This window comes from Nitrospirillum karajorum, assembly GCF_036348415.1.
GTDB lineage: Bacteria > Pseudomonadota > Alphaproteobacteria > Azospirillales > Azospirillaceae > Nitrospirillum > Nitrospirillum amazonense_B.
In genome coordinates this window covers 589106-646776 of sequence record NZ_JAZBQB010000002.1, presented here as the reverse complement: position 1 = coordinate 646776, position 57671 = coordinate 589106, and the positions used below count along the sequence as shown (strand labels likewise).

Genomic DNA, 57671 nt, shown 5'->3' with positions numbered 1-57671 from the left:
CATATAGTGGTAAGAACATACAATTGGCTCTACATCATATGCGCTTAAACCTTTGGTTAAGAACCTGCGGGATATGTTTTTGACTGACCATCGTCATTACAGCTTGGTGCCAACTTGCGGACGTTAAGAGCCATCATCGCCGCAATGGCCGTGATTCCGCCGGTGTTGGCCAAGCGGGCCGACGCCCAGGATACCGGCCAGATTCTGCGTGATGTGGAGCGGAACATCCCCCGTGAGGCTCCACGCGCCCCCACCTTGCCTGATCTGGCGCCGCCTCCCCCCGACGGGGAATTCCTGAAGGCGGGCGAGACGGTGCATGTCACCGGCTTCCGTTTCATCGCCACGCTGATCCCGGAATCGGAACTGCGGGCGCAGCTCACATCGTACGTGGGGCGCGATTGCACCCTGGGTGATTTGCGCGAGGCCGCCGCCCGCATCAGCCGTTATTATGCCCAGCATGACTATTTGGCTCGGGCCGTCCTGCCACGTCAGGATTTGGAAGGCGGCGTGGTCACCATCCAGGTGCTGGAGGCCCGCATGGGCCGGGTGCTCATCGACCCTTCCAGCGAGGTCCGCCTGGATGCCGACCAGGCTCAGGACTTCATTTATGCCCAGAATGCCCCAGGCGATCCGCTGCGTCCCAGCGCCGTGGCCACCGGTGTCTCCAACCTGGGTTTGATTCCGGGCATGCAGGCGCTCGGCGTCCTCGACGCCGGGGCTGATGAGGGCACCACCGACATCCATCTCAAGATGCGTGAGCCACCCCTGGTGACGGGTACGACGGTGATCGACAACAACGCGCCGCGCGAAATCGGCGGCGTGCGTGGTCTGATCCTCGCCACCATGACGGACGCTGCGGGGGTTGGGGACCAGGTCGCCTTCACCGGTCAGGTCAGCCAGTCGTCCAAATACGGCCAGATGATGGTGGGCGCCCCCGTCTGGCATGAGGGACTGTGGCTGGAGGCCAGCGGCGCCGTCCTGCAATACGACGTGCCCGCCGACATCAACGCCAGCACGCCGTCAGGCGACGCGCAGACGGCCGCCCTGACCCTGCGCTGGCTGGCGCTGCGCAGTTCCGCGGCACCCGTAAACTTGGCCTTCGGCCTGGAACACAAATGGACCAGCGACAAGCTGGTGGACGTGGTGACCGCGTCCAACCGTCTGGGGGCCATGATCCTGGCGGCGCACCGTCTGATGCGGGACGATTGGCAGGGCGGCGGGGCCTTTACCCTGGATGCCCAGGTCAAGGCTGGTAACGTCGACTTGTCCCATAATGCGGCCAACCAGGCCATCGACCAGGCCACCGCCCGAACCGCGGGGCACTTCGTCAAGGCCACCGCCTCGATCAGCCGCGCGCAGGTGCTGTGGCGGGGCGGCGACGCGCTGGTCACCCTGGCGGCGCAGATCGCGTCAAAGAACCTGAACAGCTCCGAACAATTTTCGCTCGGCGGCCCCAGCGGCGTGCGCGCCTATCCCCTGAACCAGGGCGGCGGCGACCAGGGCGCCATGCTGAATATCGAGATCGGGCAGATGGTGTCCGACAGCGTCCGCTTTTCCGCCTTCTGGGACGGCGGCTGGGTGGAGCAGCACAAGACCACCTGGGGCGGCTGGGAGGGGGTGGGCTCTCCCCACAACCATTATGTCCTTCAGGGCGTCGGCGCCAGCGTGCAGTGGACACCCGCCAGCAACGTGCAGATGAAGGCCACCGTCGCCCGGCGTATCGGCTCCGATGCGGGCCGGAACGCCGACGGTTTGGATTTGGACGGCCGGCGGCGTGAATTGCGGGCCTGGATGCAAATGGTCCTGTCGGTCTAGGGGGAATGATGACCAGCCGCGCACCTCTCCCCCAGCGTTCCTTCTTGCGGGCCCGCCTGCTGGGCTGCACCGCCGTGCTGTCGGTCATGCAGGCGCTGACCTTGCCGGCCGTCGCCGCCACGCCGGCCCAAGGGGCGGTGGCTCAGGGGGCGGTGGCTCAGGGCGCGTTGCCCACGGGGGGCAGGTCCAGTCGGGCGCCGCCAGCATCGGTGCCAGCGGTCCGGTCATGACGGTCACGCAGACGACCGACAAGGCCATCATCAGCTGGCAGCAGTTCAACGTCGGCGCCGGTGCCACCGTCAATTTCCAGCAGCCCAACAGTTCGGCCATGACGCTGAACCGGGTGCGCGGCGGCGATCCCTCGCTGATCGAGGGCGCTATCAAGGCGCCCGGCACGGTCATCCTGGTTAATCCCGGCGGTGTGGTGTTCGGTGGCGGTGCCACGGTGGACGTGGGCGGCTTGGTCGCCTCCACCATGGACATCGCGGACGAGGACTTCCAGAAAGGCCGGCTGGTTTTCAACCGCGGCTCCGCCACCGGCGCCGTGGTCAACGGGGGCACCATCACCGCCCGCCATGGCTCGGTGGTTCTGCTGGCGTCCCAAATCCGCAACATGGGCCTGATCCAGGCGCAGCTTGGCTCCGTGGTCCTGGCGGCGGGTGAGACCGTGACGCTGACGCCGGACGGTGGCGCGTCCCTGAAGGTGGATCCCGCCACGGTCGAGGCGCAGATCGAGGCGGGCGGCATCATCCGTGCCCCCGGCGGCACCGTCTACCTCACGGCCCAGGCCCTGAACGTCGTGGCCGGCGGGGTCATCAAGGCCACCGGCGTCATCGAGGCTGACTCCTTGAGCCGCGAGGGCGGCAAGGTGGTGCTGGACGCCAGCGGCCCCATAACCCTGCAGGGCGCCACGCTGAGCGCCAAGGGCGCCACCGGCGGCGGCACGGTCACGGTGGGAACGGCGGAGACGGCCTCCGTCACCATGGATGCCGCCAGCCGCATCGACGCCTCCGCCACCGAGACGGGCAAGGGCGGGTCGGTCACGGTCAACAGCCAGGACACCGCCGCCCACGGCGTGCTGCTGGCCCGGGGCGGCAGCCTGTGGGGCGACGGCGGCGCCATTGAGACCTCCGGCCACGCGCTGGCCTTCGACGGGGCGACGGTGGATGTGGGGGCGGCCCATGGCAAGGGCGGCACCTGGCTGCTGGATCCCGTCGACCTCACGGTGAACGCCGCCTATGCCGCCGCCATCCAGACGGCGCTGGCCAGCGGCAGCGTCACCTTGCAGACCACCAACACCAGCGTGGGGTACACCGGCGTCACCGCCGGCGGGGTCACCAAGGCCAGCGGCCTGGGCGACATCGCGGTCAATGCCGGCATCACCTGGTCCTCGGCCAACAGCCTGACCCTGGACGCCTATCATGGCGTGTCCATCAACGCCGCGCTGTCGGGCACCAGCCTGGTGGTCCTGACCAACGACGGCGGCAGCGGCGGGGTGTTCCGGGTGACCGCCCCGGTGTCGCTGACCACCGCTCTGACGGTCAATAGCACGGCCTATACGCTGGTCACGTCGGCGGCGGCCCTCGCCGCCATCACCGGTAGCGGCAACTACGCGCTGACCAGCGACCTGGCGTTGACCGGCGCGTGGACGCCCATCGGCTACAGCGCCACGGGCAACAACGCATCGCCCACCGCCTTCACCGGCACGCTGGAGGGGCTGGGACATACGATCACCGGCCTGACCGTCAACGCCGCCGGGGGCGGTGCTAGCAACCTGGGTCTGCTCAGCGTCATCGGCGGCGGCGGCCTGGTGCAGAACCTGACGCTGTCCGGTGGAAAGTTGTTTGGCGGCACGGGCGCCAACCTTGGTCTCCTGGCCGGCCAGAACCAGGGCACGGTGCGCAACGTCACCGCCTCCGGCACCGTCACCGCCGGTGATGGCGGCAGCGGGGTGGGCGGCCTGATCGGTAGCAACAGCGGCACGGTCACGGCCTCCTCCGCCGCCGTGGCCGTTTCCGTCGGCAGTGGCGTGTCCAAGGTGGGCGGGCTGGTGGGCGCGCAGACGGCAGGGCTCATCGCCAACAGCTCTGTCACCGGCGCCGTCACGGCCGGCTCGGCCGCCACGGCGGTCGGCGGCCTGGCCGGATGGGTCGGCGGCGGCACCGTGTCCGGCAGCTATGCCGACAGCAGCCTGACCGTTGGCGATGGCGGCAACCGCGTCGGCGGCCTGGTCGGCTACGGCGACGCGTTGATCACCCAGAGCTACGCCAGCGAGACCATCTCCGCCGGCGGCGGGGTGCAGTATGTCGGCGGGCTGCTGGGATATGGCGACACCGCCAACACGGTCAGCGCCGTGTACGCCATCGGCCCCATTTCGGTTGGCACCGCGTCCGACAGCGTGGGTGGCCTGGCCGGCTATAACGCCGGCACCGTCAGTGCCGCCTATGCCACCGGGTCCATCACCGCCGGCGCCGGCACCACCAATATCGGCGGCTTCGTCGGTTCCAATGCCGGCCTGGTGACGGTCGGCTTCTGGGACACGGCGACCAGCGGCCTGTCCGTCGCCTATGGCAGCAATACCGGCACGGTGTCCGCCACGGCCATCGCCGCGAACACGCTGACCACCGCAACTTATGTCGGCTTTGATTTCAGCAACGATTGGTATGAGATCGACGGCCGCACCCGTCCGTTCCTGCGCAGCGAATACGCGACCACCATCACCAACACCCATCAACTGCAACTGATGGGTATGGACCCGACGGCATCTTATGTCCTGGCCAAAAACCTGGACATGAGCGGCACGACGGTTCAGGGCGGTCTTTGGTCCACCAGCGGCTTCACGCCCATCGGGTTCACGACGGTGGGGGGCAATGCCTCCCCCACCGTCTTCACCGGTTCGCTGGACGGCCAGGGCTACACCATCAGCAATCTGACCCTGAGGGCGACCACCTCCCACGGCGTCGGCCTGTTCTCCAGCATCGGCCCCACCGGCTCGGTCGCCAACCTGGGGCTGGTGAACGGCACGATGATCAACTCCTCGGCGGGGACCCAGGTCACCGGCTGGGGCATGCTGGCGGGCAAGTTATCCGGCACCGTCACCAACAGCTACGCCACCGGTGTGGTCTTTGTCTCCAAGACCACGGGCGTGGGGGGGCTGGTCGGCTATATGTCGGGCGGCACCATCCTGAACAGTTATTCCGGTGTCAGCTTCCTGAACGGCCTTTCGGTGACGGCGGTCGGCGGCTTGGCGGGGCAGGTCTCGGCCCAGTCCTATATCAGCGGCAGCTATGCCACCGGCGGCTTCAGCCTCTCCTCCTTCAACCAGCGCATCGGCGGGTTGGTGGGCGACGCCAATACCATGACGCTGGTCAATTCCTATGCCACCGGCGGCGTCAGCACCGGCAGCAGCGGCGCGCAATATGTCGGCGGCCTGGTCGGCGTCAACACCTTTGGCTCAATCCTGGGCAGCTACGCCACCGGCAATATACTGCTGTCGAGTGCCGCGGCGCGCATCGGTGGCTTGGTCGGTTCCAACTCAGGCACCGTCAGCGGCAGTTATGCTACCGGAACGATCACCGCCACCGGCACCGGCAACCAGTATTTCGGTGGCTTGGTCGGGGTGAACTCCCAAACCACGGCCGGTTCGGCGTCCGCGCTCATCGCCGACAGCTACGCCACGGGCAACCTGTCGGTCGGGGCGGCCACGGGTGTCGGCACCATGGCGCAGTATATCGGCGGGCTGCTCGGTCACCAGCAAAATGGCATCATCAGCGGCAGCTATGCCACCGGCACGGTATCGGTTGGCCGGACCACCTTCTACGTCGGTGGCTTGGTCGGGGCGTCCGAGGCATTCAACCTCACATCGTCGTCCGTGCTGGGCAGCTATGCCACCGGCACGGTCATCGCCGGCACGGCGGGCACTGATATCGGCGGCCTCGCCGGTCGCAACTATGGCAGCCTGATCCGGGGCGCCTACGCGACGGGGGCCGTCAGGGCCGGTACCCTATCCAACGGGGTTGGTGGCCTGGTGGGCGAGAACGCCGTCAGCGGCACCGTCATCCCCACGATCGCGCAGAGTTGGGCCAGCGGGTCGGTGTCCGCGGCAGCGGGCGTCAGCGTGGGCGGTCTGGTCGGCAGGATGACCTCCGGCACGGTGATGACCAGCTTCTGGGACACGGTCTCCACCAACCAGACGAACGCCTATGGGACCAGTTCGGCCGGTTCTTTTTCCGCCACGGGGGTCAGTGGCACCGCCGCCTATGCCTCCGCCACGTACAGCGGCTTCGACTTCACCTCCACCTGGTACATGGTGGACGGCTATACCCGGCCCTTCCTGAAGGCGGAAGCCCGGACCACCATCATCAACGCCCACCAGCTTCAACTGATCGGCGCCAATCCGGGCGGAAGCTACGTCCTGGGCGCCAACATCACGATGGCGGAGTTGGCGCTGACCTCGGGCTTGTGGAACACGGCCACCGGCTTCGCCCCCATCGGCATCACGTCCGCCGGCGGCAACGCCAGCCCCACCGCTTTCACCGGCACGCTGAACGGCCGGGGCTACAGCATCAGTGGCATGACCATCGTCAGTGCCGCCAGCGGCAACATTGGCCTGTTCAGCGACATCGGCGCCAGCGGCACGGTCACCAACCTGACGCTGACGAACGCCAGGATCAGCGTCGGTGCCGTCAGCGGGGTCGGTCTCGTCGCCGGGCAGAACAGCGGCACCATCAGCGGCGTCCAGACCAACGGCACGATTCTGGCGGCGTCGGGCGCCCAGCGCCTCGGCGGGGTCGCCGGCGTGAATGCCGGTCTCATCACGGCGGCGTACGCGGGCGGCACCGTGTCGGCCGTGGCGGCCCAGAGCGTGGGTGGCATCGTCGGCTACAACAGCGCCACGGTCGCCAACAGCCACGCCATCAGCGCGGTCACTGTCGGTGATGGCGCGCAGTCCGTCGGCGGCGCCGTGGGCTATGACGCCGGCACCATCAGCGCCAGCGATGGTATCGGCATCGTCCAGGTGGGCAGCGGGGCGCAGGCCGTCGGTGGCCTGGTCGGGTACGAGGCGGGGCTGGTCACGGCCAGTTATGGCGGCGGCACCGTCACTGTCGGCAGTGCCGCGCAGTATGTCGGTGGCCTGGCGGGAACCGTCGCCGCGGCGGGCGTCGTCAGCGGCAGTTATGGCGCCGCCACGGTCATCGCCGGTGCCGGCGCGGTGGATGTCGGCGGCTTGGTCGGCGCCAACGCCGGCCAGGTGACCGGCGCCTACGCCATCGGCGGCATCCTAGTTGGCAGCGCCGGCACGGCCGTGGGCGGCCTGGCGGGCGCCAACACGGGGACCATCACCGCGGCCTATGCCACGGGAAGCGTCCTCGCGAGCCAAGGCACCACCCTGGTTGGCGGCTTGGTGGGGGATAACAGCGGCACGGTGTCGGGCTATTGGGATACGGCCACCACCGGCTTGACCGTGGGCTATGGCGCCAATACCGGCAGCGCCTCGGTCACGGGCATCAGCGGCGCCTCGGTCTATCTAAGCGCCACGTACGTTGGCTTCGACTTCACCAGCGTCTGGTACATGGTCGACGGCTACACCCGGCCTTTCCTGCGGGCCGAGTACAACACCACCGTCGTGAACGCCCACCAGTTGGAACTGGTAAACCTTAACCTGACGGCGACCTACACGCTGGGGCGCGATATTGACGTCAGCGAAGCCACCAGCACGGCCGGCTTGTGGGCGACGGCCACCGGCTTCCTGCCCATCGGCTTCAGCACCGCCGGCAACAACGCCAGCCCAAGCAGCTTCACCGGCACGCTGAACGGCCAGGGCCACGCCATCAACAACCTGGTCATGACCAACGCCACGGCCAGCAACATGGCGCTGTTCAGCGCCATCGGCACCGGCGGCGTCGTGCAGAGCGTGGGCGTCTACAACGGCACGGTGGTGGGCGGGGGCGGCAACGTCGCGCTGCTGGCCGGCAGCAACGCCGGCACCATCTACAGCGCCTATGCCACCGGCACTGTCACGGCCGGCAGCGGCGCCCAATATGTGGGCGGGCTGGTCGGTGGGAACACCGGCACCATCAGCGTGGCCTATGCCACCGCCGACATCACCGCCGGCGCCAACGCGGCGGACGTCGGCGGGCTGGTGGGATACAATACCGGCCGGGTTTCCGTGGCCTATGCCAGCGGCAGCGTGACGGCGGGGACGGGCGTGGGCGCCGTCGGGGCGTTCGCCGGTGGTAACGACGGCGTGATCGCTGGCGCCTATTGGGATGGTTCCAGCAGCGGCCAGACCGTGGGCTATGGCGGCGGGACGGGGACGTTCAGCGCCACCAACGTCAGCGGTACGGCGGCCTACGCGTCGGCGACCTACAGCGGTTTCGACCTCACCAACACCTGGTACATGGTCAGCGGCTACACCCGCCCGCTGCTGCGCATGGAATACGGCACGGTCATCAGCAACGCCCACGAGTTGCAGCTGATCAACCTGGCCATGACGGCCAACTATGTCCTGGGCGCCAACATCACGATGAGCGAGCTGACGCAGGCCGGTGGCCTGTGGAGTTCCGCCGGCTTCGTGCCCCTGGGTCTCAATACCGCCAATGCGAACAACAGCCCGACCTTGTTCAACGGCACGTTCGATGGCTTTGGGCGCAGCATCGTCGGCCTCACCATCAACAACACCGTTTCCAACAATGTCGGCCTGATCAGCTACAACAATGGCACCATCCGCAATTTGAGCGTGCTGGGCGCCCGCATCAACGTCGATGGCCCCAACGACGTCGGCATCGTCGCGGGCGAAAGCGTGGCGACCGTCAGCAACGTCTATGCCAGCGGCACCCTCATCGCCTCCGGCGCGGTCTCCTACATCGGCGGCCTGTTCGGATTCATGAGCGGCACCGTGGTGAACAGCGGCGCCGCCGTGAACCTGCAGGTTGGATTCGCCGCGCAGCAGGTGGGCGGCCTGGTGGGCATCAATTCCGGTTTCCTGTCCGGCAGCTTCGCCACCGGCACCATCTCCGCCGGCAGCGGTGTGCTGAACATCGGCGGCCTGGTGGGGCAGGTCGCGGGCACCGTCAGCAACAGCTACGCCATGGTCAACGTCTCCGTGGCCAGTGGCACCGCCGGCGGCACGGCCATCGGCGGGTTGGCGGGCGTCAACCAGGGCCTGATCGCCAACAGCTATTCCACCGGCAGTGTCACGGCGGGCCCCTCGGCGGTTTCCGTCGGCGCCTTCCTGGGCGACAATCAGAACGCCGTGACCACCAGCTATTGGGACACGACCACGTCGGGCATGACGGTGGGCATAGGCGGTGGCACGGGCACGGCCGCGGACGCTACCGGCTTGGCCACCACCGCCTGGCTGACCAACGGGCCCATCGCGCAGTCCGTGTTCAGCACGACGGATTGGTTCAACGGCTCACCCTATCCGCTGCTGAAGGCGCTGCCCTATATCGTGATCGTTGGTTCGGGCAGCGCTGTCTATGGCGCCGCCACCGTCTCGGCCACCACCACCAGCGCTTATGATCAACTCGGCCGTAGTGTGGGCAGCGGCCTATCCGCGTCCGGCATGGTCTGGACCACGAGCGAGGCTCGCTCCGCCGTCGGTTCCTACAGTCTGCTTGGCCTGGGTGGCGCCAGCTATTCCGGCGGTGTCTACCAGTTCTTGTCCTCCGGCACGCTGACGGTGACCCCGGCGGCGCTGACGATCACGGCCAGTGGCGCCACCAAGACCTATGGTAGCAGCGCAAGCCTGACGGGCTATAGCGCCAGCGGGCTGGTGAACGGCGACACCATTAGCGGCCTGACCCTGGCGTCCAGCGGCAGCGGCACGGCGGCGTCGGTGGGCAGCTACGGCATCACCGCCAGCGGGGCGACGGGTACGGGCCTCAGCAACTACTCGGTGAGTTACACCGATGGCACGCTGACGGTGAACCCGGCGGCGCTGACGATCACGGCCAGCGCCGCCACCAAGACCTACGGCACAAGCGTCAGTCTGACGGGCTACAGCAGTAGCGGCCTGGTCAACGGCGACAGCATCAGTGGTGTGACCCTGGCCAGCAGCGGGGTTGGCACGGCGGTCTCGGTGGGCAGCTACACCATCACGGCCAGCGGCGCCACGGGCACGGGGCTGAGCAACTACTCGGTGAGCTACACCGATGGCACGCTGACGGTGAACCCGGCGGCGCTGACGATCACGGCCAGCGGGGCGACCAAGACCTACGGCACCAGCGCCAGCCTGACGGGCTACAGCAGCAGCGGCCTGGTGAACGGTGACAGCATCAGCGCGGTGACCCTGGCCAGCACGGGCAGCGACACCACCGCGTCCGTGGGCAGCTACAGCGTTGTGGCCAGCGGGGCGACGGGCACGGGCCTCAGCAACTACTCGGTGAGCTACACCGATGGCACGCTGACGGTGAACCCGGCGGCGCTGACGATCACGGCCAGCGGGGCGACCAAGACCTACGGCACCAGCGCCAACCTGACGGGGTACAGCAGCAGCGGCCTGGTGAACGGTGACAGCATCAGCGCGGTGACGCTGGCCAGCACGGGCAGCGGCACGGCGGCGTCGGTGGGCAGCTATAGCATCGCCGCCAGCGGGGCGACGGGCACGGGGCTTAGCAACTACTCGGTGAGTTACACCGATGGCACGCTGACGGTGAACCCGGCGGCGCTGACCATCACAGCCAGCGGGGCGACCAAGACCTACGGCACCAGCGCCAACCTGACGGGGTACAGCAGCAGCGGCCTGGTCAACGGCGACAGCATCAGTGGTGTGACCCTGGCCAGCAGCGGGGTTGGCACGGCGGTCTCGGTGGGCAGCTACACCATCACGGCCAGCGGCGCCACGGGCACGGGGCTGAGCAACTACTCGGTGAGTTACACCGATGGCACGCTGACGGTGAACCCGGCGGCGCTGACGATCACGGCCAGCGGGGCGACCAAGACCTACGGCACCAGCGCCAACCTGACGGGGTACAGCAGCAGCGGCCTGGTGAACGGTGACAGCATCAGCGCGGTGACGCTGGCCAGCACGGGCAGCGGCACCGCCGCATCGGTGGGCAGCTATAGCATCGCGGCCAGCGGTGCGACCGGCACGGGTCTGAGCAACTACTCGGTGAGCTACACCGATGGCACGCTGACGGTGAACCCGGCGGCGCTGACGATCACGGCCAGCGGGGCGACCAAGACCTACGGCACCAGTGCCAACCTGACGGGCTACAGCAGCAGCGGCCTGGTCAACGGCGACAGCATCAGCGCGGTGACGCTGGCCAGCACGGGCAGCGGCACCGCCGCGTCGGTGGGCAGCTATAGCATCGCGGCCAGCGGTGCGACCGGCACGGGTCTGAGCAATTACTCGGTCAGCTATGCCGATGGCACGCTGACGGTGAATCCGGCGGCGCTGACGATTACGGCCAGCGCTGCCACCAAGACCTACGGCACCAGTGCCAGTCTGACGGGGTACAGCAGCAGCGGCCTGGTGAACGGTGACAGCATCAGCGCGGTGACGCTGGCCAGCACGGGCAGCGGCACCACCGCGTCGGTGGGCAGCTATAGCATCGCGGCCAGCGGTGCGACCGGCACGGGTCTGAGCAACTACTCGGTCAGCTATGCCGATGGCACGCTGACGGTGAATCCGGCGGCGCTGACGATTACGGCCAGCGCTGCCACCAAGACCTACGGCACCAGTGCCAACCTGACGGGCTACAGCAGCAGCGGCCTGGTGAACGGCGACAGCATCAGCGCGGTGACGCTGGCCAGCACGGGCAGCGGCACCACCGCGTCGGTGGGCAGCTACAGCGTTGTGGCCAGCGGGGCGACGGGCACGGGCCTCAGCAACTACTCGGTGAGCTACACCGATGGCACGCTGACGGTGAACCCGGCGGCGCTGACGATTACGGCCAGCGCTGCCACCAAGACCTACGGCACCAGCGCCAACCTGACAGGGTACAGCAGCAGCGGCCTAGTGAACGGTGACAGCATCAGCGCGGTGACGCTGGCCAGCACGGGCAGCGGCACCGCCGCGTCGGTGGGCAGCTATAGCATCGCCGCCAGCGGGGCGACGGGCACCGGGCTTAGCAACTACTCGGTGAGTTACACCGATGGCACGCTGACGGTGAACCCGGCGGCGCTGACCATCACAGCTAGCGGGGTGACCAAGACCTACGGCACCAGTGCCAGTCTGACGGGCTACAGCAGCAGCGGCCTGGTGAACGGCGACAGCATCAGCGCGGTGACGCTGGCCAGCACGGGCAGCGGCACCGCCGCGTCGGTGGGCAGCTACAGCATCGCGGCCAGCGGTGCGACCGGCACGGGGCTGAGCAACTACTCGGTCAGCTATGCCGATGGCACGCTGACGGTGAACCCGGCGGCGCTGACCATCACAGCCAGCGGCGCCACCAAGACCTACGGCACCAGTGCCAGTCTGACGGGGTACAGCAGCAGCGGCCTGGTGAACGGCGACAGCATCAACGCAGTGACGCTGGTCAGCACGGGCAGCGGCACCGCCGCGTCTGTGGGCAGCTATAGCATCGCCGCCAGCGGGGCGACGGGCACCGGGCTTAGCAACTACTCGGTGAGTTACACCGATGGCACGCTGACGGTGACCCCGGCGGCGCTGACGATCACAGCCAGCGGGGCGACCAAGACCTACGGCACCAGCGCCAACCTGACGGGTTACAGCAGCAGCGGCCTGGTGAATGGCGACAGCGTCACGGGCGTGACCCTGGCGTCCAGCGGTTCGGGCACGGCAGTGTCGGTGGGCAGCTACACCATCAACGCGAGTGGCGCCACCGGCACGGGCCTCAGCAACTACTCGGTGAGCTATGCCGCCGGCACGCTGACGGTGACCCCGGCGGCGCTGACCATCACGGCCAGTGGGGTGAGCAAGACCTACGGCACGAGCGCCAACCTGACGGGGTACAGCAGCAGCGGGCTGGTCAATGGCGACAGCATCAGCGCGGTGACGCTGGCCAGCACGGGCAGCGGCACCGCCGCGTCGGTGGGCAGCTACAGCATCGCGGCCAGTGGTGCGACCGGCACGGGCCTGAGCAACTACTCGGTGAGCTACGCCGCCGGTACGCTGATGGTGAACCCGGCAGCACTGACCATCACGGCCAGCGGCGCCACCAAGACCTACGGCACCAGCGCCAGCCTGACGGGCTATAGCAGCAGCGGCCTGGTGAACGGCGACAGCATCAGCGCGGTGACGCTGGCCAGCACGGGCAGCGGCACCGCCGCGTCGGTGGGCAGCTACAGCATCGCGGCCAGTGGTGCGACCGGCACGGGCCTGAGCAACTACTCGGTGAGCTACGCCGCCGGTACGCTGATGGTGAACCCGGCAGCACTGACCATCACGGCCAGCGGCGCCACCAAGACCTACGGCACCAGCGCCAGCCTGACGGGCTATAGCAGCAGCGGCCTGGTGAACGGCGACAGCATCAGCGCGGTGACGCTGGCCAGCACGGGCAGCGGCACCGCCGCGTCGGTGGGCAGCTACAGCATCGCGGCCAGTGGTGCGACCGGCACGGGCCTGAGCAACTACTCGGTGAGCTACGCCGCCGGTACGCTGACGGTGAACCCGGCAGCACTGACGATCACGGCCAGCGGCGCCACCAAGACCTACGGCACCAGTGCCAACCTGACGGGCTACAGCAGCAGCGGCCTGGTCAATGGCGACAGCATCAGTGGTGTGACCCTGGCCAGCAGCGGTGTTGGCACGGCGGTGTCGGTGGGCAGCTATAGCATCAACGCCAGTGGCGCCACGGGCACGGGCCTGAGCAACTACTCGGTAAGCTATGCTGATGGCACGCTGACGGTCAATCCGGCGGCGCTGACGATCACGGCCAGCGGCGCCACCAAGACCTATGGCACCAGCATCAGCCTGACGGGGTACAGCAGCAGCGGCCTGGTCAATGGCGACAGCATCAGCGCGGTGACCCTGGCCAGCACGGGCAGCGGTACTGCTGCGTCTGTGGGCAGCTATAGCATCAACGCCAGTGGCGCCACGGGCACGGGGCTGAGCAACTACTCGGTGAGCTACGCCGCCGGTACGCTGACGGTCAATCCGGCGGCACTGACCATCACGGCCAGCGGAGCGACCAAGACCTACGGCACCAGTGCCAGCCTGACGGGCTACAGCAGCAGCGGCCTGGTGAATGGCGACAGCGTCACGGGCGTGACCCTGGCGTCCAGCGGTTCGGGCACGGCAGTGTCGGTGGGCAGCTACACCATCAACGCGAGTGGCGCCACGGGTACGGGTCTAAGTAACTACTCGGTGAGCTACGCCGATGGCACGCTGACGGTGAACCCGGCGGCGCTGACGATTACGGCCAGCGGCGCCACCAAGACCTACGGCACCAGTGCCAACCTGACGGGCTACAGCAGCAGCGGCCTGGTCAATGGCGACAGCATCAGTGGTGTGACCCTGGCCAGCAGCGGTGTTGGCACGGCGGTGTCGGTGGGCAGCTATAGCATCAACGCCAGTGGCGCCACGGGCACGGGCCTGAGCAACTACTCGGTGAGCTATGCTGATGGCACGCTGACGGTCAATCCGGCGGCGCTGACCATCACGGCCAGCGGCGCCACCAAGACCTATGGCACCAGCATCAGCCTGACGGGGTACAGCAGCAGCGGCCTGGTCAATGGCGACAGCATCACGGGCGTGACCCTGGCATCGAGCGGCAGCGGCACGGCGGCGTCGGTGGGCAGCTACAGCGTTGTGGCCAGCGGGGCGACGGGCACGGGTCTGAGCAACTACTCGGTGAGCTACACCGATGGCACGCTGACGGTGAACCCGGCGGCGCTGACGATTACGGCCAGCGGCGCCACCAAGACCTATGGCACCAGCGCCAGCCTGACGGGCTACAGCAGCAGCGGCCTGGTGAACGGCGACAGCATCAGCGCGGTGACCCTGGCCAGCACGGGCAGCGGTACTGCTGCGTCTGTGGGCAGCTATAGCATCAACGCCAGTGGCGCCACGGGCACGGGGCTGAGCAACTACTCGGTGAGCTACGCCACCGGCACGCTGACGGTCAATCCGGCAGCGCTGACCATCACGGCCAGCGGCGCCACCAAGACCTACGGCACCAGCGCCAACCTGACGGGTTACAGCAGCAGCGGCCTGGTGAATGGCGACAGCGTCACGGGCGTGACCCTGGCGTCCAGCGGTTCGGGCACGGCAGTGTCGGTGGGCAGCTACACCATCAACGCGAGTGGCGCCACGGGTACGGGTCTAAGTAACTACTCGGTGAGCTATGCCGCCGGCACGCTGACGGTGAACCCGGCGGCGCTGACCATCACGGCCAGCGGCGCCACCAAGACCTACGGCACCAGCGCCAACCTGACGGGGTACAGCAGCAGCGGGCTGGTCAATGGCGACAGCGTCACGGGCGTGACCCTGGCGTCCAGCGGTTCGGGCACGGCGGCGGCGGCGGGCAGCTACAGCATCAACGCGAGTGGCGCCACCGGCACGGGCCTCAGCAACTACTCGGTGAGCTATGCCGCCGGCACGCTGACGGTGAACCCGGCGGCGCTGACCATCACGGCCAGCGGCGCCACCAAGACCTACGGCACCAGCGCCAGCCTGACGGGCTATAGCAGCAGCGGCCTGTTGAACGGGGACAGCATCAGTGCTGTCACCTTGGCCAGCACGGGCAGCGGCACGGCGGCGTCGGTGGGAAGCTACAGCATCGCCGCCAGCGGTGCGACGGGCACGGGGTTGAGCAACTACTCGGTGAGCTACGCCGATGGCGTGCTGACGGTCAATCCGGCAGCGCTGACCATCACGGCCAGTGGGGTGAGCAAGACCTACGGCACCAGCGCCAACCTGACGGGCTATAGCGCCAGCGGGCTGGTGAACGGCGACAGCGTCACGGGCGTGACCCTGGCCAGCAGCGGGGCTGGCACGTCGGCATCGGTGGGCAGTTACCTCGTTGTGGCCAATGGCGCCACGGGCACGGGTCTGAGCAATTACTCGGTGAGCTACGCCGATGGCGTGCTGACGGTCAATCCGGCAGCGCTGACCATCACGGCCAGTGGGGTGAGCAAGACCTACGGCACCAGCGCCAACCTGACGGGCTATAGCGCCAGCGGGCTGGTGAACGGCGACAGCGTCACGGGCGTGACCCTGGCCAGCAGCGGGGCCGGCACGGCGGCGTCGGTGGGCAGTTACCTCGTTGTGGCCAACGGCGCCACGGGCACGGGGCTGAGCAATTACTCGGTGAGCTACGCCGCCGGCACGCTGACGGTCAATCCGGCGGCGCTGACCATCACGGCGAGCGGGGCGAGCAAGACCTACGGCACCAGCGCCAACCTGACGGGCTATAGCGCCAGCGGGCTGGTGAACGGCGACAGCGTCACGGGCGTGACCCTGGCCAGCAGCGGGGCCGGCACGTCGGCATCGGTGGGCAGTTACCTCGTTGTGGCCAACGGCGCCACGGGCACGGGGCTGAGCAATTACTCGGTGAGCTACGCCGCCGGCACGCTGACGGTCAATCCGGCGGCGCTGACCATCACGGCGAGCGGGGCGAGCAAGACCTACGGCACCAGCGCCAACCTGACGGGCTACAGCAGCAGCGGCTTGGTGAACGGCGACAGCGTCACGGGCGTGACCCTGGCCAGCAGCGGGGCCGGCACGTCGGCGTCGGTGGGCAGTTACCTCGTTGTGGCCAACGGCGCCACGGGCACGGGGCTCAGCAACTACTCGGTGAGCTACGCCGCCGGCACGCTGACGGTCAATCCGGCGGCGCTGACCATCACGGCGAGCGGGGCGAGCAAGACCTACGGCACCAGCGCCAGCCTGACGGGCTATAGCGCCAGCGGGCTGGTCAACGGCGACACCATTAGCGGCGTGACCCTGGCCAGCAGCGGGGCTGGCACGGCGGCGTCGGTGGGCAGTTACCTCGTCGTGGCCAATGGCGCCACGGGCACGGGGCTGAGCAACTACTCGGTGAGCTACGCCGCCGGTACGCTGACGGTCAATCCGGCGGCGCTGACCATCACGGCCAGCGGGGCGAGCAAGACCTACGGCACCAGCGCCAACCTGACGGGCTATAGCGCCAGCGGGCTGGTGAACGGCGACAGCGTCACGGGCGTGACCCTGGCCAGCAGCGGGGCCGGCACGGCGGCGTCTGTGGGCAGTTACCTCGTCGTGGCCAATGGCGCCACGGGCACGGGGCTCAGCAACTACTCGGTGAGCTATGCCGCCGGTACGCTGACAGTCAATCCGGCGGCACTGACGATCACGGCCAGCGGGGCGAGCAAGACCTACGGCACCAGCGCCAACCTGACGGGCTATAGCGCCAGCGGGCTGGTGAACGGCGACAGCGTCACGGGCGTGACCCTGGCCAGCAGCGGGGCTGGCACGGCGGCGTCGGTGGGCAGTTACCTCGTTGTGGCCAATGGCGCCACGGGCACGGGTCTGAGCAATTACTCGGTGAGCTATGCCGCCGGCACGCTGACGGTCAATCCGGCGGCGCTGACCATCACGGCCAGTGGGGCGAGCAAGACCTACGGCACCAGCGCCAGCCTGACGGGCTATAGCGCCAGCGGGCTGGTGAACGGCGACAGCGTCACGGGCGTGACCCTGGCCAGCAGCGGGGCCGGCACGGCGGCGTCGGTGGGCAGTTACCTCGTCGTGGCCAATGGCGCCACGGGCACGGGTCTGAGCAATTACTCGGTGAGCTATGCCGCCGGCACGCTGACGGTCAACCCGGCGGCGCTGACCATCACGGCCAGTGGGGTGAGCAAGACCTACGGCACCAGCGCCAACCTGACGGGCTATAGCGCCAGCGGGCTGGTGAACGGCGACAGCGTCACGGGCGTGACCCTGGCCAGCAGCGGGGCCGGCACGGCGGCGTCTGTGGGCAGTTACCTCGTCGTGGCCAATGGCGCCACGGGCACGGGGCTCAGCAACTACTCGGTGAGCTATGCCGCCGGTACGCTGACAGTCAATCCGGCGGCACTGACGATCACGGCGAGCGGGGCGAGCAAGACCTACGGCACCAGCGCCAACCTGACGGGCTACAGCAGCAGCGGGCTGGTGAATGGCGACAGCGTCACGGGCGTGACCCTGGCCAGCAGCGGGGCCGGCACGGCGGCGTCGGTGGGCAGTTACCTCGTTGTGGCCAATGGCGCCACGGGCACGGGTCTGAGCAACTACTCGGTGAGCTATGCCGCCGGCACGCTGACGGTTAACCCGGCGGCGCTGACCATCACGGCGAGCGGGGCGAGCAAGACCTACGGCACCAGCGCCAACCTGACGGGCTACAGCAGCAGCGGGCTGGTCAATGGCGACAGCGTCACGGGCGTGACCCTGGCCAGCAGCGGGGCCGGCACGGCGGCGTCGGTGGGCAGTTACCTCGTTGTGGCCAATGGCGCCACGGGCACGGGTCTGAGCAACTACTCGGTGAGCTATGCCGCCGGCACGCTGACGGTCAACCCGGCGGCGCTGACCATCACGGCGAGCGGGGCGAGCAAGACCTACGGCACCAGCGCCAACCTGACGGGCTACAGCAGCAGCGGCTTGGTCAACGGCGACAGCGTCACGGGCGTGACCCTGGCCAGCAGCGGGGCCGGCACGGCGGCGTCGGTGGGCAGTTACCTCGTTGTGGCCAATGGCGCCACGGGCACGGGTCTGAGCAACTACTCGGTGAGCTATGCCGCCGGCACGCTGACGGTCAATCCGGCGGCGCTGACCATCACGGCCAGTGGGGCGAGCAAGACCTACGGCACCAGCGCCAGCCTGACGGGCTATAGCGCCAGCGGGCTGGTGAACGGCGACAGCGTCACGGGCGTGACCCTGGCCAGCAGCGGGGCCGGCACGGCGGCGTCGGTGGGCAGTTACCTCGTTGTGGCCAACGGCGCCACGGGCACGGGGCTGAGCAACTACTCGGTGAGCTATGCCGCCGGCACGCTGACGGTCAACCCGGCAGCGCTGACCATCACGGCCAGTGGGGTGAGCAAGACATATGGCACCAGCGCCACCCTGACGGGCTACAGCAGCAGCGGCTTGGTCAACGGCGACAGCGTCACGGGCGTGACCTTGGCCAGCAGCGGGGCCGGCACGGCGGCGTCGGTGGGCAGTTACCTCGTTGTGGCCAATGGCGCCACGGGCACGGGGCTGAGCAACTACTCGGTGAGCTATGTCGCCGGCACGCTGACGGTCAACCCGGCGGCGCTGACCATTACCGCCAACGACGCGACCAAGACGGCGGGTCTGGAGTTGATCCTGGCCGGCTATGGCATCAGTGGGCTGCTGAACAGCGATAGCGTGACGCAGGTGGCGTTGAGCAGCCCGGGTGCCACGGCATCGGCGGCCCCCGGCAATTACACCATCACGCCCAGCGCGGCCGTTGGCACGGGGCTCAGCAACTATGACATCCGCTACCAGACCGGAGTGCTGAGCGTCACGGCCCCCGCCGTGCTGACCACCAGCACGTTGCAGCGTCAGGTGGTCGCCGCCGTGGTGCCGACCGCCAGCCTCGCGGCCGTTACCTCGGTTGTGGCCACCACCTCAAGCCTGGGAAGTACCGGGTCGCTGACCAGCGCCGCCACCAGTGTCGGGGCCACGACGACCAGCGTCAGCGCGTCCACCGGCACCACCACCGCCAGCACCACCACCGCAACGCAAAGCGCGTCGGGGCAAAGCACGTCAGGCCAGAGCACGTCGGGCCAGAGCACGTCGGGCCAGAGCACGTCGGGCCAGAGCACGTCGGGCCAGAGCACGTCGGGCCAGAGCACGTCGGGCCAGAGCACGTCGGGCCAGAGCACGTCGGGAACGTCTTCAAGCGCATCGGGGACGAGCGGAACGTCGTCCAGTGACAGCGGCTCCTCCTCGTCGTCCGGCACCACCGTTTCCTCCAGCACCTCGTCGCGTAGCGGGGATAACGGGGCTGGCGGCGGCCAGGCGCCGGCGCAGACCTTTGCGGTTTCTTCCTCCGGAGGCGAGGGTGGTGTCTATAATCAGCTGCAAATGACATCGGCACCCATTCAAGGCACGAAGCAGGATGAGCGGAAGCAATAACGGCGATTTTTCCATTCCCGTGGTGGAACGCAGCGGCGACGTGCTGATGGAGATCGGGCGCCGCGTTCCCGCCTTCGCCCAGGGCTTGCAATTGCAGTCGTCCGGGCGGACGGCGGAGGCGCGGCAGGTGTTCCTGCAACTGACGGAGCGCCCGGAACTCACCGCCCCCAGCCTGCACCAGTTGGGCGTCATGGCGGCTTACGAGGGCGACAACCTGCGGGCTGCCGGACTGTTCGAGCATGCCCTGAAGATAGAACCGGGGGAGACGCTGTATTATTGCTCCCTGGGAACGGTGTTCGAGCGTATGGGCGATTTGCCCCACGCGGCCGGCATTATGGTGAACCTGGCGGTAATGTTGCAGACGCGGGGACAGCATGCCGATGCCATTCCGCTTTACCGCCGTATCCTTGCCCTTTCCCCGCTGAACTATTCCGCCTGGGTCAACATGGGTACGGGCCTGGCCTGGATGGGGCAGTCCCGCGAGGCCGTCGTGCCCCTGATCGTGGGCGTCATCCTGTTCGGTCGCGTCTTGCCGGAGGCACGGGACCTCGGGAAGCTTTTGATCGAGGAAATTGGCGACCGCTTGCCGGAGCTGACGGCCGCGCTGGCCACCCTGCCGGAGGGGATGCCCGATGGCCGGCTGGAGCGCCTCGAGGAAGTCCTGCAAACTCTGGACAAGGCCCTTCGTACCGCTGGTTTCATCGACGCCACGGTGATGGCGCTGGATGTCGCATTGAAGCTGGCGCCTGGCAACGCGCTGGCCCGCTGGAACCATTCCCTGGCCTGCCTGGCCCGCGGCGACTTCGCCACCGGCTGGGCGGATTATGAGTGGCGCTGGGTGTGGGACCAGTTCCCCGAACCCCGGCGCATCCTGGCCGCCTCGCAGTGGCGCGGGGAAGAACTGGCGGGCAAGCGCATCTACGTCTGGGGAGAGCAGGGGTTCGGCGATATCCTGCAATTCGCCCCCCTCGCGCGCATCCTCATGGATCGCCATGCCCCGGCGGAGGTGGTGCTGGAGGTGTCATCCCCCCTGGTGGGCATCCTGGGCATCGCCCTGGCGCGGCTGGGCATCAGGGTCGTGTCGCGGCCCGACAACCCGCATCGGTTCGGGGTGGAAGAGGCGTTCGATTACCACATTCCGCTCCTGAGCTTGCCCCACATGCTGTCGCTGCGTGTACCGGACCTGCCTTTGATGCCCGGCTGGCTGGTGCTGCCGGAGGAGCAGGTGGCGCGCGGCCGCGGCCTGCTGCCGCCTCCCAGCGGCAAGCGTCGCATCGGTGTGGTGTGGGCCGGCCGGCCGCAGCATTCGGAGGATGCGCGCCGGTCCCTGCCTCTGGCCCACTTGGGCGCTGTGCTTGACGCCATCCCCGACGCCGAGTGGTTTTCCCTGCAAGTAGGCCCGCGCGCCGGGGATGCCCTGGCGTTCAAGGGCCGCCTGCACGATCTCAGCCCGCAGTTGAAGGACTTCATCGACACGGCGGCCATCATCGCCAACCTTGACCATGTGGTCGCGGTCGACACGGGCGTGGGCCACTTGGCGGGCTGTATGGGCAAGCCGGTGTCGCTGCTGCTGGCCCACTCCGTCGATTGGCGGTGGGGCATTGGCGACACCACGTCCCCTTGGTATCCCAACCACCGCATTCATCGTCAGCCCGCCCTGGGCGACTGGCCCGGGGTCATCGCTTCCCTGCGGGCGGAGCATGCACAGCCTGCGGCCGCGCCACAGGGCGCCACCGCCGATGTCATCCCACCGGCGGAGCCCAAGCGCCGGGGCGCGTCCAGCCGCCGGGCGGCCGCGAAGGAAGCGGCCGAAAGCTGATCCCCGGCGTTTACGAAGTTACGACCTATCCGCCCGTTTTCGCTTGGCTTTAAGCTGCGCCGGCCCCCGATGGCGGGGCCGGATTTGGCCAAGTGGACACCAGGATGCGGACCGGGGCGATGGGCCGGCGGCTGGCCGGCGCGGCGTTTTTCTTGATGGGCACGGCGGGGTGGGCCGCCGCCTCCCCCTGGGGCGAGGTGGGCGACGCCCAACTGCGCGGCGATATCGAGGTGCTGGCGGCGGCCGGCCTGCTCGACGGGATCACCACACCATGGCCGTTGCCATGGACGGCCGTGGTCCCCGCCTTGCGGGCGGCCGACCTGGATGCCCAACCGGATGCGGTGCAGGCGGCGGCCCTGCGCATCCTGGGCCGGGCCACGCGTGAGAACAGGCCGGGCTTCAGCACCAGCGCCAGCTTGGACCTGACCAACGCGCCAGCCCTGGTGCGCGGTTTCGACAGCTTGGGCCGGGGGCAGGGGCAGACGCAGGTGGCACTGTCCTACAGTTCCGACGCCGTGGCCGCCCGCTTGGCGGTGGGCAGCCTCACTCAAGACTTTCACAGCGGCGCCACCAAGCTGGTGCTGGACGACAGCTACGTGGCGGTGAAGGCCGATGACGCCCTGGTCTATGGCGGCTGGCTGACCCACTGGTGGGGTCCCGGCTGGATCTCCGCGCTGACCCTGTCCAACAACGCCCGCCCCATGCCGCAGCTGGGCATTCAACGCCTGGACACCTCACCCTCCACCTGGCCGGTGCTGGAGTGGTTGGGGCCGTGGCAGGCGGAGTTCTTCCTGGGCCTGCTGGACGGCCCGCGCCTGCAGAAGAACACGGTGTTCGACGCTCTGCGCGTCACGGTCAATCCCGCGCCCGGGTTGGAGATTGGATTGGCCCGCACCGGGGAGATTTGCGGGCAGGGCCATCCTTGCGATCCGGCCGAATATTTTCAGCTGAACAACTCCCCCACCGACGTCAACAAGACCAATGATGAAGGCGTGGTGGATATCAAGTACAGCCATGACCTGTGGGGCGTGCCGGCCCAGGTCTACGTCCAACTGATGAACGAGGACACGTCGCCCATCACCCATTCCGGCACCAGCCATTTGTTCGGCGCCACGGCTTTCGTGCCGGTGGCTGGTCGGCCATTGCGCGTCACGGCGGAATACGCCGACAGCATCTCCACCACCAACATTTTCAGCTTCGCCAGCCGCATTTATGGATTTTCCTACACCAATGGCGGCTATCCCGACGGCATGCGCTACCGGGGGCGCACCATCGGCTTCAGCCTGGACGACGACTCCCGCCTCCTGTCGCTGCAGGGCAGTTGGAGTGACGCCGACGGCTGGACCTATGAGATGACGCTGCACCACGCCGTCATCGGCACGGCGCAGTCGGCCGGCGCCAATATCGTCAGCCCGGTGCCCATCAAGGTGAACATCCTGGAGGGGCGGCTGAGCCTGCCGTTCCATTGCTTCACACTGGATCTGCGCGCCAGTGTCCAGGACGACCAGACCCGGCCGGATCACGGCTTCCTGCCGGCCGTGGAGGCGGCGGTGCGCATCGCGCTGTGACCAGAAAAATGGACGGCCGCAGGGAATAATTCCGCCCCGCCCATCCGTCATGGGGATGAGGGACTGGTGGTTCGCCATGCCGGTCCCGCGTCAGCCTGCCGGAGGTGCCCATGCCGTCCATCGTCGCCTGTGCCAAAACCACCCCCCCGCGCGATCGCGTGCGGGATGTCGCCGCCGGCCTTTTCGCTGATCGGGGCCTGGATGGGTTCAAGATGCGGGACTTGGCGGCGCGCCTGGGCGTCAGCGTCATGACGCCCTATCGCTATTTCGAGAATAAGGAGGCCATCCTGGCCTGCGTGCGGGCGCATGGCTTCGCCTGTCTGGCTGACGCCCTGGATAGGGTGCCGGGTGAGGGGGCGCTGGAGCAGCGTATCGCGGCCCTGGCCGCCGCCTACGGCGCCTTCGCCCTCGCGGAGCCGGCGCGCTATGGCCTCATGTTCGGGCCGGCACCCGCCCGGTCGCCGGGCGTGGTTGAGGTGCGACGCCAGGAAGCCCGGGTGGAGGCGGCCTTCACCGCCCAGGTCCAAGGATTGGCGGAGGCGGGCCTGAGCTGCGCCGAGCCCGCGACCCTGGGCCGCCTGCTATGGTCCACGCTGCACGGCGTGGCCGTTCTGCATTTGGGCGGCCAACTGCCGCAGGTGGACCTTGGGGAGGCGCTGCGTCACGCCGTCCGCGCGCTGACCATCGCCTGCGCCGGAGTTGCCGCGTGACCATGACGGCACCGCAGCCGTTGCGGATGGCCGAGCGCCCGCGGCGGGGCGCGGTCGAGGACGCGCCGCCTCCCCGCATCCGTCCCCGCCTGACGGTCAAGCGCATCCTGGACCTGGTGCTCAGCCTGTCGCTGCTGTTCGCCTGCCTGCCGCTGCTGGCCGTGATCGCGCTGTTGATCCGCCTGGACAGCCGGGGCCCCATCCTGTTTCGACAGCAGCGGATCGGCCTGGCGGGCCAGCCATTCCACATCATCAAGTTCCGCACCATGCATGTGCTGGAAGACGGCGCCGATGTGGTGCAGGCGCGGGAGGGTGATCCGCGCGTGACCCGGGTGGGCGGATTGCTGCGGGTCAGCAGCCTGGATGAACTGCCCCAGTTGCTGAACGTTCTGTCGGGGGAAATGTCGCTGGTGGGCCCGCGGCCCCACGCTGCCGCCCATGACGACTATTATCGCGCCCGCATTCCCAATTACCTGTATCGCCACAACGTGCGTCCGGGCATTACCGGCTGGGCCCAGGTGAATGGCGCGCGGGGGGCCACACCACAAGTCGCCGACATGCAGGCCCGTGTCGACCTGGACGCCTGGTATGTCGACCATGCCAGCCTGGCCCTGGACCTGAAGATCCTGGCGCTCACCCCCCTCGTGGTGCTGAGCCGCCGCAAGGCCTGCTGAGGGGCCTCTCCATCCCCGAAAAAATCCTATTCTTAAGGATAATATGTGGTCAGGGGAATAAACCCTTAAGACCATTCGTCTTAGGGAAGAGAGGACAGCGCATCCACCAGGGAATTGGCCCTTGGGATGCCAGCTTGGACGGACATAAGCTGATGCGGCACAGGCACGGGCCCCCCCTATGGTTCATCGATTCCGTGTCGGAGAACCCTAGGCCGTGACCCGCCCCCAACAGTTCGCGAACGCCCTGGTCATGCAACTTCCGGCTTTAAGGCGGTATGCCTTGGCGCTGGTGGGCAATGCCGCGCTGGCGGATGATCTGGTCCAGGATTGTGTTGAACGGGCGCTGCGCCAATCGGCACAGCTGCGCGAGTTACCCCGCATTTCCGGTTGGCTGCGGCGCATCTTGCGGAACCTTTATACCGACGAGCTTCGCCGTGGAAACAGCCGGGGGGAGGAACAGGACATAACCGAGCTGGCCGACCATGTGGAACTGAGCGCCCCGCCGACCGATGTCGGCGCCGCTAGGGACTTCGTCAAAGCGGTCAGCCGGCTGACGCCGGAGCATCGGGAAATCCTGCTGCTGTCCAGCGTTGAGGAACTGAACTATCGCGAGATCGCGGAGGAACTCGATATCCCGGTGGGGACCGTGATGTCGCGCCTGGCGCGGGCCCGTGAGCGGTTACGGAGTGTAATGCAAGGTGAGGGCGCGGAGATCATCCCGCTGACCCCGAGCCCGCTGCCCCCAGGATCGAAAGACTGAAAGTGAGCGACCATACCCCCAACCATCCTCCCATCGCGGAGGTCGACCTGCACGCCTTCCTGGATGGCGAGCTGCCGGAAGACCGCGCCCGCGTTGTCGAGGCCGCGATCCTCGCGGACCCCGCCCTGGCGGACCGACTGGCCGCCTATGAGGCGGACAAGGCCATGATGAAGCGCCTGTACAGCCCCTTGATCGAGCGCCCGGTGCCCCAACACCTGATCGACTTGGCCAAATCCGCCGCCGATGCGCCGGCGTACCGCCCCTGGGCTGATTGGCGCCGTCTGGGTGCCGTGGCGGCCGTGGTGCTGCTGCTGGTCAGCGGTGGCGCCTATATGGCCCACCGGCCGGCTGGGGACGTGGTGCAGATGGCGTTGGCGGCGCGGGATGTACCGGCGTCGGTGCCCAGCGACCTCAGTCCTTACAACGCGGCCCTCAGCCGCATCGTCGCCCTCAACATCAAGGTACCGGACCTGAGCCGGGCCGGTTACCGCCTGGCCGGCGTGAAGGTCGCGGACGGTGCGGCCACCGTGGCCTACCGCGACGCCGCCGACCGGCTGTTCACCATCTATCTGCGCCATTCCGACGGCACGGTTCGCTTCGACCAGTTCAAGCGCGACAACCTGCGTGTCTGCGTCTGGCAGGATGACCAGTTGAGCATGGTCATGGCCGGCGAGATGTCGGCCGCCGTCATGCAGAAGCTGGCCAGCATGGCCTATGTTGGCCTGACGGCCTGACTGCCTGGTTTAACGGACGGAGCGGGCCGACAGGCTTTCGGGGCTGAACAGGGTTGCGGGATGCGGGGCGGTCACGGTGTAGGGTGTCGCCTCACCATTGAAGGCGAAGGTGTAAGCATAGCCGCCCAGTTCGAAGTCGTGGATGAACTGGCTGCCGATCACCACCGCCGGCACGTCGGGCATGAGGTACATGGTGGCTTGGCCGAATTTCCACAGATTGCCCTGCTCGTCCCAGGAATCCCCGTAAACCGCCATCCAAGTGTCTTCGTCGAGGTAGAGCCGCCGATGCGGGACCACGTCATGCGCGCCAGCGGCCAGGGTGCCGTCGACCACCCAGACGCGATGCAGCTCATAGCGCAGCGCGTCGGGGTTGGGGTGGCTACGGCCCAGGACCTCCGCCACCGGCTTGGCGTACAGGCGGTTGTTGTTGTAGGGCACGAACATCTCGGCCTTGCCCACCAGCTTGAAGTCATAGTGGTCCAGGCCGCCGAAGAAGATGTAGTACTCATCCTCGCTCATATAGCCGGCGGCGTCGGTGTTCGGGACATCGTAGGAAATGGCCGGCGCCTTGCGCACGCGATGTTCACCCGGCAGCAATCGCCATGCGGCGAAGTCATGCCGCTTGATGTTGATGGGCTGCCAGTTGAGATAGCCTTCGCCCACCCGGGATGCGGGTGCCACCGCCATGTGCAGCGTCTTGAAGTAATAGCCGCCGTAACTGTCGGGCGTGGCATCCCGGTAGTAATAGGGAAAGTCGGCGATTTCCTTGTACCCGCTGGCCTTTTCCGCCACCCCGTCCGCCGGCACCACATAGGTGCTGACCGTCACTTCCCGCGCCTGTCCCCAAAAGGCCAGAAGGTGGTTCCACATGGCCTGGAACCCGTCCTTGGGCAGGGGGAAGGGAACGCCGCCCGCGGCCCCCTCGACACCATAGGCGATTCCTTCCGGGGCCGGCCGCGCCCGCGTGGCATTGCGATAGATGTTGTCATAGACCCAGTCCGGCGCGGCCGCGGTGCGGTGGCTGGGATAGATGTCCATGCGATAGTCGGGGTCACGCTCGAACAGGTGCTTGGCCCCCTCGGGCAGGCGGTCGGCATATTCCCTGAAATTCTTGGACGTGATGGACAACAGCGGCTTTTCCCCGGCGAAGGGGTCAGGCCGCGGGCCCGTCAGCGGCGCGCCCGATCCCGCTGTCGCCAATCCGCCCGTCCAGGCGGGGATACCGCCATCGGCATTGCCGGCGCGCTCCGCCCCCACCGGCGTCAGGCGCGATTTCAACTGCGCGGCCTCCTGTTCGGTCACCTGGGCATGCGGGCGGGTGGAAAAGCTGGTCAACGCCACGGTGGCCAACAACGCGGCGGACAGGACGGCGGTGGATCGCATGGGCTCGCGGACGGGGCGGGTTGGCTAGAGGGGCATCGCCCCGATGGGACGGACCGTCGGGATCATGGCTTGCCGCCCCCCTCGGACACAAGCGGCATGTGGCCACAGCCCATTTTATTGCAAGTATGCTAGCATCCTGCCCCCAAGCCCTTGATGGACCGGGAAAAAAGCCGATGGCATTCCGCCTTTCCGTCCCCCTTCGCAGATGCTGCCTTTCCGCATTCGGCCTGTGGGTGTCGGCTGCTTCGGGCGCCGAATTATATTCGGGCGGCGAAACGGACCTGCGTTGGGACAATACGGTGCGCTACACCCTGGCCAACCGGATCAGCCCCCGGCAGGACGCCCTGCTGACCAACCTGAATTGGGATGACGGCGACCGCAACTTCGCGCCCGGCCTCATCTCCAACCGGTTGGACCTGTTGTCGGCCCTGGACCTGGGCTGGGGCGAATGGGGGCTGCATGCCAGTGCCGCCGGGTGGTATGACACCGTCTATCAAGGCCGCACGGATGACGCGGCTCCGCGCGCCATCAACGCCTCCTCCGCCACCCGGGGCCATTTCGCCCGCGCCGTCCGCGACCTGCAGGGCCAGCATCTGGAATTGCGCGAGGCCTTCGCCCGCGGTGCCGTCACCATCGCCGACATGCCTCTATCTCTGCGGGTTGGGCGGCAGGCCTTGGCGTGGGGGGAGAGTTTGTTTTACGACCCCAATTCCATCGCCGCCGCCATGGCGCCCGCCGACTACACCCGCCCTGTCGGCGGGCCCAGCGCCTACAGCAGCGACATCTATCGCCCCGTGGCCCAGGCGGTGGTGACACTGCAACCACGGCCCGACATTTCCCTGTCGTTTTATGACCAGTTTGAATGGCGCCCCGCCCGCCAGGCGGGCAGTGGCAGCTATTTCAGCTATATGGACTATATGGGCGCTGGGGCAGACCGTCTTTACATCGACGGGCTGCGCTACGCCGCCCGTCGGGACGACCGCACACCCGGAGGCGCGCGGTTCGGGGTCGCCCTGCATGCCACCCTGGACGGGGTGGACTATGGCCTTTATGCCCTGCGGTACAACGCGACGGAGCCGCAATACGAAGTGGCCCCGGACAGCGATATTCCTGTTCCGGGGGCGGATGGCTATTATCGCTTGATCTATCCCGGCGGCATTCAACTCTATGGCGCCAGTGTCGCGGCGATGGTCGGCGACAGCACGGTCACGGGCGAGGTTTCCGCCCGCCGCAACATGCCGCTGTTGCTGCCCCCGTTGACGGGAAGCGGGCCGGTGACGTCGCAATACGCAGCCTTCGTGCGGGGGGACACCCTGCATGGCCAGGTGTCCCTCACCACGGCCCTGGGCCGCTCCACCCTTTGGGGCACCAGTTTATGGGACAGCGCCGAGGTGAACGCCGAGGCGGTGGTGGATGGGGTGCTGGACGCGCAAGGCGATTACGACGGCAGCCAGTGGCAGCACCCCGCGACCAAGGTGCGCGTGCTGTTCGAGCCGCGTTACTTCCAGGTCCTTCCCAACCTGGATCTGACTTTGCCGCTGGGCGGCGGCTACAACGTCACCGGCCACAGCCTCAGTTACTACGCTCAGAACGCCGGGGCTGGTGACATCACGGTCGGCATCGGCGCGACCTACCGCAGTGTGTGGAAAGCAAGCTTGACCCTGACGCACTACATTGGTGCGGCCAGCCGGCAACTGCTGGCCGACCGCGATTTCGTGGCCCTGGGGTTGGAGCGTACGTTTTAAACCGGCCCGTTCTCTCTCCATAACTGGCCAGCAAGGACGTCTCACCGTCATGGACCAAGACCGCGCGGGTTGGGAACTACTCCGTTCCACCCGGGACTTCTTTCAGGATTTCCGCGCCCACGCCCGGGGCGACGGCCTGCGGGTCGCGGCCCTGATCGTCCTGGGCGCCGGGGTTGAGGGCGTCGGCCTGGTTCTGCTGGTGCCTTTACTGGGGCTGGTGATTGGGGATGCCCGTACCGGCTGGGCGGTGACGCTGGCCGCGCATCTGCCGTGGTCCTCCGCCGATGGCGGTCCGCTGGTCCGCCTGCTCTCCATGCTGGCCTGCTTCGCGGCCCTGGTCGTCTTGCGGGCGGTGGTGCTGTGGCACCGCGACGTGCTGCTGGCCAAGTTGCGCCTCGGTTTCGTCGAGGAGCTACGCGGTCGCCTGGTGGCCCGGCTGATCGCGGCCCCCTGGACCCGGCTGGCGACCTTGTCCCAGCCCAGGGTCAACCATTTGCTGGGCAGCGACATCATCCTGACCGGCGCCTGTGTCCATTTCATGCTGCAGGGGGCCGCATCGCTTTTTGTGCTGATGATGCAGTGGGGGCTGGCCTGCCTGTTTTCCCCGGCCTTGGCGGCGCTCACGGGGGTGTTGCTGGTGGGGGCGGGGGTGGCGCTGATGCCGCAATTGATCCGGTCGCGGCGGCTGGCGCGTGATGTCGCGGACGCCAACCTGCACCTGGCCACCAGCGGCGCCCAGTTCCTGGGTGGGCTCAAGCTGGCCCTCAGCCAGAATCTTCAGCACCGCTTCGCCACCGAATTCAATGACACCCTGCATCGCTTGCTGGATCAGCAGGTCGCCCTGGTCAAGGAACAGAGCAAGTCGCAGTTGGCTTTCACCACGCTCGCGTCCCTGGCGGGGGCCGCCGCCATCGTCATGGGTGTCTGGGCGTTGAGTGTGCCACCGGCCGTCCTGATCGTTTTCGTCCTGCTGCTGGCGCGGATGAGCGCACCGGCAGCGCAGTTGCAACAGGGCGCGCAGCAGTTCGCCAACTTTCTTCCCTCCTATGAAAAGGTGCGGGCGCTGGGGGTGGAATTGGCGCAGGATGCGGTGATGGCGGCCGACGGGGCGGATGCCCCCCATTTTTCGGCCCGTCCCCAGCCCATCCGTTTCCATCAGGTCGGCTATCGCCATCCCGGCAGCGGCCGGGGCGTATCCGGGCTGGACCTCACCCTGGAGGCCGGCAGCTTCGTGGGCATCGTGGGGGCCTCGGGCGCTGGCAAGACCACCTTCGCCGATCTGATCGTTGGATTGACGGTTCCGGATACCGGCACCGTCATCGTGGGCGGCCAACCGTTGGAGGGGGCCCTACGGCGGCGCTGGGCGGCGGCCATCGCCTATGCCCCGCAGGAAACCTTCCTGTTCCATGACAGCATCCGGGCCAACCTGTCGTGGGCGCATCCCACGGCCACGGAGGGGGATATGCGATCAGCCCTGGCCTTGGCCGGCGCCACGGCCTTGGTCGACAGACTACCGCAAGGGCTGGATACCGTTGTGGGGGCGGAAGGTGGCCTGCTGTCAGGCGGGGAGCGTCAGCGCCTGGCGCTGGCGCGCGCCCTGATGCGCCGGCCGCCGCTGCTGGTGCTGGACGAAAGCACCAGCGCCATCGACATCGCGGGGGAGCGGACCGTGCTGGCCAGCCTGGCGTCCTTGCCGTGGCGGCCCACCATCGTCTTGATCGCCCACCGGCGGGAGAGCCTGGCGTTGTGCGACCGCGTCCTGGAATTCGCCGATGGTCGCGTCGTCGCCGATGACCCGCACCCGTCGGCGCGCGCGATTGACGCTGGACAAGCGCAGTCCTGACAAGAATATTTTGACAGGATAATTTCCATATCGGAATGGTGTTTCATGGAGTTGCGCAACCTGCGCGTCTTCGTCGAAGTGGTCCGCCAGGGCGGGTTCTCGAATGCCGCCAAAACCGTCTTCGCCACCCAGTCAACCGTCAGCAAGGCGGTGAAGCAGCTGGAGGAGGAGATAGGGGCGCCGCTTCTTGAGCGTTTGGGCCATCGCGTCCGGCTCACCGACCTGGGGGAGGCCGTCTACCCCCGCGCCGTCCGGCTGCTGGCCGACCGGGCCGATTTGCTATCGGAACTCGATGAACTGCGCGGATTGAAGCGCGGCACCTTGCGGCTGGGGCTGCCGCCTGTCGCCAGCAGTAGCATCTTCGCGCCCTTGCTGGTGCGTTACCGGCGGCTTTATCCCGGCATCGATGTCCGCCTGATCGAGCACGGCGGGGACGAGCTCATGGAGCGGGTCCGGTCTGGCGACCTGGATCTGGCCGCCAGCCTGCGGCCGGAGACGGACGATTTGGAATGGCAGGACGTCAAACGGGAACCGCTGGTCGCGGTGCTGGCTGCGGACCACCCCCTGGCACAGGCGAGTTCAACGGATATCGCCGCGCTCAAGGATGTACCCTTCATCCTCTTCGCCGAAGGGTTCGCGATCAACCGTCTGATCGGGAACGCCTGCCGCCGGCGGGGCATCGAGCCGGTCGTGGCCGCGCGCAGCAGCCAGGTGGACTTCCTCATGGAGTTGGCAGCGGCTGGGCTGGGCGTGGCCTTTCTGCCCCGCGTGCTGGCCGAACACAGGCCGCATAGCCGCATCCGGGCCCTGCTGCTGACCGAGCCGGAGACGGAGTGGCGGCTAACCATGATCTGGCGACAGGGGGGATATTTGCCCCATGCGGCGCGGGCCTGGCTGGCGATGGCGCGCCAACCCTCCGATTGACATTCCAAATCCGACTGGAAACCAGTCGAACGTTCCATTTTTCTAATAAAGCTTTCGGTCCTACCTCTATCGCTGTCCACCCCTGCCGCCTGACGTTCCCTGGAAGAGCGATATGATCATCTCCGCCCCGTCCGATTATCGTGAAGCCGCGCGCCGCCGGTTGCCGCGTTTCCTGTTCGATTACATTGACGGCGGTGCCGTCACCGAAAGCACCCTGAGGAACAATGCCGGGGCGCTGCAGACGATCGCGCTGCGCCAGCGCGTGCTTCAGGGTGTCGGCGCGCCAACCCTGGAAACCAACATCCTGGGCAGCCCCTGGGCCATGCCGATCGCGTTGGCCCCCGTGGGCGCCACCGGCATGTACGCCAGGCGGGGCGAGGTGCAGGCCGCCCGCGCCGCCACCGGGGCCGGCATCCCCTACACGCTCTCCACCGTTTCCGTCTGCTCGATCGAAGAGGTCGCGCGGGGCGCCAAGGGCGAACTGTGGTCCCAGCTTTATGTCCTGAAGGATCGGGGCTTCATGAACAACGCCCTGGAACGGGCCTGGGCGGCGGGTATGAAGACGCTGGTCTTCACGGTCGATATGCCGGTGCCCGGGTCACGCTACCGCGACCGCCATTCCGGCATGTCCGGCCCGGGCGCCACGGTCAGGCAATACCTGCAGGCCGTGGCGCACCCGTCTTGGGCGCTTGGTGTGGGGCTTGCCGGCCGGCCGCTGTCCTTCGGCAACATCGAAGCCTACACCGGTCACCGGATGACGATGAACGACTACATGGGCTTTATCGGTAACAACTTCGATCCGTCGATCGCCTGGCATGACCTGGAATGGATACGCGACAGCTGGAAGGGCAAGCTCATCATTAAGGGGCTGTTGGATCCCGAGGATGCGCGTGATGCCAAGCGGCTCGGCGCCGATGGGGTCATCGTATCCAACCATGGCGGACGTCAGCTTGACGGCGCCATCCCGACCGCCCACGCCTTGCCCGGGGTGGTCGACGCCATCGGAGACGATCTGACCGTGCTGGTCGATTCCGGCATCCGGTCGGGGGTGGATGTCGTGCGCATGCTGGCGTTGGGCGCCAAGGGCGTCCTGCTGGGCCGGGCTTACGTCTACGCCCTGGCCGCCGGTGGGCAGCGGGCGGTCTCGCACCTGCTCAATCTGTTCGCCGCCGACATGAAAGTCACTATGACGCTGATCGGGGCGAAGACACCGGCCGACATCACCCGGGACGCGCTTGATTACGTGGCCAAGCAGCTTCCTTCCCAGCCGCTTTAGCCCAAGCCCTTCAGCTAAGGGTTGGCCAGTTCATCCAGGCGCGCCTGCCAAGCGGCTTCGATGCGCAGGCGCATCTCATCCCACAGGCTGTGGGACTCCCGCGTGGACCGCGTCCAGGCGCCCTTCAGCCGGTCGGTTTCGTTAAAGCGGTGGATCTTCCGCCGGGCTTCCAGCGCTTCCACCCCTCGGCCCAGGGGGCTGTCCAGCAGCCATTCGCCCGCGCGCTTCAGCCCGTTGGCATAGGGAGGACAGTCCTGGCAGCCGTCCGGTGCGTCGACGGGCGGCGCGCCTGCGGCGTTGGGCAGCCATTTGGCCGTCCACGCATTGGCCTCGCGCACGGCCTCGTAGGTTTCGATGCCATGCAGGGGAATCATCTGACACAGTTCCTGCGCGTCGTAGAGGCTGCGGCGCGCCAGGGGCAGGGCGGCCATGGACAGGAAGGTGTTGGGGCAAAACAGGCCCCGCGCCAGCTTGGCGTCCAGCACCGCCAGCAGACGGCAGAGGGCGCGAGTGCGCCACATCGTGCCGGCATCGGTCACCAGCAGGAAATCAATGTCGCCATCGGGGGGAAAGTTGCCGGCGGCCAGCGATCCCGTCATCGCCACCATGCGCACGTTGGGCAGGCTGGCGAGGAAGCGGGCGTAGCGCCGCGCGGCGGGCCACTGGCGCCGTGACAGATCCCGCCGGGCGCGCCGTATGGCGAACAGCTCAGGCCGGCCCCGCAAAGCGTGATAGGTGCCGTCGCTTTCCAGATAGCGGCGCAAGGCGGGGCCGTCCAGGGCCTGCTGCACATCGCCCGGTGTGCAGCGGATGCCGTGCAGGTAGCGATGGATTTCCGGAACGGTCACCGGAAAGTTGAAAATGTCGCGGTAAGCGATGGTGGAATAGATCGCCGTTTCCAGCGGGTTCATCGTACGCGCGATGGTCATGACTTCCGTTTTCCGCGCCCAGTGCGCCGGGCCCGCCGCGCCGCCTGGCGCCTGATGGCCCTGAGGTTCTTCGTTCAGCATCGGGGCCCCTGCCTCCTATCCAGATGCCTGTTCCGCGTCGGCCCAGGCCATGCCAGCCGCCGCCGCTGTCGCCCGGGGGCGCAGGGTCATTTCCCAGGCGCGCTCGAACCCGGCGGGCGAGAGCGCGCGGGCGACGAAGGCCGCCCCCTTGAGCGCGGCGTCCGCCCACAGCTCGGCATAGACCTCCGGTTGCGTCAGGTAAGGCCCCCATTGGTCCTCTGGCACCGTCAGCGGATAGCCGGGGGGGCGTAATCCCTCCATGGCTATACGGTTGCCCAGGACCGGGCAGCCCCAGGCCCACGCCTCCGCCACCTTGGTCTTGATGCCGCCCGCCACCAGCGCCGGCACCAGGGCGATGCTGCCGGGACGATAGACCTGGGCCAGATCGTCGGCATAGCCGTGCCAGTGCACCCCGGGCACATCGGCTAGCGGCCGCGTCTGCCGACCGTGGATGTGCAGCGGGGTGGCCGGCGCCAGCCGCCGCCATTCCGCCAACAGGAAATCGATGGCCGTGCGGTTTTGCAGTTGCCGGTCGCTACCGATGAAGACGAAGCGCAGGGCGGGGGCGGTCTCTCGCTCACCCGGTGCCGGGGGCCGTGCCCAGGGCTGGGCCCGCAACGGCACGCCGGGCGGGATGGCGCGCACCGCTGGGGCCGTCCCCGCATCCACTGGCGCCCGCTGGCACAACATCTGCCGCTCCACGGGCGACAGCAGCACCGTGACGCTGGATGCCCGCATCACCTCCCGCTCCGCCGCCGGCAGGGTGCCGGCTTCATAGGCGGTGACCATGCGGGCCAGCGGCCCCTCCGCCAGGCGGCGGGCCCAGCGGGGAAAATGCGGGCCGACGTGGCCGGTCAGCAAGGGCATGCGGTGATGGCGCAGATAGGTCATGCGCCGTGACATCAGGTCGTCGAAATCGGTGACGATGTGCAGGTCCGGCAGGGCCCGGCGCAGGGCACGCAGCAGGGTCTGGCAGCGGACGGTGTCGAGATAGACGGCATCGAACGCTCCCCGCCGGATATGCGCCACCATCCGCTCCACCTCCCGCGGGCCGGCATACAACAGGCATTGCAGGGGCCGGGGGCGGCCGGATGCCATGCCGGCCAGCCAAATGCCAGCCGCACCCAGGCGGTCCACCGCCCCGCCTTGCAGCACCGACCGCAGGGTCAGCACCTCCACCGTGTGGCGGCGGCGCAGGGCGTCCAGAATATGGCCCATGATCGGGGTGCGGCCGTTGCGTTGAGCCAGGTCGCGGGTCGTCACGAAGGCGATGCGCAACGCGGACGCGCTGGGGGGCGGCGGGCTGAAGAGGCTGTCCATGGTCTACCTGGGTCGGGGGCGGAAGCGTGCCCCTGTACCCATGACGGATGGCGACCTGTCTCTATTCCCTGGCCGGCGCCGAATGTTGCGGCCTCAGGTGGTTCATGGCGCAGCAGATCGCCAGCGGGATCCACAACCCCGCGTCAACAAAAGTGTCCTGGTTCAGGAAGCTGAAGCCCAGCGCCGCGGCGCTGGCCAGGCGGAAATAACCATGGAAGGCGTCGTGCGGCGGACTGCGGAACAGTTGACGCCAGAAGAAGATGGTGAAGAGGACGAACCCCACCACCCCTGTTTCCGACAGCAGGCGCAGAAACAGGTTTTTGGCGTTGCCCTTTTCCGGGGAATTGGGGTCCAGCCAGCCGATGCCCTCCTTGGCGCCCTGCGTGAACAGCTGGGTGCTGAAGGCCCAGTCAGGAGCGTACTCCCCGAAATAACGATAGTTGTTGCCCAGGGAAACGCCGAAGACCGGATGGTCCAGCCAAGTGAGCGCGGACGCCTCGGCCGCCGCGAACCGGCCGGCCAGGGCCAGGGCGTCGGTGACCCCGGTGGCGAGATCGCCGCCCGCGATGCTGTTGAGATCGGCGGACTGGGTCAGATAGGCGACGGGCCCCATGACATAGCTGGCGCCGGCCCCGGTGCCCAGTCCGCTCATCGCCGCCAGGGCGCCGCCGCCAGCCGCCAGCACACCCAGGAAGGTCACCGCCGCCAGGATGCGCCCGCGCAGGGCGGCCAGAAAGACGCTGAGCCCCAGCATGGCGATGATGCAGGCCAGGCCGAAGCGGGAACCGGAGAACAGCAGCCCGCCGATGGCGACGGCGAAGCCGACCCCCAGGCGCAGGGCATGGCCGGGCAGGGCGGGCAGCCCCACCCCTTCCTGTCGCGCCATGGCGCGGGCGATCAGGGCCGGGATCAGCAGCACGATGATCTGGGTGGCCAGCCACGACGGCTCGAACGTCATGCCCTGGGCCCGGCTGACCAGCCCATCATAGCGCACCGCGATCAGGTCAGTGAGGGCCTGGACGACGCGCAGCAGCTCCCCATGCTGGGCCATGGCCACCACCTGCACCCCGGCGAAGGCGATGGACGCGGCCATGCCGATGAAGAGATAGCGCAGCGTCATGCGGATGTCGGCCGCCGTGCGGATGTGCAGGCGCGCGGTGACGTAGAAGGCCACGCCGACGCCCCAGGTCAGCAGGGCCCGGATGAAACTGTCCAGTGGTGTCTGGCCCTTGAAGGCGTCGGGCGGCTGCATCATCACCACGCCAAGCCCGCTGATGATGATGTAGAGGGTGAAAAGGCTCAGGGCCGCGAAGCCATCGGCGACCAGGCGGGGCCGCTGGCCCAGGACAAGCAGGCGGTAGGCGGCCAGGATCAGCAACAGGGCCGCCGGGACGATGGCCAGCGGCCGCGCCAGCGTGCCGTTGCCGAAGGGCAGAAGGGGCGTGGCCGAGACCGGCACGCATAGCAGCAGCGCCTGCCACAGCCGGCGCTCGATGGGGGCGATGGGATCGGTGGTCATGATGCCGCCAGGGCGGCCGGCGCCGCCGTCAAGGGCCGCAAACGCAGCAGGTGGAAGAGGCCAACGGCGGCGCGCAGCGCGCCGGCCATCGCCGAGGCGACACAGGCGCCGGTCAGGCCGAACCGCCAGGTGAGCCAACTGCCCAGGGTCAGGCCGAACAGGGCGGGGTACAGTTGCATGCGGAAAACGGCGCCGCTGGCGCGGTATCCCCGCAGCGTGGCGCTGCACAGCGTGGCCGCCAGATAACAGGCATAGGCCAGCGTCAGCAGGCGCAACTCGCCGGGATGGGCGGCATAGGCGCTGTCCCGTCCGTAGAAAATGCGGGCGGCCCAGTCGGGCGCCACGGCGATGGCCAGGAAAAGGGGACCGACCAGCCCGGCCGCCACCAGGCCCCGCCGTCCCACCAGGCGCAGCAGGTCCGGAAAACTCAGCCGGTCCCGGGCGCGGGCCACCTCCGGCACCAGCATGTTTTCCATGCCGAAGATCACGGGGCTGGCCACGGCCGCGACATTGGCCAGCGCCACCAGCGCGGCGGCGGCGGGCGCGTCGTCATGCCAGGCCAGAAGCCACAGGAACCATTGTGTGGACAGGGCAGCCAGCAGGTTGGCCCCCAGCACCGGCGCGCCCAGGCGCCAGTTGCCCCGGGCCTCGTCCGGCAGGTCGCGGAGGGCGACCACCCATCCGGTCCTTTGGCGCCCCGCCACCGGCAGGGTGGCCAGGGCCGACGCGGCGGCGACCAACAGGAAGACGCCACCGATGTCCAGGTGGGCGCGCAGCGCCCACACCGCTGCCAGCGGCCCGAGATAGCGCAGGGCGTCCAGGGCGATCAGGGCCCCATGCCGGCCATCGGCCAGCAAGCCGCGCCGCACCACCTCCTGCATCTGCCAGCAGACCAGCGCCGCCCCGGCGGCGGGCAGCAGGCCCGGATGGCCGATGCTGACCGTGGCCACCCCCAGCAGGGGCAGGAAGGCCAGGGCGCACAGGGGCGTCAGCATCAACGCCACAAGCAAGGGCCGCCCGCCCGGTGCTGGCTGTACCGACAGGGGGTAGGTCACCAGAGCCTGGTGCAGCGTGTTCAGCACCAGGATGAAGGACAGCGCCACGGAGTAGGCGCCATAGTCCGCCGCCGGCAGCGCGCGGGCCAGCGTCACGTTCATCGCGAAATTGCCAAAGCTGACGATGGCCTGATCGGCCAGCCCGCCGGCAAGTCCAAGCCCCGTCCTTCCCACTGTTGCACCCGATGCGCTGAAAACCTTCGAAGTGGGGGCAGAGTGGTCCGGGGATGCCCGTGCTGGAAAGCACTATATTTTTGCCCGTTTGGGGAATATCGGCCCGCCGCCATCCGTCGTTCTGCCAGTCTCAGACGATAGTGGGTGTGGATAGTGGGCGTGGATACTCCAGAGTTAGCGTGGGCCGGGCGCACCGTTTCCCCACGCGGGCCGGACATCGATGCTGCCTGGGTGCCGCGCGGCCAGGGGGGCGATGGCCAAGGGGGCGATAACCTGGGCCTGTTCCTCGGCCGGTTGCGCCGCCATTGGGCCCTGGCCGTCACGCTTTTCCTGCTCAGCGCGTCAACCGCCACGGCGCTGGCCTTCCTGTTGCCGTCCTACTGGCGGGTGGAGGTCATGGTGATGCCGGTGTCCAAGAGCGGCGCCGGTTTCGGCAACCTGGACCTGGGCAGCGCCTCGGGCATGCTGGGGGGACTGGGTGGTTTGGGCGGTGTCGCCGGCCTGCTGGGCAAGTCCTCTTCCAACGAGGATGAGGCCATGGCCGTCCTGGGGTCGCGTGAGTTGTTCGACACCTACGCCACCCAGCAGAACCTGTTGCCGGTGCTGTTCGCCAGCAAATGGGACCCGGACACCAAGCGCTGGACCGTGCCGGCGGACGAGGTGCCGACCCTGCGGCGCGGCTTCAAGCTGTTCAACCGCAGCATCCGGGACATCGCGCTGGACCGGCGCAGCGGCATCGTCACCCTGGCCATAACCTGGAAAGACCGCGAACTGGCGGTGCGCTGGGCGCGTGATCTGGTCGCCCTGACCAATGCCCAGTTGCGGGACCGCGCGCTGGCCGATGCCAACCGCAACCTGGCCTATCTGCGCGGCGCCATGGCCAACGCCCAGAAGGAGGGCAACAGCAACGCCCTGAACGCCGCCCTGGTCAGCGCGTACGAGCGCACGCTGCAAAACTATATGTACGCCAACGGGCAGACGGACTTCGCCTTCCGCATCATCGATCCCCCAACCGTGCCCGACGTGCGGGAGAGGGTGTGGCCCAACCGGCCCCTGTTCCTGGCGTTGGGCGTCATCCTCGGGGCCCTGCTGGCCGCCGCCGCCGTGCACCTGCGCGGTCGGGCCGCGGATGCCGCGCTGGCGGGGCACCGCTGACAAATGCGCGCCTCCAAGATCGCCATCCTGGTGCCCAGCTACAACGGCGGCGCCCTGCTGGCCGAGACGGTGGCCTCCGCCGCGGCGGCCGGCCTGCCGCCGGACAGTTATGAGATCGTGGTGTGCGACAACGCCTCCACCGACCGCAGTGCCGATGCCCTGCCGGCCCGCGACGCGCAGGGCGCCGCCATCACGCTCTGCCGCAACGCCCATAACCTGGGCCGTGTCGCCAACTGGAACCGCGCCATCGAGGTGGCGGAGCAGATGGGCTTCGGCTTCGCCCTGTTCCTGATGGTGGGTGACCTGGTGCACGGCGCGGGCCTGATCGCGCTGCGCGATCACATGGTGGCCGCTGGCGCCTGCCTGGGAATCGCTAGTTACGAGATCGTGGATGAGGCGCTGCGGCCCCAGCGCGTGGCCCGTCGCATCCTGTGGCGGGGGGCCGCCGGCCTGTCGGCGCGGGACTTCCTGGCCCAATCCCTGGCCACCGGCGCCATGCTTTACGGCCCGCTGGGCGCCAACCTTTATTGGCTGGGCGGCGGGCGGGGGCACCTGCGCTTCGATCCCAATGATGAAAGCCACACCGACCAATTAGCGACCGCCGTCTTCACCCGCGTGGCCGGCGGCGCGGGGGGAGTGGTCACCTATCTGGACCAGCCCATTTCCCGCTGGCGGGCGCGGCCCGGCCGTTTCCACAGCGGGATGGAGCCGCGCGGTCGGCTGGCCAGTGACCTACGGGTCATGGAGCGCGCGTGCCAGGCGGCCGGCATCGCGATCGATCCTCCCCGCATCCGCGCCAGCCTGCTGCTGCGCGCGGTCTGGCTGACCCGGGGCGACCTGCGCGCCGCGTGGGCCTGGTCCGGCGCCCTGGTGCCGGCGACACCGTCCTGGTCCTGGTTATTCCGCCTGCTGTTCCGGCAGGCGCTGCACAAGACACCCTGGCTGGTAAAGGCCTGAAACGATGATGAAAAGGAATGGGGCGACGATGAGGTCTGGCCGCATATGGGCGCACCGCGCGCTGCTGCTGGCGGCGCTGGCGTCCGGCGTGACGCCGGGCCTGGCGCAGGCTCAGGGCTTGGCACAATTGCTGGGCGGGGGCAATGGCAACGACCTGACGGGCGACCTGCTGCGCACGGTGCAGCAGCGCCTGACCGGCCAGTCCACCGTGCCATCCCTGCAACCCGACGTTCAGGTGCAAAATCCTCCTGGCTATGGCCCCCAGGGGCTGGGCGCCCAGGCCTATGGCCCGCCATCGGCCATCGAGCGGCTGATGAGCGCCCGGGCGGGACAGCCCATCCGCCAGTACGGCTATGAGGTCTTCGGCCGGGGCGGTCCGGTGGTGGTTCGGCAGAGCGGCGCCCTGCAGGACAGCTACGTCCTGGGGGAGGGGGATGAGATCGTCCTGACCCTGCGCGGCCAGCAGAACGCCAGCTATCGGACGCGGGTGGACCGGGATGGCCGGGTGGTCTTTCCCGGCCTGCCGCCTATCGCCGGGGCGGGCCGCCCCTTCGGCGCCTTCCGTGAGGATTTGGAAGATGCCGCCAGCCGCGCCCTGACCGGAACCGAGGTGCTGGTTTCCGTGGGCGCGGTGCGCCAGATCGCGGTGCGCGTGGCGGGCGAGGTCAATGCGCCAGGCCTGTTCACCCTGTCGGGCCTGGCCACCGCCATGGACGCGCTCAGCCTGGCGGGCGGGGTCAAGAACACCGGGTCCCTGCGGGACGTGCAGGTGGTGCGCGGCGGCCGCAGCTTCCGCCTGGACCTCTACACCCTGCTGATGGGCGACGCCTCCGGCCACGACATCCCGCTGGCGGAGGGGGACCGCATCGTCGTCCCCTTGCAGACCAGCGCCGTGGCCATCGTCGGCCAGGTGAAGCGGCCGGCCATCTATGAGCTGCCGGCCGGTCAGCAGGCCACCCCGCTGACCACGCTGATGGCCATGGCCGGCGGGACCGAGGTGCGGGGCAGCTACCGCTATTCCATCCTGCGCACGCGGGAGGATGGCAAGCGTGAGATGGTCCAGGTGGGGGCTGGCGGCTCCGCCACCGTGCGGGACGGCGATGTTGTCTTCGTGGCCCCCACCGCCGACGTCTCCCTGGCCAAGGTGGAACTGCGCGGCGCTACCACGCTGAACGGCAGTTATCCTTTGGAAACCGTGCGCTCCCTGCGCGGCCTTCTCGCCTCCAGCGATATGTTCACGCCAACGGTGGGGCGGCCTCTGCCCTATCTGCTGGCTGACGCGGTCATCCGCCTGGATCCGGCGACCCTGCAGCGCACGGTCATTCCGTTCGCCGTCTCCGACGTTCTGGAAGGCAAGGCCGATGTGGCCCTGCAATCCAATGACGTCGTCTACATCACCAACGTGGCGGAGATGCGCTACATCGCCCGCAAGGCCGGCGAGCAGCAGCGCAACCCGACGCGCAAGGTGAACGACCATCCCGATCCGGTGGCCCCGCCGCCGGCGCCCGACGCCACGGCCATGGCCTTGCAGGCGCAGGCCGCCCCCTGCCGCCCGGCGCCGTGGCGGATCCGCGCCTGGCGCAACTGGCCGCCCTTCAAGGCATGCAGTTGCCGGCCGGGCAGGGTATGCCGTCCGGCGGCGTGCTGGGCCAGGGAGCGCCAGCACTGGCGGGCGCCAACCCCGCCTATGCCGCCGCCTTCGCCGCCGCACAGATGGGCCAGCAGGCGCAATCCGCCCAGGACCAGGGCCCGCCCCGGCCGGAGGAGGAGCGGCTGAATCCCGGCATCGTGGCACCGCCCGAAGTGATCACCAGCCAGGACGGCACCACCACCCGCGCGGATGACGAGGAGGAGCAGGCCGGCGCGCCGCCCGTCATCGGCGCCGGCGCGCTGAGCCCCAGCCAACTGGGTGCCGCCCAGGCGCTGGCCCAACGGCCGAAGCGGCCGCCGCTGCGCCTGTTCGTGGGCCTGGACGATGACGCCCGCCGTCTGCTGGTGGGCACGCTGGCCAACTATCACGTCACGGTGGTGGGCGAGGTCAACAGCCCCGGCGACTTCCTGGTCATGCCCGGCGCCACGCTGGACAAGCTGGTGCAGGCGTCGGGCGGCCTGACGCCCAAGGTGGATCTGCATGCCTTCGAGGTGACGTCGGCGGAGATCGACAACGCCTCCGGCCTGTCGCGCACCGTGCGGCACACCTATGGCCTGCCGGTGGCGCAGTTCGCGCAAGTGGCGCTGAAGCCGTTCGACCGCGTGCGCTTCAACCCGGTCTTCTCCGACCGCGACACCGGGGACGTGACCCTGGCGGGTGAGGTCAAATTCCCCGGCGGGTACGAGATCCTGCGGGGTGAGCATCTGTCGTCCGTGCTGGCGCGGGCCGGGGGATTCACCGACGCCGCCTACCCGGCGGGCGTGGTCTTCCTGCGCCAGTCGGTGGCGGAATCCCAGCGCGACACCCTGCAAAAGGAGGCGGACGCCCTGGAACGCCAGATCGTGTCCATCGTCGGCAACACCAGCAGCAAGGTGCAGGTCACGGATGGGGAGATCGCCTACGTCACCCAGATGATCAACCGGCTGCGCCAGGGCACCGGTCCCGCCAGCGGCCGGGTGTCGGTGCATGTCGACCCGCGCGAGATCGCGGCCCATCCGGAACTGGACATCGTCATGGAACCGGGCGACCAGCTGGTTGTGCCGCGCCAGCCCAGCGCCGTGGTGGTGTCGGGTGAGGTCATGGCGCCCGGCGGCATCCAGTTCCGCACCGACCGCAGCGTGGACGATTACATCGCCATGGCCGGCGGCATGACGGAAATCGCCGACGACGACCATGTCTTCGTGGTGCAGCCCGATGGTTCCGCCGTGCAGGTGAACGGCGGGGGCTGGCTGTCCGCCGCGCCCAAGCTGGCGCCCGGCTCCGTCATCGTCGTGCCGCGCAAGCTGCGCCACTTCACCTGGGACAGCATCCTGATGGACATAGTCCAGGTGACCAGCCAGTTGGCCATCACCGGCGCTTCGCTGGCGGTGATTTCCCGGTAAACCGACAGGGAATAAAGGGCCCCCGGTTTCCGTCCTTGGTTAGAGGGACGGGCCGGGGCCCGTTTCCATTCTTCCTCCGCGATGGGATGGCGGATGCTTCGCATATTAGTCGGCAGTGTCTATTTCCTGCGCCTGGACCCGGTACGCTGGGCGGAACATCAACCGTTCCCCCCTGGGTACCCTCTATGCCGCCGGCACGCTTCAGGCGGCCGGGCATGAGGTGCACTTCTTCGATGCCATGATCGCCGATAGCGTGGCGGAATGGTCGGCGCGGGTGGCCGAGGTGCGGCCGGACATCGCCGTCCTTTACGACGACAATTTCAATTACCTGTCCAAAATGTGCCTGTCGGCCATGCGGCTGGCGGCGCTGGACATGATCGCGGCGGCCAAATCCGCCGGCGCCAAGGTCGCCATTTGCAGCGCCGACGCCGCCGACCACCCCGACCTTTACCTCGACGCCGGCGCCAGCGCCGTCATCGTGGGCGAGGGGGAGGCGACGCTGGCCGAGCTGACGGCCGCCTGGCGCGGCGGCATCGATGATTTGTCCGCCCTCAAAGGCCTGGCGTGGCGTCGCGCCGGGGAGACGGTGCGCAATCCCCGGCGGGAGGTGATACGGGACCTCGACGCCTTGCCCACGCCCGCGTGGGAGCTGGTGGACATGGCGGCGTACCGCCAGATCTGGCATCACCACCACGGCTTTTTCGCGCTGAACCTGGTCACGTCGCGCGGCTGCCCGTATGCGTGCAATTGGTGCGCGAAGCCCATCTGGGGCCAGGGCTACGCCGTGCGTGGCGCCCGCCCGGTGGCGGAGGAACTGGCCCGCCTGGTCCATCTGGCGGCACCCGACTACATCTGGTTCATGGATGACATCATGGGGCTGAAGCCCCGCTGGTGGGGGGAGTTCGCGGACGCCATCGAGGAACTGGGCGTCAAGGTGCCCTTCAAGTGCCTCAGCCGCGCCGACCTGGTGCTGCGCGATGGGGCGGTCGATGATCTGAGGCGCGCGGGCTGCGACGTCGTCTGGCTGGGGGCGGAGTCCGGCAGCCAGAAGATCCTGGACGCCATGGACAAGGACCTGTCGACCGGGGAGATCGCGGCGGCGACCGCCCGTCTCAAGGCGGCCGGCATCCGCGTCGGCCATTTCCTGCAGTTCGGCTATCCCGGCGAAGGCATGGCGGAGATCGGGCAGACCCTGGCCATGCTGCGGACCACCCGGCCGGATGAGATCGGCATTTCCGTGTCCTACCCCCTGCCGGGGACGGTGTTTCACGACCGGGTGCGGAACCAGCTGCGGGAAAAGCGGCATTGGGACGTGTCGTCCGACATGGCCATGCTGTATCGCGGCCCCTACACCACGGCGTTTTACCGGCACCTGCACACCTATGTGCATCGGGATTTCCGGCTGCGCCGCACGCTGGCGCACCTGCGGGACGTTTTGGCGGGTAGGACAGCGAAGGGCGGCCACCTGCGCGCGCTGGCCTTTGTCGCCTATTGCGGCATCGCCATCCCGTTGTCCTGGGCGCGCCTGCACCTGTTGCGCCTCATGCCCCATCCCGTCACGGCACGCAGGGCGGCGCCGTGACCGACATCCTGCTGACCCACGGCTATTTCCTGATGGAGGATCCGGCGGAACGGGCGGTGATGAAGCCCTATCCGCCGCTGGGCCTGCTCTACATCTCCTCCCACCTCAAGGCCCAGGGCTTCGCGGTGGAGGTGATGGACAGCACCTTCATGGACATGGCCACGGCCATGGCCACCCTCGCGGCGAAGCGGCCCCCGGTGGTGGGCATCTATGTCAACCTCATGACGCGGGGCAACGCCCTGCGCCTGGCGGCGGCGGCCAAGGCGGCGGGCGCCACGGTCATCTTCGGCGGGCCGGAACCGGCGAACTACGCCGAGGAGTATCTGGCGCGCGGCGGCGACATCGTCGTGTCCGGGGAGGGGGAGCTGACCCTGGCGGAGCTGATCCCCCATCTGGCCCGCCACGGCCTGACCGGTCTGGACCAGATCCACGGCATCGCCTATCGCGGGGAGGATGGCGGGGTGCGCCGCACGCCGGCGCGCAAGCAGATCGCCGACCTCGACGCCCAGCCCTTCCCCGACCGGGGCGCCATCGATCTGGAACGCTATCTGCAAACCTGGAAGACGCATCACGGCGTCCGTTCCGTCTCCCTCATCGTGGCAAGGGGCTGCCCCTATACCTGCAACTGGTGCAGCCATTCCGTCTTCGGCCACAGCCACCGCCGGCGGTCACCGCAGAACGTGGTGGATGAGATCGAGTTCATCCGCGACACCTACGCGCCCGACCAGCTGTGGTTCGCCGACGACGTGTTCACCATCAATCAGAAATGGCTGGAGCAATTCGCCGCCGAAATGAAGCGCCGAGGCCTGCGCTACCCGTTCGAGACGATCACGCGGGAGGACAGGCTGAACGAGCGGGTGGCCGACCTGCTGGCCGAACTGGGCTGCTACCGCATCTGGATTGGCGCCGAAAGCGGGTCGCAGCGCATCCTGGACGCCATGCAGCGCCGCACCAACGCCGTGCGTATGCGCGAGATGATCGCCCTGGTGCAAAGCCGGGGCATCCGCGCCGGCACCTTCATCATGCTGGGCTACGATGGCGAGACGTGGCAGGACATTGATGAGACGGCCCGCCACCTGCGCCTGTCCGCCCCCGACGACGTGCTGACCACCATCAGCTATCCCATCAAGGGGACGCCCTATTACGACAAGGTGGCCGATCGCATCGCGGGCGGCGGCGCCTGGCATGAAAGCAGCGACCGGGCCCTGACCGTGGTGGGCCGCAGGTCCCGCCGCTTCTACCGCCATGCCCAGCATTGGCTGGCGGCGGAGAGCCGGTTGGGCCGGCTGGAGGCGGCGCCGCGCCGCGACCTGCTGCGCCAGGCGCGGGCGCGGGCCTCCTCCCTGGTCAGCCGGCTCGCCATGTACGCCACCCGGCATGAGGTGGAACATGGCTGAGGCACTGGCCCAAGCGGCGGCTTTCGACCGCTTCGCCGACGATTACGACACCGGCTTCGCCCACAGCATCCCCGGCCGCTGGCTGCGCCACGCGGTGTGGCGGCGGGTGGCCCCCCATGTTCGGCACGGCATGCGGGCCTTGGACCTGGGCTGCGGCACGGGGGAGGACTCGTTGTGGCTGGCCCATGCCGGCGCCCGGGTGACGGCGGCCGATGGCTCCCCCGCCATGCTGCGGGTCACCGCCGACAAGGCCACGCGCTTCGGCATGGGCGACCGGATCACCCCCCGCATCGTCGACCTGAACGCGCCAGGCGATCTGGGCGGCCCGCACGATGTGGTGCTGTCCAACTTCGGCGCGCTGAACTGCGCCACGGGTTTGGCGCCCGTGGTCCAGGCCCTGGACCGCGCCGTGGTCCCAGGGGGCGTGGTGGCCCTGGTGGTCATGGGGCGGTTTTGCGTCTGGGAAACGCTTTGGTACGGCGCGCGGCTGCGGCGCACGGCGGTGCGGCGCTGGTCCGGCCGGTCCACCGCCGACATCGGCGGCACGACCATCCCCATCCGCTACTGTACGCCAGGGGATATCGTCCGCGCCTTCGCCCCGTCCTTCCAGGTCCTGTCCGTGCATCCGGTGGGCCTGTTCCTGCCGCCGTCCGACCTGTTCGCGCGACTGGAACGCCATCCGCGCCGCCTGACCCGTCTGATGCGGTGGGAGAGGGGGCGGCCAATTGGTCCGGCCTGGCCGGTCTGGCCGATCATCATTTGACCCTGCTGCGGCACATCTAAGGGAAGCGCCCGCGCCATGATCCTGTTCTACAATCCGGTCAGTTCCCCCTCGCGGAAGCCGGTCATGCCCCTGGCGCTGCTGGCCGTGGGCGCGATGCTGGAGGGGTGGGAGGACTACCGCATCATCGACGGCAACCTGGTGCCACAGGGGCTGGCCGCCCTGCGCCAGGCCATCGTGGAGACCGGGGCCGATATCCTGTGCCTGACGGTGATGCCGGGGCCGCAGTTGACCGACGCCGTGCCCATCTGCAAGGCGCTGAAGGCCGAATTCCCCAGCCTCATCATCGTCTGGGGCGGCTATTTCCCCACCCTGCACGGCCAGATCCTGATGCGGGAGCCCTATGTCGACTATCTCTTCCGCGGCCATTGCGAGTTGGCGTTCAGCGACTTCGTGCGCAAGATCCGGGCGGGGGAGGATGTCACCGGACTGCCCGGCCTGGGCTGGCGCGACGCGGAAGGTGCGGTTCACCTGAACCCGAAGCCGCCGGTGCCCGATATCAACGCCTTGCCGGATTTCCCTTATCACCGCGTGGACATGGACGTTTACGCCCGGCCGTCCTTCCTGGGCTCGCGCACCATGGCCCACCACGCCAGCTATGGCTGCCCCTTCCAGTGCAATTTCTGCGCGGTGGTGCACAAGGTGAACGGTCGCTATTCCGCCCAGACGGCGGAACGCGCCGCCGCCGTGGTAGAACGGCTGGTGCGCGACCATGGCGCCACGGCGGTGGAGTTCTACGACAACAACTTCTTCGTCAACGAGGCCCGCTGCGCCGAGTTCGCGGAGCGCATCACCCCGCTGGGCATCGGCTGGTGGGGCTTCGGCCGCGCCGACACCATGCTGAAGTTCAGCGACGACACCTGGACCAAGTTGAGCCGCAGCGGCCTGAAGATGGTGTTCATGGGGGCGGAGTCCGGCGACGCCGCGATGCTGGAGCGCATGAACAAGGGCGGCAAGCAGGACGGCAACACCATCCTGGCGGTGGCGGAGAAGATGCGCCGCTTTGGCGTGGTGCCGGAGATGTCCTTTATCATCGGCAATCCGCCCGATCCGGAAAAGGATGCGGAAAACACCATCCAATTCATACGGATGCTGAAGAACGTTAATCCAGCGACTGAGATCGTCATCTACATCTACAGCCCGGTGCCGGTGGAAGGCGCCATGTCGCAGGAGGCGGAGGCCGCCGGCTTCGAATACCCCAAGGACGTCACGACCTGGACGGAGGCGAAGTGGGAGAAGTTCGCCCAGCATTTGTCATCCGACCTGCCGTGGATGAACGACCGCATTCGCCGCAAGATCGCGAATTTCCAGCGGGTGCTCCACGCCCGATACCCCACCATCACCGACACCCGCCTGGGCGGCATCGGCCGTGTCGCCCTGCGCGTCCTGGCGTCCTGGCGCTACAGGGCGCAGTTCTATGATTTCCCGGTGGAACTGCGCCTGCTGAACAAGCTGTTCCCCCACCGGCGCCCCGAAATCCAGGGGTTCTGAGCCATGGGCGATTTCGCCATAGCGCGGGCTTGGCGGGGCCGGCGCCTGTCGCGGGTGCCGGTGGTCACCCTGATGCCGCACAGCCGCTGCAACTGCCGCTGCGTCATGTGCGATATCTGGAAGGCCAATCGCAATGGCAGCAGCCTGGACCCGGCGACGGTGGACCGGCTGGTGGCGGACCTCCAGTCCCTGGGCGCGCGCTGGGTGGTGCTGTCGGGGGGGAGGCCTTGCTGCATCCCAATCTTTGGGCCCTATGCGCCGCGCTCAAGACGCTGCCGCTCAAGATCACCCTGCTCAGCAGCGGCCTGCTGCTGGAACGGCATGCCGCCGCCATCGTGACCTGGTGCGATGAGGTCATCGTCTCCCTGGACGGGCCCAAGGCGACGCACAACCGCATCCGCGGCATCAAGGACGCCTATGCGTCGCTGGCCGCCGGCGTCGACGCGCTGCGCCAGCAGCGGGCGAATTATCCGGTGGCGGGGCGCTGCGTGGTCCAGCGGGGCAATTTCCTGGACCTGCCGGCCACGGTCGACGCCGCCAAGGCGCTGGGCCTGGACAGCATCTCTTTCCTGGGGGCCGACCTCAGTTCCACCGCCTTCAACCGCCCACAGGGCTGGGAAGGTCCGCGCGTGGAGGAGGTGGGGCTGGATGCGGACCAGTGCGACGCCCTGGACGCCGTCCTGGGCGCGCTGGCCGCCAGCCATGGCGGTGACTTCGCCAGCCGCTTCATCCAGGAAAGCCCCGCCCGGCTCAGCCGCATCGTCGCGCACTACCGCGCCGCGCTGGGCTTGGCGCCGCCGCCGCCGGTGCGCTGCAACGCGCCCTGGGTCTCCACGGTGGTGGAGGCCGACGGAACCGTGCGCCCCTGCTTTTTCCATGAGCCCATCGGCACGCTTGGCAGCGATGGGACCCTGCCGGAAATCCTGAACGGTCCGGCCGCGCGGGCCTTTCGCGCCGGCCTCGACATGCACAGCGACCCGACCTGCCGGCGTTGCGTCTGCAGCCTCAAGCTATGAGCCCCGTCATGCCCCATCCCCGGCCGGCCCCGCCGCCCCCGTCCGTCGCCCCCGCCACCCGCCTGTTGTGGGCGCCCTGGATGGCGGCCAAGCGCGCCGTGCTGCGCCGGCGCTTGCGCCGGCCGGTGTTCGAAACCATCCGGGGGCGGTCCTTCGCCGTCTGGCCCGGTGTGTTCAACCCCGTGATCTTCCGCACCGGGCGCTTCCTGGCGGAGTTCATCGCCACCAGCCCGCTGCTGGAACCGGCGGGCGCGGGGGCGACGGCGCTGGACGTGGGCACCGGCTGCGGCGTGCTGGGCATCTTCGCCGCCACGCGCGGCTATCAGGTGACGGCCGTGGACGTGGTGCCGGAGGCGGTGGCCTGCGCCCGCGCCAACGCCCTGCTGAACACCCTGGCGGTCGATGTCCAGCAGGGGGACCTGTTCGCGCCGGTGGCCGGCCGCACCTTCGACCTGGTGCTGTTCTCCCTGCCGAAGTTCCGGGGCACGCCCGCCACCACCTTCGAACGCTCCTGGCGCAGCCCGGACGTCATCGACCGCCTTGCCGCCGGCCTGCCCGGCATGCTGAAGCCCGGCGGCAAGGCCTATTTCGTGCTGACCAGCCACGGCGACTGCGCCGGCATGCTGGACGGCCTGGCCCAGGCGGGTCTGGTGGTCGAGCGGGTGCTGTGGCGGCATTTCGGCGTGGAGACGCTGGCGATCTATTCCGCCACCGCGCCGAACCGGTCCAGCAGCGCGGCCGTGTCCAGCTGAGGCGCAAGTGCCGCCAGCATCTCCGCCACCGCCAGATCCACATGCTTGATACGGCCGCCCACGGTCAGGCGGCCGTAGCCGGACGGGGCGTCTAAGTCCCCGTCCACCAGCACCGGCCGGCCAGCCCGGACCACCAGCAGGATGTCCGCCGGCGTCAGGGCGAAAAAGGCGTCCCAGCGATCGACCGCGTGCCGCCGGGCGATGACCAGGTCGTTCGGGGCGGCGTGCCGCCAGAAGCGCGACGCCGCGCCCGTCAGGCTGTCGAACAGCGCCGTGTCGGGTATCCGGCCCCGGGCCTGGCGCAGATGGTCCCACAGTGTGCCGGGCGCGGAGATGGTGGCGTCGGTGCCGAACAGCACCGGGGTATGGCGCAGGGCCGCCGACGCGTCGGCCGTCCGGCCGAACAGGAACAGGTTGCTGGCGGGGCACCAGATCAACGCGGCCAGCCGCCGAAAGTCCTCCCCCGCCAGGCTGACCCCATGCACGCCGGCGACCCGCCGCCGGAACAGGTTTTCCCTCAGGAAGTCCAAGGCGCGGCGGCGGCTGTCCGCCGTCACCCCCTCGGCCAGGTGCAGCACCGCCGGCCCCAGGCCACCCAGCCAGCGCCAGGGACTGGCCAGTTCCGGCGAGTGCAGGTCCTGATAGGGGGCCAGCACGCCGATGGGTCCGTCGCCTGGGGCACCGCCATGGTCCACCACCGCCGTCACACCCCACAGCAGGTTTTTCAGCAGGCCGACCTGCCGGCGCAAGGCGGCGGGGATGGCCTCGATGCGGCGGATCAGTTCCCGATCCGCCTGCACGTCCCGGCTCCACCCCAGGAAGTCGTCGTAGGGCGGTGCGCCGGTGGGGGGATAGCAGTTGAAGACCAGATGGTCGTGGGAATTGATCAGGCCGGGAAAGGCGATGCACTCTCCCCAAAGCGCCCCATGGGAGGCCGTCAGTTCCGTCAGCAGCGGTGGGGCGGGGGCGGGCCCGATCCAGAGGGGGGCTGTCACGCCGGCCCCTGGGTGGTATGGGTGGGTGTGCCATGGGTCAGGCGGTACGCCAGCAGCCCCAAGGCCTCATGCGCCGCCAGGTCCAGGTGGGCCAGATTGGCGGCCAGCGACAGGTGATGCTGCCGTCCCTGGGCCGCCGTCAGGTAGTTCGATGGCCAGGGCGTCACCTGCCAACCGGCGCGCGCGGCCGACAGCATGGCGCGGGGCATATGATAGGCCGACGCCACCAGCACCCAGCGCTGCCCGGCCTGAGGCTGCGCCACATCCTTGGCGAACAATAGATTCTCCAGGGTGGTGCGCGATCGCCCCTCATAACTGACCCGGGCGTCGTCGAGGCCCAGGTCGGAAAAGACGTGCCGGGCCACCACCGCGTCCGCCACCCCGATGCCGCCGACGTCGCCGGCCCCGCCGCTGAAGATCACGCGCGCCTCTGGGTGGCGGCGGGCCAACGCCGCCGCGGCCAGCAGGGTGCCCCCGTCGGGCCCCACGCCGGGCACGCCCCGGCTGCGCAGCGCCTCGCCATTCAGCCCTTCGCCCAGGACCAGGATGCCGTCTATGGCCTCGGGTTCCGTCCCGGGCCGGGAATACTGGTTCTCGATAGGCCGCAATGCCCAGTCGCCCACCGGCAGGATCAGCAGGATCAGCAGCGACAGGGCGCCGGCCACGGCCGGCAACAGGGCCGCCGCATGGCGCCGGGCTGCCAGCCAGACGGTGGCGACCGCCGTCCAGACCAGCAGATGGCTGGGCGCCACCAGATACCAGCCCACCTTGGAAACAATGAAGAACTCCAACGGCGTCACCATGGCGCCGCCCGAGCCTGGGCATTAAAAAACATATTGGACCAGCAGACCGATGGTCTGGACGGTGTAGTTCTCCGGAATGACGCCCAGATAGGTGTTGTTGTTGATCGCGCCGGCCGCCAGCCCAGTGTAATGGAAGTCCACCAACCGCTCATAATTGAAGCGATAGTAGAGGCGGTAGGACAGCGCCTCCGACATCTGCCACCGCACGTCGGTCTGCACGGCGTGGCTGTCATAGGTGATGGCGGGGAAGCGGTTGCCGGCCTGCGCCGGCGACAGCACGCCGAAAAAGGCGCCCGTCCCGGCGTAGGCGTAGTCCAGGGCCGTGCTGGCGCGGGTGAAGGTGTAATCCGCGTTCACCGAGACGACACCCCAGCTGTGGTGCGCGTTCAGGCCCGCCGTGTAATTGTCGGACCCCACCGTTTCCGTCCAGGCGTTGGCCAGGGGGTAGCCCGCCCCGCCGGCGCTGCCGCTGGTGCCGGCACCGGTGGCGGCGATGTTGGCGACACCGCGATCCTGGTTCTGATAGGTGAAATAGCCCGTCAGGGTGGTCGCCGCCGACATCTGGTAGGTATAGGCGGTGGTGATGTCGAAGGCGTGGGTGGACCGCAGGCCATAGGCGGCATCGTAATCGTCCACCTTCAGGCTGCCGGTCAGTTGCAGGTCGCTGCGCGGTGACAGGATGTAGTTGGCCTGGCCGCGCAGCACATGCTCCGTCCGGTTGGCGATGTCGAACTTGCGCAGGTCGGCCAGCGCGAAGGCCGGATCGCCCGACGGTGTGGCCGGGATATAGCCGGGCAGGGTCGCGGAATAATACGGCGTATAGGGGTTGGACTGGTAGTCGCTGCCGATGCGCCGCGCGAACTCATACGACAGGCGGGCGGTGCCCCACTCATACCCCGTGGTGCTCAACTGGGCCCGGGCGATGTTGTCGTGGGCGTCCGTGATCTCACGCACGGTATGGTCGATGGTGTCGTTTTCGTAACTGAGATCCAGCTTCCAATGCGTGTCCAGGCGATAGGCCGCCTTGGCCGTCACCTGCAGATTGTTGTTGGCGAACGGCATGTTGCGGATCTGGACCAGGCTGCCCGGGGTTTTCACCTGGTAGACGCCGCTCAAGGTCGGCACGAAGGGCGCCAGGCCGCCATCAATGGCGATGTAGCCGTACTGACCCGTCTGGGGATTGAAGGCGACATAATTGGTGCGGTTGGACTCATCCCGGTCGCGCACCTCCAGCGTCAGGCCCAGGTCGGGGTTGACGGTGTAGTGGTACTGCGCCACCGCGTTCAGGATGTTGATGGCGGCGTTGGCCGTCGGCTGACTGAGGGCCGAGGCGCTGTTCCATTGGCTCAAATTGATGGTGTCGGCGCCGCTGGTGATCACGGCGCTGCCGGTGGTGGGCGCCTGCAGGGCGTCGTCCTGGCGCATCAGGCTGTAGGACAGGCTGGCGGTGAAGCGCGACGAGGGCGACAGCTGCATCGCCAGGTCGCCCTTCACGGTGTGATAGTCGTTGTTGGGCGCCAGGCTCAGGCGCCCGGTCTGGGGGATGTAGGCGCCGGGGGCGGTGTTGGAGGTCAGGCCCGGATTCTGCCAGGTCAGATCCAGGATGTCGTTGCGGAAGAACGAACCGGCATAGGCCAGGTTTGCCTGGAACCTCTCCTCCCGGTATCGCACCCCGCCCGTGACGTCGACCGTCTGATAGTGGATGGGCTGGATCAGCTGGGTGGCGCCGTTCTGGAACGGGATGCCGAACGTGGCACTGATGGGCTGGGTGCCGTTGCGCCGCTCGTCCGAGATTTTCAGGAACAGCTCGGTATGCTCATCCGCCGTGTAGGTCAGCGAGCTGCCGGCCTTTTCGCGCAGGATGCGCAGGGTGCTGGGGCCCACCGCCGCCGCCACGGCGTTGACCTGCGCCGGGGTGGAGGCGCCTGGCGTCAGACCGCCGCGCAGGGTCAGGTTGCCGGTGCCCGCCCCATCCCACAGCGACTTGGCCACCGTGGAGAAGGTGTGCGGAATGCTGTCGAAATAGGCCTGCAGGTCATAGACGCCGTAGCGGCCGACATCGACCTGGTAATACTGGTCGGTGCGGCCGACGTTCTGGGCGAAGGCGGAGACATGCAGGGCCGTCTTGCGGTCCTCCGCCTCGAACCCCAGGCTGGTGACGGTGAAGCCGTTCTTCCAGTCGCCATACCGGTTCAGCGAGGCCGACCGGCTGTCCTGGCCGAAGGTGCCCATGATGCCGGCCTCGAACCAGCCCAGGGTCCACCAATCGGGGTTGCTCTGGCTCTGCGTCATTTCCGGCGTGCGGTAGGGCACGGGATACATCAGGCCCGTGGGCGTGCGGGTCACGTCGTCGATGACCGACAAGCCGTCATCGTCCCGGGCCCGGTTCATGATCTGGCCGGTGGGATTCAGGACGTTGCCGGGCCCGCCATAGCCGGTGGTGCCGCTGTCGGCCCGGGCCACCGTCGCCGCGATGGGGGCGCTGGCCATTTCCAAGAGGGCGGCCGTGACCAGATAGCGCGTCGGCAGCCGCGGGGTGGACTTTTTCTGACGCTGTCTCATCGTTCGAACCGTGCGCCGGAGGGACTGTTGGACCCGTGGATGTTCACGTGGCAGGTCTGGCAGCTGGTGGCGATCAGGCGGGGGTCGGGCCCCGGCCCGCGCGCCATGTTGCCCGCCGTCAGCAGGCCGGAGGGATGGCCGAACTGCGAGTGGCACTGCTGGCACAGCACCGGACGCGGCGCGGTCAGCAGGCTTTCGAAGTTGGAGCCGTGCGGCGAATGGCAGTTCAGGCAGCTTTCACGCACCGGCGCGTGTTCGAACAGGAAGGGCCCGCGCTTGTCGGCATGGCAGGTGAAGCAAACCTCGTTCACGCTGTCGGCCTTCAGCAAGGGGGCCGTGGTCGACCCATGCGGGTTGTGGCAGTCGGTGCAGCTCAGCTTGCCTTCCAGCAGGGGCATGTGCGACCGGCGCGCGAACTCCGCATGCTGGGCCTTGTGGCACTGGAAGCAGGTCTCGTTGATGCTTTCCCGGGCGGTCAGACCGCGCGCGCCGAAGGTGGTCATGGGGTTGTGGCAGTCGGCGCAGCCCAGCTGATTGCTGTCGTGGACGCTGTCGTGCCAGAAAATGCGCTGACCGCCGGCGTGGCAGCCCAGGCATTGGCCGTTCTGCTCCGCGATGGGCGTTTTGCTTTTCTTGGAAAAGCTGATGATGGTGGTGAGGTCGGACGGGTCCTCCACATGCGCCGAACCCGGGCCGTGGCAGGCCTCGCAATTTTGCGCCTGAAGCTCCGTGCGCGGGTTCTGCTGGAAGACCTTGGCGTGGATGGTATGCGCCCAGTTGGTCGCCTCCTGCTGGTGGCAGCTCTCGCAGGTCTCGCGCCCGACATAGGTGCGCTGGGGCTTGTCGGCGGCCTTGGCGGCGACGGGGGCGACGACGGAGGCGGCGGCTGGCTCGGGCTTCGCCGCTTCAGGCTTGGGCGTTTCAGCCGCGTAGCTGGCCAGCCGGGTCCATTTGGCGGCGTTGGGCGCGGACGCTTCCGCGACAGCGCCAGATGGGGTGCCACCAGATGGGATGCCAGACGGGGCGGGGGTGGTGAATTGCGCCGCCTTCAGGCTGGGGTAATGGCCTTGCGGGAGGTCGCCGCCGGCAATGCCGCTGGTCGAGGTCGCATCCATGGCGGCGACGCCGGTGTGCAGGGTGGCGATGTCGCTGTCGATGCGTTGCAGGGCATCGGCGTCGACATGGCCGGCGTGGATGCGGGCCATCTCCGCCCGGAGGGCGGCTTGGTCCGGCGCCAGGGCGGGCGTTTCCGCGCGGGCGGGCGCGGCGCCGGACCCGGCCACGGCGACGGCCAGCAGAAGGCTGAGGAAAAGGGCGCGCATCATTGCGGCGCCAGGGATTTGAGGTAGGCGACCACGTCCTGGCGCTGCTGCTCATCGGCCAGGCTAAAGGGCATCTTGTTGGAAACCGAGGGATCGCCGACGAAGTCACCCAGGTATTTGTGCGGGTTGACCAGATAGGCGACGATGGCGTCTTCCGTCCACACCAGCCCCTTGGCCGCCGCCTGCTTCACGGCGGGGGAATAGCTGTAGCCGGCGATGCTGCCGGCGGGGCGGCCGACCACGCCGTACAGGCTGGGCCCCACCTTGTTCACGCCTTGCTCCGCCGCGTGGCAGGCCGCGCATTTCTTGAACACAGCGGCACCAGCCGCAGGATCGCCCGCGGCATGCGCGGCCGCAGATGATCCCACCAGCATCAGCACGGCGGCAACCAGCTTTCGTTTCGGCGTCATAGGTCGGCTCCCTCAATCCCTGTCCCATCAGACGGGTGGGGGCGGCGGGATATTCCCCGGACCAGGGAAAAAAACGCCGGGAGCCGACTTTTTTTCAGCGTTACCCGAAGGACGGGGCCGCAGGCTTACCGAAGGCCGATCAGGGCGCCTTCTTCACCGCCCCGGTCACCGGCGTCCAGGAGGGAGGGTCGCTGGCGGGGAAGGAGTCCGCGCTGGCGTCCTCCACCACGTCCCGGTCCGGCTGATAGGGCGGCGGCGTGTTCGCTTTGTCGATCAGCGCCGCTTGCCCCGCCGCCATGGCGGCGGGAACCACCGGGCCGGGCGTCGTCACCACCGTCTGGTGGCCACGGATGCGGGGATCCTCTTGCCGCGCGGGCGCCATGGTGGGCCCGCTCAGCACCTGGCGCATCTGGTGGGTCTGCGGGCGGGGCAGGGGGCGGGCCCTGGGTTCCGGCTCGCTGATGTCATAGGGCAGGTTGTGACGCTCGGCATAAGCCACCGCCTCTTCCAGCGTGTCGAAGGCCAGCAGGACGTCCTGCTGCGGGTCGCCGCCGCCCGCCCAGCCGGTGACGCTGTCGATCTCGTGGGTGGGCTTGGCCTCATAGGTCAACAGCCAGGCGGCCTTGCGACCGGGGGCGTTCTGCATCGTTGCGGGCGAGGGCTTGCGGATATAGGCGCGCAGGGGAACGGGGATGCCGACGGGATCGCCGGGGGTCAGCAGGGGCTTGGTCATGGGATCGGGCCTCCAGTAAGGGCACCCTGCCACAAGCGGCAAAATTCACGCTCGTTCCCGGGCCTTGTCCGGTTGGAACCCGTACCCCCTGTATCCGTTGAGGGCCCATGACCCATCGCGGAGGCGGAATCATGAAAATGGACGATAACGGCACCTCCCGCCGCGCCGTCATCGGCGGCTTGGCCGCCGGTGCCGCCGCGAGCTTGAGCACTGGGCCGGGCCAAGCGGCTGAAGCGACCACCGGCGCACGGCCACCGGACTATCCGAGCCCACCGTTCCCCCGTCAGGAACAGCAGGAACCGCCGGGCCTGGCCAGCCGCATGAACCCCAG

Annotated in this window: 34 protein-coding genes (1 of these 34 cut by a window edge); 23 read left to right on the top strand and 11 right to left on the bottom strand. The window is 68.4% G+C overall.

Annotated elements, in window-relative coordinates; all coding sequences use genetic code 11:
* Nucleotides 1-144: 144 nt before the first annotated feature.
* From UCD39_RS10475 to UCD39_RS10440, 8 genes are all read left to right on the top strand, one after another.
* Nucleotides 145-1815, top strand: a complete 1671-nt coding sequence (locus tag UCD39_RS10475) for a ShlB/FhaC/HecB family hemolysin secretion/activation protein (RefSeq protein WP_330495969.1) — start codon at nucleotides 145-147, stop codon at nucleotides 1813-1815.
* A 226-nt stretch (nucleotides 1816-2041) separates the two neighbouring features.
* A complete protein-coding gene (locus UCD39_RS10470) occupies nucleotides 2042-19837 on the top strand; it encodes an MBG domain-containing protein (RefSeq protein WP_330495968.1) in 17796 nt (5931 codons plus the stop codon).
* Entirely contained in the window at nucleotides 19821-21656 is a 1836-nt protein-coding gene (locus UCD39_RS10465) for a tetratricopeptide repeat protein (protein ID WP_330495967.1), read from the top strand. Before UCD39_RS10470 ends, UCD39_RS10465 begins: the two co-directional genes overlap by 17 nt.
* 92 nt (nucleotides 21657-21748) lie before the next feature.
* On the top strand, nucleotides 21749-23224 hold the full coding sequence (locus tag UCD39_RS10460) for a capsule assembly Wzi family protein (protein ID WP_330495966.1): 1476 nt from the start codon (nucleotides 21749-21751) through the stop codon (nucleotides 23222-23224).
* A gap of 110 nt (nucleotides 23225-23334) precedes the next feature.
* Nucleotides 23335-23934 carry a TetR/AcrR family transcriptional regulator gene (locus UCD39_RS10455; protein ID WP_330495965.1) on the top strand — a complete coding sequence of 200 codons (600 nt, stop codon included), beginning with the start codon at nucleotides 23335-23337 and terminating at the stop codon, nucleotides 23932-23934.
* 2 nt (nucleotides 23935-23936) lie between these two features.
* Nucleotides 23937-24608, top strand: coding sequence for an exopolysaccharide biosynthesis polyprenyl glycosylphosphotransferase (locus UCD39_RS10450; protein ID WP_330496538.1), 672 nt, complete (start codon nucleotides 23937-23939; stop codon nucleotides 24606-24608).
* A 214-nt stretch (nucleotides 24609-24822) separates the two neighbouring features.
* Entirely contained in the window at nucleotides 24823-25368 is a 546-nt protein-coding gene (locus UCD39_RS10445) for an RNA polymerase sigma factor (RefSeq protein WP_330495964.1), read from the top strand.
* 2 nt (nucleotides 25369-25370) lie between these two features.
* Nucleotides 25371-26102 carry an anti-sigma factor family protein gene (locus tag UCD39_RS10440; RefSeq protein ID WP_330495963.1) on the top strand — a complete coding sequence of 244 codons (732 nt, stop codon included), beginning with the start codon at nucleotides 25371-25373 and terminating at the stop codon, nucleotides 26100-26102.
* 9 nt (nucleotides 26103-26111) lie between these two features.
* On the opposite strand, the gene UCD39_RS10435 is transcribed toward UCD39_RS10440, so the two are convergent.
* The gene (locus UCD39_RS10435) at nucleotides 26112-27485 is read right to left on the bottom strand and encodes a DUF1329 domain-containing protein (RefSeq protein WP_330495962.1); all 1374 of its coding nucleotides are present in this window, start codon (nucleotides 27483-27485) and stop codon (nucleotides 26112-26114) included.
* Nucleotides 27486-27610: 125 nt separating this feature from the next.
* Here UCD39_RS10435 and UCD39_RS10430 point away from each other — a divergent pair, with 125 nt between their 5' ends.
* The 4 genes from UCD39_RS10430 (at nucleotide 27611) to lldD (ending at nucleotide 33273) form a co-directional block, all read left to right on the top strand.
* On the top strand, nucleotides 27611-29230 hold the full coding sequence (locus tag UCD39_RS10430) for a DUF1302 domain-containing protein (protein WP_330495961.1): 1620 nt from the start codon (nucleotides 27611-27613) through the stop codon (nucleotides 29228-29230).
* A 49-nt stretch (nucleotides 29231-29279) separates the two neighbouring features.
* Nucleotides 29280-31073, top strand: coding sequence for an ABC transporter ATP-binding protein (locus UCD39_RS10425; protein WP_330495960.1), 1794 nt, complete (start codon nucleotides 29280-29282; stop codon nucleotides 31071-31073).
* Between the two features lie 45 nt (nucleotides 31074-31118).
* Nucleotides 31119-31997, top strand: coding sequence for a LysR family transcriptional regulator (locus UCD39_RS10420; protein WP_330495959.1), 879 nt, complete (start codon nucleotides 31119-31121; stop codon nucleotides 31995-31997).
* Nucleotides 31998-32109: 112 nt separating this feature from the next.
* The gene (gene lldD, locus UCD39_RS10415; protein ID WP_330495958.1) at nucleotides 32110-33273 is read left to right on the top strand and encodes an FMN-dependent L-lactate dehydrogenase LldD; all 1164 of its coding nucleotides are present in this window, start codon (nucleotides 32110-32112) and stop codon (nucleotides 33271-33273) included.
* Between the two features lie 14 nt (nucleotides 33274-33287).
* Here lldD and UCD39_RS10410 read toward each other — a convergent pair whose 3' ends face one another.
* From UCD39_RS10410 to UCD39_RS10395, 4 genes are all read right to left on the bottom strand, one after another.
* Nucleotides 33288-34202 carry a nucleotidyltransferase domain-containing protein gene (locus UCD39_RS10410; RefSeq protein ID WP_330495957.1) on the bottom strand — a complete coding sequence of 305 codons (915 nt, stop codon included), beginning with the start codon at nucleotides 34200-34202 and terminating at the stop codon, nucleotides 33288-33290.
* A gap of 96 nt (nucleotides 34203-34298) precedes the next feature.
* Nucleotides 34299-35603, bottom strand: a complete 1305-nt coding sequence (locus UCD39_RS10405; RefSeq protein ID WP_330495956.1) for a glycosyltransferase — start codon at nucleotides 35601-35603, stop codon at nucleotides 34299-34301.
* Nucleotides 35604-35664: 61 nt separating this feature from the next.
* On the bottom strand, nucleotides 35665-37122 hold the full coding sequence (locus UCD39_RS10400) for an O-antigen ligase family protein (RefSeq protein ID WP_330495955.1): 1458 nt from the start codon (nucleotides 37120-37122) through the stop codon (nucleotides 35665-35667).
* Entirely contained in the window at nucleotides 37119-38279 is a 1161-nt protein-coding gene (locus tag UCD39_RS10395) for a lipopolysaccharide biosynthesis protein (RefSeq protein ID WP_330495954.1), read from the bottom strand. Before UCD39_RS10395 ends, UCD39_RS10400 begins: the two co-directional genes overlap by 4 nt.
* A gap of 231 nt (nucleotides 38280-38510) precedes the next feature.
* Between UCD39_RS10395 and UCD39_RS10390 the strand changes: the two genes are divergently transcribed.
* The 10 genes from UCD39_RS10390 (at nucleotide 38511) to UCD39_RS10345 (ending at nucleotide 50515) form a co-directional block, all read left to right on the top strand.
* Entirely contained in the window at nucleotides 38511-39506 is a 996-nt protein-coding gene (locus UCD39_RS10390; protein WP_330495953.1) for a GumC domain-containing protein, read from the top strand.
* A gap of 3 nt (nucleotides 39507-39509) precedes the next feature.
* Nucleotides 39510-40463, top strand: a complete 954-nt coding sequence (locus tag UCD39_RS10385) for a glycosyltransferase family 2 protein (RefSeq protein WP_330495951.1) — start codon at nucleotides 39510-39512, stop codon at nucleotides 40461-40463.
* Nucleotides 40464-40491: 28 nt separating this feature from the next.
* On the top strand, nucleotides 40492-42240 hold the full coding sequence (locus UCD39_RS10380) for an SLBB domain-containing protein (protein WP_330495950.1): 1749 nt from the start codon (nucleotides 40492-40494) through the stop codon (nucleotides 42238-42240).
* Nucleotides 42177-43496 carry an SLBB domain-containing protein gene (locus tag UCD39_RS10375; protein ID WP_330496537.1) on the top strand — a complete coding sequence of 440 codons (1320 nt, stop codon included), beginning with the start codon at nucleotides 42177-42179 and terminating at the stop codon, nucleotides 43494-43496. The genes UCD39_RS10380 and UCD39_RS10375 overlap by 64 nt, the downstream gene beginning before the upstream one ends.
* A gap of 115 nt (nucleotides 43497-43611) precedes the next feature.
* Entirely contained in the window at nucleotides 43612-45078 is a 1467-nt protein-coding gene (locus UCD39_RS10370) for a B12-binding domain-containing radical SAM protein (protein WP_330495949.1), read from the top strand.
* Nucleotides 45075-46475 (top strand): B12-binding domain-containing radical SAM protein, encoded by a 1401-nt coding sequence (locus UCD39_RS10365; protein ID WP_330495948.1) that lies wholly within the window; start codon nucleotides 45075-45077, stop codon nucleotides 46473-46475. The genes UCD39_RS10370 and UCD39_RS10365 overlap by 4 nt, the downstream gene beginning before the upstream one ends.
* Nucleotides 46468-47238 (top strand): class I SAM-dependent DNA methyltransferase, encoded by a 771-nt coding sequence (locus UCD39_RS10360; RefSeq protein WP_330495947.1) that lies wholly within the window; start codon nucleotides 46468-46470, stop codon nucleotides 47236-47238. The genes UCD39_RS10365 and UCD39_RS10360 overlap by 8 nt, the downstream gene beginning before the upstream one ends.
* A gap of 36 nt (nucleotides 47239-47274) precedes the next feature.
* Nucleotides 47275-48747: a B12-binding domain-containing radical SAM protein gene (locus UCD39_RS10355; RefSeq protein ID WP_330495946.1), complete on the top strand. Its 1473-nt coding sequence runs from the start codon at nucleotides 47275-47277 to the stop codon at nucleotides 48745-48747.
* Nucleotides 48748-48974: 227 nt separating this feature from the next.
* Nucleotides 48975-49763 (top strand): SPASM domain-containing protein, encoded by a 789-nt coding sequence (locus UCD39_RS10350; RefSeq protein ID WP_330495945.1) that lies wholly within the window; start codon nucleotides 48975-48977, stop codon nucleotides 49761-49763.
* Nucleotides 49764-49771: 8 nt separating this feature from the next.
* Nucleotides 49772-50515 (top strand): methyltransferase, encoded by a 744-nt coding sequence (locus tag UCD39_RS10345; protein ID WP_330495944.1) that lies wholly within the window; start codon nucleotides 49772-49774, stop codon nucleotides 50513-50515.
* Here the strand turns inward: UCD39_RS10345 and UCD39_RS10340 are convergent.
* From UCD39_RS10340 to UCD39_RS10315, 6 genes are all read right to left on the bottom strand, one after another.
* The gene (locus UCD39_RS10340; protein WP_330495943.1) at nucleotides 50464-51510 is read right to left on the bottom strand and encodes an amidohydrolase family protein; all 1047 of its coding nucleotides are present in this window, start codon (nucleotides 51508-51510) and stop codon (nucleotides 50464-50466) included. The two genes, UCD39_RS10345 and UCD39_RS10340, sit on opposite strands and share 52 nt — an antisense overlap.
* Nucleotides 51507-52313 (bottom strand): YdcF family protein, encoded by an 807-nt coding sequence (locus tag UCD39_RS10335; protein ID WP_330495942.1) that lies wholly within the window; start codon nucleotides 52311-52313, stop codon nucleotides 51507-51509. The genes UCD39_RS10340 and UCD39_RS10335 overlap by 4 nt, the downstream gene beginning before the upstream one ends.
* Nucleotides 52314-52334: 21 nt before the next feature.
* Nucleotides 52335-54875: an MtrB/PioB family outer membrane beta-barrel protein gene (locus tag UCD39_RS10330; protein ID WP_330495941.1), complete on the bottom strand. Its 2541-nt coding sequence runs from the start codon at nucleotides 54873-54875 to the stop codon at nucleotides 52335-52337.
* On the bottom strand, nucleotides 54872-56200 hold the full coding sequence (locus UCD39_RS10325) for a DmsE family decaheme c-type cytochrome (protein WP_330495940.1): 1329 nt from the start codon (nucleotides 56198-56200) through the stop codon (nucleotides 54872-54874). The genes UCD39_RS10330 and UCD39_RS10325 overlap by 4 nt, the downstream gene beginning before the upstream one ends.
* A complete protein-coding gene (locus UCD39_RS10320; RefSeq protein ID WP_330495939.1) occupies nucleotides 56197-56607 on the bottom strand; it encodes a c-type cytochrome in 411 nt (136 codons plus the stop codon). Before UCD39_RS10320 ends, UCD39_RS10325 begins: the two co-directional genes overlap by 4 nt.
* A gap of 139 nt (nucleotides 56608-56746) precedes the next feature.
* Nucleotides 56747-57340, bottom strand: coding sequence for an NADH dehydrogenase ubiquinone Fe-S protein 4 (locus UCD39_RS10315; RefSeq protein ID WP_330495938.1), 594 nt, complete (start codon nucleotides 57338-57340; stop codon nucleotides 56747-56749).
* 131 nt (nucleotides 57341-57471) lie between these two features.
* Between UCD39_RS10315 and UCD39_RS10310 the strand changes: the two genes are divergently transcribed.
* Nucleotides 57472-57671, top strand: the start of a protein-coding gene (locus UCD39_RS10310) for an SDR family oxidoreductase (RefSeq protein WP_330495937.1). It continues 787 nt past the right edge of the window; 200 of the gene's 987 nt are visible here — the first part of the coding sequence; its start codon is at nucleotides 57472-57474; the stop codon falls past the right edge of the window.

Excerpts from the sequence above, each read along its gene's own strand:
- UCD39_RS10475 (WP_330495969.1), top strand. The coding sequence starts at position 145 with ATGGCCGTGATTCCGCCGGTGTTGGCCAAGCGGGCCGACGCCCAGGAT.
- UCD39_RS10470 (WP_330495968.1), top strand. The coding sequence starts at position 2,042 with ATGACGGTCACGCAGACGACCGACAAGGCCATCATCAGCTGGCAGCAG.
- UCD39_RS10465 (WP_330495967.1), top strand. The coding sequence starts at position 19,821 with ATGAGCGGAAGCAATAACGGCGATTTTTCCATTCCCGTGGTGGAACGC.
- UCD39_RS10455 (WP_330495965.1), top strand. The coding sequence starts at position 23,335 with ATGCCGTCCATCGTCGCCTGTGCCAAAACCACCCCCCCGCGCGATCGC.
- UCD39_RS10450 (WP_330496538.1), top strand. The coding sequence starts at position 23,937 with ATGACGGCACCGCAGCCGTTGCGGATGGCCGAGCGCCCGCGGCGGGGC.
- UCD39_RS10435 (WP_330495962.1), bottom strand. The coding sequence starts at position 27,485 with ATGCGATCCACCGCCGTCCTGTCCGCCGCGTTGTTGGCCACCGTGGCG.
- UCD39_RS10430 (WP_330495961.1), top strand. The coding sequence starts at position 27,611 with ATGCTAGCATCCTGCCCCCAAGCCCTTGATGGACCGGGAAAAAAGCCG.
- UCD39_RS10425 (WP_330495960.1), top strand. The coding sequence starts at position 29,280 with ATGGACCAAGACCGCGCGGGTTGGGAACTACTCCGTTCCACCCGGGAC.
- UCD39_RS10420 (WP_330495959.1), top strand. The coding sequence starts at position 31,119 with ATGGAGTTGCGCAACCTGCGCGTCTTCGTCGAAGTGGTCCGCCAGGGC.
- lldD (WP_330495958.1), top strand. The coding sequence starts at position 32,110 with ATGATCATCTCCGCCCCGTCCGATTATCGTGAAGCCGCGCGCCGCCGG.
- UCD39_RS10410 (WP_330495957.1), bottom strand. The coding sequence starts at position 34,202 with ATGACCATCGCGCGTACGATGAACCCGCTGGAAACGGCGATCTATTCC.
- UCD39_RS10405 (WP_330495956.1), bottom strand. The coding sequence starts at position 35,603 with ATGGACAGCCTCTTCAGCCCGCCGCCCCCCAGCGCGTCCGCGTTGCGC.
- UCD39_RS10400 (WP_330495955.1), bottom strand. The coding sequence starts at position 37,122 with ATGACCACCGATCCCATCGCCCCCATCGAGCGCCGGCTGTGGCAGGCG.
- UCD39_RS10395 (WP_330495954.1), bottom strand. The coding sequence starts at position 38,279 with ATGAACGTGACGCTGGCCCGCGCGCTGCCGGCGGCGGACTATGGCGCC.
- UCD39_RS10385 (WP_330495951.1), top strand. The coding sequence starts at position 39,510 with ATGCGCGCCTCCAAGATCGCCATCCTGGTGCCCAGCTACAACGGCGGC.
- UCD39_RS10380 (WP_330495950.1), top strand. The coding sequence starts at position 40,492 with ATGAGGTCTGGCCGCATATGGGCGCACCGCGCGCTGCTGCTGGCGGCG.
- UCD39_RS10375 (WP_330496537.1), top strand. The coding sequence starts at position 42,177 with ATGGGCCAGCAGGCGCAATCCGCCCAGGACCAGGGCCCGCCCCGGCCG.
- UCD39_RS10360 (WP_330495947.1), top strand. The coding sequence starts at position 46,468 with ATGGCTGAGGCACTGGCCCAAGCGGCGGCTTTCGACCGCTTCGCCGAC.
- UCD39_RS10355 (WP_330495946.1), top strand. The coding sequence starts at position 47,275 with ATGATCCTGTTCTACAATCCGGTCAGTTCCCCCTCGCGGAAGCCGGTC.
- UCD39_RS10345 (WP_330495944.1), top strand. The coding sequence starts at position 49,772 with ATGCCCCATCCCCGGCCGGCCCCGCCGCCCCCGTCCGTCGCCCCCGCC.
- UCD39_RS10335 (WP_330495942.1), bottom strand. The coding sequence starts at position 52,313 with ATGGTGACGCCGTTGGAGTTCTTCATTGTTTCCAAGGTGGGCTGGTAT.
- UCD39_RS10330 (WP_330495941.1), bottom strand. The coding sequence starts at position 54,875 with ATGAGACAGCGTCAGAAAAAGTCCACCCCGCGGCTGCCGACGCGCTAT.
- UCD39_RS10325 (WP_330495940.1), bottom strand. The coding sequence starts at position 56,200 with ATGATGCGCGCCCTTTTCCTCAGCCTTCTGCTGGCCGTCGCCGTGGCC.
- UCD39_RS10320 (WP_330495939.1), bottom strand. The coding sequence starts at position 56,607 with ATGACGCCGAAACGAAAGCTGGTTGCCGCCGTGCTGATGCTGGTGGGA.
- UCD39_RS10315 (WP_330495938.1), bottom strand. The coding sequence starts at position 57,340 with ATGACCAAGCCCCTGCTGACCCCCGGCGATCCCGTCGGCATCCCCGTT.